Origin of the sequence: Pseudomonas sp. PS01299 (genome assembly GCF_029960145.1) — a bacterium.
Taxonomy (GTDB): domain Bacteria; phylum Pseudomonadota; class Gammaproteobacteria; order Pseudomonadales; family Pseudomonadaceae; genus Aquipseudomonas; species Aquipseudomonas putida_A.
In genome coordinates, this window is record NZ_JASCPO010000016.1 from 1 (window position 1) to 53,008 (window position 53,008).

Genomic DNA, 53,008 nt, shown 5'->3' on the forward strand with positions numbered 1-53,008 from the left:
GGGCTTGCTCGCGAACGCGGTGTGTCAGACACGGAGATGTCGACTGGTATACCGCATTCGCGAGCAAGCCCGCTCCCACAGGTTTTTGCGTTTTCCGTTATTTCAGGTCGAATCGATCCAGCTCCATCACCTTGGCCCACGCCGCCACGAAGTCTTTGACGAACTGTTCCTTCGCGTCAGAACTCGCATACACCTCGGCCAGCGCGCGCAGTATCGCGTTGGAACCAAACACCAGATCAACCCGCGTCGCCGTCCACTTCACGCTACCGGTCTTGCGGTCGCGTCCTTCGAACTCGTCCGCTGCCGCTGACGTCGGCTTCCACTCCACGCCCATGTCCAGCAGGTTGGTGAAGAAGTCGTTGCTCAGGGTTTCCGTGCGCGAGGTGAACACGCCATGCCGGCTTTGCCCGACGTTCGCCCCCAATACCCGCAGACCACCGACCAGTACGGTCATTTCCGGAGCGGAGAGGGTGAGCAGTTGCGCCTTGTCGATCAGCAGCGCTTCGGCCGACACGGTGTATTTGCCCTTGCTGTAGTTGCGGAAACCATCGGCAATCGGTTCGAGGAAACCAAACGACTCGACATCGGTTTGCTCCTGAGTCGCGTCGGTGCGTCCTGGATTGAACGGCACAGAGACCGAGTGCCCGGCGTTTTTCGCCGCTTGCTCGACCCCGGCGTTACCCGCCAGCACGATCAGATCCGCCAGCGAGACTTTCTTGCCGGATGATCCGGCGTTGAACTCGTTCTGAATGCCCTCAAGGGTCTTCAGCACCTTGTCCAGTTGCTCCGGCTGGTTGGCCTGCCAGAATTTCTGCGGGGCCAGACGCAGACGTCCGCCGTTGGCGCCCCCCCGTTTGTCCGAACCACGGAAGGTCGATGCCGCGGCCCAGGCGGTGGACACCAGTTGCGACACCGACAGGCCGGAAGCCAGCACTTTGCTTTTCAGCGCTGCCGCATCGTTGCTGTCGATCAGTGGGTGAGTGGCATCGGGAATCGGGTCCTGCCACAGCAGTTCTTCGTTCGGCAGTTCCGGGCCGAGGTAGCGCGACAGTGGGCCCATGTCGCGGTGGATCAGTTTGTACCAGGCGCGGGCGAAGGCGTCGGCCAATTGATCAGGATTGGCCAGGAAACGGCGGGCGATCGGCTCGTAGATCGGGTCGAAACGCAGCGCCAGGTCGGAGGTGAGCATGGTCGGCGAAAGCTTCTTGCTTGGATCGTGCGCGTGCGGAACGGTGCCAGCGCCGCCGCCGTTCTTCGGTTTCCACTGGTGCGCACCGGCCGGGCTTTTGAACAGTTCCCACTCGAAGCCGAACAGGTTTTCCAGGTAGTTGTTGCTCCACTGAGTCGGAGTGGTGGTCCAGGTGACTTCGAGGCCACTGGTGATGGTGTCGGCGCCTTTGCCGGTGCCGAATGCGTTGCGCCAGCCGAGGCCTTGTTCTTCCAGCCCGGCCGCTTCCGGCTCAGGCCCGACATTGTCGGCCGGGCCGGCGCCGTGGGTTTTGCCGAAGGCGTGACCGCCAGCGATCAGCGCCACGGTTTCCTCGTCGTTCATGGCCATGCGGCCGAAGGTTTCGCGGATATCGCGACCGGAGGCAACCGGGTCGGGATTGCCTTCAGGGCCTTCCGGATTGACGTAAATCAGGCCCATCTGCACCGCTGCGAGCGGATTTTCCAGATTACGTTCGCCCTGATCGGTGCGGCTTTGCTCTTTGCCGTGCAAGTCCGGTTCGGCCACCAGCGTACCGTCACCCGGTTCCTGCATGGCCGACTTGTCTTTGCCGTAGCGACTGTCGCCGCCGAGCCATTCGCGCTCCGAACCCCAATACACGTCTTCGTCCGGTTCCCACACATCGGGACGTCCACCGGAGAAGCCGAAGGTCTTAAAGCCCATGGATTCCAGTGCAACGTTGCCGGTGAGCACGATCAGGTCGGCCCAGGAAATATTGCGGCCGTATTTCTGTTTGATTGGCCACAGCAGGCGCCGCGCTTTGTCGAGGCTGACGTTGTCCGGCCAGCTGTTGAGCGGAGCGAAACGCTGTTGCCCGGAGCCGGCGCCACCGCGGCCATCGGCGGTGCGATAGGTGCCGGCGCTGTGCCAGGCCATGCGGATGAACAGCGGGCCGTAGTGGCCGAAGTCGGCTGGCCACCAGTCCTGGGAGTCGGTCATCAGCGCACGCAGGTCTTGTTTCAGGGCCTGGAAGTCCAGGCTCTGGAAGGCTTTGGCGTAGTCGAAGTCCTTGCCCAGCGGATCGGACTTGGGCGAGTGCTGGCTGAGGATCTTCAGGTTCAGTTGATTCGGCCACCAGTCACGGTTCGTCGTACCACCACCGGCGGCGTGGTTGAACGGGCATTTCGATTCGTTTGCCATGTTCGAGTCCTTATCAGGTCTTGTGCGGCCGGCTCATGCCGACTTCGGACTAGTAAGGCTAGACCCGACTTGGGCAGTCAGCTAATAGGCCGACTATTGGAGCGTGATAGGCGCAGTCTTTCGAGACCCTGGTAACGCGGGTCTATTCCATAGCTGGCTGATACTTTGCCGAAAACTGGTTTGATAACGCCGTTAATGATTTTAAATATTGAACTTTTTATTTCGAATTGGGCTAGCGGCCTGTCAGATATGACAGTAGCGCTCGAAGTAATGGCGCATTAGCTTTGTCAGCGGAAGCAACGGTCTCAAGATTTTTTGAGAGCCAATCATCACTATAAAACTATTTTGGAATGCATTCGGATGAACAAATCAATTAATACAAAAGAGCAACTTGATGCGTTGCTGCAGGAGATTGGTCGCGGCTCTAATGGTGAGTTCAGTGCATCTATTGGTGGAAGAAATTTCTTGTCGGCGACGAAGGAGAATGCGACTTTTTATATAGCAGCAAATGACTTCATGATTATTGGAGCTGATGACAACAATCGAGGGCATGTAGCTTTCTGCGTTCCAAAGAGCCTGGTTGGTGACGGACCTCATGAGGTGACGTGCTACACAGGTGACTTGAGTTGGACCGCGGCTGACAATGACAATTATCAACTTATTAAATCAGGACGGGCAAAACTGACGTTCTTGAAAAAGGAACATGCGCGAGTCGGCGTTACAGGAAAGATCTATTTTGATTTTCCTGATGGAGGGGAAATAGAGGGGGATTTTAATATCAAGCTTGTTTAGCAGACGTAAAGGGACGGATCCAGCCAATCCGTCCCTTCCCTGATTTCAACTCGATTGCACAGTCTCATCATCGGGCAACGCATCCAGCGGATCTTCCTGCCCCGGCAATTCAGTAATCACACTGAAATCCGTGACCTCGACCGCACCCAATCCATAACCCAGCAAATGAAACGAGAAAGCCTTGCGTTGCTGCGGGTTGTCGAAGCTGAAATCCATCTCCAGCGGCTGATCGGCTGTGGCGACCATCTCGGTCGGCAGGCCCAGTTGCACGTCCTGTTCGAACTCCTTGGCCTTGAGCTGAATGTACGCCGCCTGCTGCGGGTCCACCGAGCGCACGGTCAGGCGCACACGAGTGTGCGAGCCCTTGGGCATTTCCAGGTATTGCGCACCGATCAGGTTATCGGCCCAGTCATCCTTGATCTGCGCCTGTAGCGGGATGACGTTGTTGCTGCCGAACTGGTAACGCTGATTGAGCGGGGTGCGCAGCAGTGACAGGTCCAGCGCCATGGCCCGCGCGGCTATCTGTCGGGCCTGCTGGCTGCTTTCGGTACCCTTGAAGGTGGCGCGCTCGGCAATGAAACCGGCGCTTTCGTAGTAGCGACAACGGCGCGGCATGTCGCACTCGGAAAAGATTCCCTGGCCGTTGTGGTAGCGCAGTTTACCGTTGGTGTAGGACATGATTTCGCGTCCGCTGTCGTAATCGCGAAACAGCGAACGGCCGCTCAGCGCCGACGGCACCGGCAGATCGAAATAGTCGAGGATCGACGCACTCAGATCGACATGCCCATACACCCCGGCATTCAGTCGCGGCAGTTGCTCGTGTTCCGGCGCCAGCGTCAGGTTGAAGCCCCAGGACGACGCCAGACGCACGCCATCGATGCCGTGGGATTCGTCCGAAGTAATCACCACCAGCGTGTCCTTGAGCACGCCCTGGCGTTCGAGGCCGCTGAGGAACTGCTCCAGCGCATCGTCCAGATAACCGACGGCGGCCTGTTTCGGCGTCTCGTAGCGCGCCAGATAGTCTTCCGGTGCGGAGTAGGGCTGGTGGGTGCCGACAGTCAGCAGGGTGAGCATCCACGGTTGCTTCTGCTTCTTCAGTTGGCCGACGTAATCCAGCGCGCCTTCGAAGAACGCCTTGTCATCCTTGCCCCACGGAAACTCCAGATAATTGGCGTTAGTGAACCATTCCAGACCATGGGTCGCATCGAAACCGATGTGCGGCATGATCTTGTCTTTGGCCATGAAACGCAGACCGGCGCCTTGCAGGTAATGAGTGCTGAAGCCGTTCTGCCGCAGCTGCGCCGGCAGGCAGGCCTGATTGCGCTCCTGCTGGGTGAGCATTTCCACGCCTTTGGGCGTGCCGTTGTTGAGCTTGTCGTAATCGCCACAAAGCATGGCGTACAGGCCGCGAATGGTCTGGTGTGTATGCAGCACGTAATCCGGGGTGTTCATGCCGCGCTCGGCCCAGCGGCTGAGATGGGGCATCAGGTCTTCCTGATAATGACTGCCGATGGCCTCGCGATTGGCGCGGATGTACGCGCCGGGGATGCCTTCCAGGGCGATGATCAGCACATTGCGCGCCTGACCCGGTGCGGCCAGCAGCTTGTGGCCATTGAGATCCAGATCGGTCAACCCGGCCATCTGTGGCGCGGGCTCTTCGACGTCACCGTCCAGCCATTCCTCGGCCTGCAACTGCAGCTCGGCGACTTGCGAGGCGAGCAACTGATGCGGCAGGTTGTACAGGCGCCACGGATCTTCCTCGCTTGGCCACTGGTTTTGCACGCCCCAGTGCGCGGCGAACAGCAGCGCCGGTGCGGCCCACACGGCACGGGGCAGGGCAGCAGCGGGCTGCGCGCGATTGGCGAAACGCGTCAGCAACCAGAGCAGCAGCGCCAGCAACAGGGCCGCGCCCAGCGCCGGATGGGCAAAGCCGCCACCGGTGGAGTTCTCCACGAACTGCGGGTCAATCAGGTAATGCAGGTCGGATGGGGTCGGCAACCGGCCGACAGCGCTGACCAACTCCGCCGTCGCCACCGCCAGCAACCCCCAGAACAGCAGCAACGGCAACGCCAGCCACCACGCGCGGCGATGCAGCAACAGCACCAGCAAACTGCCACTCGCCAGGTCGGACAAATAGCCCAGCGACGACGACCAGCCCAACGCCGCGCGCAGGCACACCGGTACGATCAGCACCAGCAGAATCAGGGAAAACAGGCGGGCATGCGGCTGCCGCAACCAACGCAATAAAACGCTCACAAACAAAGACCTTCCAGCCATCAAACCGTCATAAAAGTGTGCGCGATGATACCAAGGGTGGGCTGTCTGATCGCCCTTTTAAACACGCGGCTGATCTGCTCTCGCAAGCGCGGTAAAGGGCCTGAAGCCATGACCGGCGTTCGTGTCAGCTCGATAGCGGCGAATGGGCGCGCTGCTATCGACGGCAGATTTATTGTTTCAGGCTGTTTAAGGAAGTCGCCCGCACTGTATGAAAGCCACACCACGACGGCAGCTGGAATCGAAGAAGTGCATGGCGATGCCGGCAGCTGACAACTCTGAGGCATCGCCCACCGTCAGCCAATTCGGCGATCAGTCCAAACCGTCGTCGAAGATGCTTTCAATCGGTAACTCGAACGCCCGGGCAATCTGAAACGCCAGTGGCAGGCTAGGGTCATAACGCTCGTTTTCGATGGCGTTGATCGTCTGGCGCGACACCTTGAGGCGTTCAGCCAGATCGACCTGCGACCAGTTGCGCTCGGCGCGGAGTGCCTTGAGGCGATTTTTCATTGGTAGCGACGTCGCGCGATTTGCAGGCCGAGAATCCACATGGCGCCCATCACAGGCCACACGCAAGTCCACGGTATGTGTGGGGCGCCGACGTTTTCCAGAAAACCGTAACTGAAGGTCAGCAGCGCTGAGGCGGCGAAGGCAAATCCCAGCGCTTCGAACTGTATACGCAGATGCATTTCGTCCATGCGCCGCATGTTGCGCACGATGCTCCAGCACATCAATCCTGCCGGGATAATCGGTGTCAGCGCGACGGCTGAACGCAGAATCATGTTGGCATCCGTCAGGTATTGCGTAGCGATCACTGAGGCCGTCAACACCAGCATATAGAGGATCAACGCCGCGCCCATTTCAAGGTAGTACCGGTTCATTCTTCAACTTCCTGTGTAAAAGACCCTTTACATACTTGCTAAAATTTTTCCTTATGTAAAGCAAGCTTTCCATAAACCTCGACCGGGTTGTTTCTGGACAGCCTGATGGCCACTCAGTAGCATTCGAGCCCAACGGATTTTCCCTTCGCACGTCGTCCGACGTGGAGTTCTCAAGGAATCGACATGCGCGACACCCCCAATGGCGAACAACGAACGGTCGTGACCTTAGTCAACGGCGAGATTCATCACGAAACCCAGATCAGTTTCAGCTCGGTGTCGGTCGTCAATGGAGAAGTGCGGGTGCATACCGCTGAAGGCAATCAGATAAATGTCCAGGTGCCGGGGGCGGACTTCTCATTGCGCTTTGATCTGGATGGAGTGCAGCAGATTCCAGTGGCGCAGCAGGCACCGGTTGAAACGGTGCCCGTCGACAACAACCTGAAGCTGTTCACCTGGAAAACCGTACTGATCACCCTTGGGCTGTGGACGGTGGTCAACCTGATCACTGGTTGGCTGGGATTCTTCGCGGCGGCCGGTTATCTCGGTTATCGCTGGAGTCAGGTGTTGAAGCGCAAGCAGCAGTTGGCGGCGGCGCCCGTGGAGAAAACTGCGGCGGCATCGCGCTCGGGGATGTCGAGAGAAAGCGTGCGCAATGCACTGGCCCGCAAGCGCGGCTGACATGCGCGATAAAAAAGGGGCGACCTGATCATCAATCAGGCCGCCCCTTTTTATTACCGCCAAGTCAGATCAATGCATCTTGCTGTGATCGTGGCCTTCCATGTGCGTCAGCGCACGCACTTCGGCTTTGACTTCGACGGTTTCTTTCTCGCCCTTGGCGTTTTCCACGGTCAGGGTCAGCGGTACGCTTTCGCCTTCCTTGAGCTGGCCGGTCAGGCCCATCAGCATCACGTGGTAGCCGTTCGGGTCGAAGGTGACGGCTTTGCCGGCTGGCAGGTCGACCGATTTGACCGGGCCCATGCTCATCACGTCGTTCTTCATCGACATTTCGTGGATCTGCACATCCTTGGCCACTGGCGAGGCCACGCTCAGCAGTTTGCTGTCGCTGTCAGCGGTGACGGTCATGAACGCGCCGCTGGCCGATTGGGTCGGCACGGTCGCACGCACCCAGGCATCATCGACCTTGGTCTGAGCCGAGGCTTGAAACGCCAGGCCCAGCAGGGACAGGGCGAAAACGGCGCGTTTGATGTTGTTCAAAACGGGGTGCATCAGCAGACCTCCATAACGGTGAGCAAATCTTCCGTGCACTCTTGTGCCGAAAGCGATACAGACAGACCCATGCGCAACTGGCCGCGCGAGTCGTAGACGTAACTGGTGGACGTGTGGGAGATGGTGTAGGTGTCGCCGGCCGGCACCTTCTCGAAGAACACGTCGAATTCCTTGGCGGTGGCCTGGGTTTCTTCCAGCGTGCCGTACAGTGCGACGAAGCTCGGGTCGAAGGCTTTGACGTAGGCGTCGAGGATCTGCGGCGTGTCGCGTTCCGGGTCGAGGGTGATGAAGATCACCTGCAGACGGTCGCCGTCCTTGCCCATCAGCTTCTTGATTTGCGCGGCGCGGGCGAGGGTGGTCGGGCACACCGCCGGGCATTGGGTGAAGCCGAAGAAGATCATCGGCATCATCCCGCGAAAGCTCGACAGCGTCATGGTTTCGCCGTCGGTGTTCTTCAGCTTGAAGGTGCGTCCGAGGATCTTGTCACTCAGGTCCTTGCCGTACTTGTACGACAGTTGGCCACGGGTGTCGCAGCCGGCGAGCAGGCCCAGGCCCAGCACGCCCATTCCCGCAAGCACCTTGCGGCGAGTCAACAAAGCCGTCATCTAATACCGCCTTTTGCAGCCCGTCAGTCGGCAGGACTGGCGGGGGGTTAACCGTAAAAGCGGCGCATGATACCAAACTGACGGCAGACGCCGGCCACGGATCGCCGCGCGGCGTCGGATCGGGCGACAAAAGGTGTAAGAAAAAGTGACGAGGGGCTACTGAACCCGGGCCTCATCGGCCTGCCAGCCGCCGCCCAGCGCGGTGTACAGGTTGACCTCGGCAACCAGCTGCGCAAGACGATCAGTGATCAGCCCCTGCTGTGAACTGAACAGCGAACGCTGTGCATCGAGAAACGTCAGGCTGCTGTCGACGCCATTCTGATAACGGTGTTGCGCCAGGTTGTAGTAGTCCTGAGTCGCCTGCACCAGATCGCGCTGTGCCTGTAATTGCTGCTGATAAGTGCTGCGCGCTGCCAGGCCGTCGGCAACTTCCTGAAACGCGGTTTGAATCGATTTCTCGTATTCGGCGACCGCGACGTCTTTCTGCAATTTCGAATAATCCAGACTCGCGCGCAGGCTGCCGGCGTTGAAAATCGGCAAGTTGATTTGCGGCTGGAACGTCCATGCCCCGGAGCCGGCGCTGAACAGGCCGGACAGATCGCGGCTGGAAGTGCCGGCGCTGGCGGTCAGGCTGACACTGGGGAAAAACGCCGCGCGCGCTGCACCGATGTTGGCGTTGGCCGCTTTCAGTTTGTACTCGGCCTGGAGAATGTCCGGGCGCCGTTGCAGCAGGTCCGACGGCAACCCGGCCGGCAGTTGCTGAACCAGATCGCTGGCCAGTGGTTGCGCCGGCAGTTGCTCGGGGACTGGCGCGCCAACCAGCAGTGTCAGGCTGTTGAGATCCTGCGCCACCTGGCGTTTGTATCGCGCCAGATTGGCTCGCGAACTGTCGACGCTGGTTTGCGCCTGCGCCTGTTCCAGCGCCGAAGACTTGCCGGCCTCACGGTTGCGCGTGGTCAGGCGCAGACTTTGCTGATCGGCGGCCAGGGTCTGGCGCGTCAGTTCGAGCAACTCCTGATCGGCGCGCCAGGTCAGGTAGGCATTGGCGACGTTGGCCACCAGACTCAGCTCGGCACTGCGCCGCGCCTGTTCGGTCGCCAGCCAGGTTTGCAGCGCCTGTTCGCTGAGGCTGCGCACCCGACCGAAAAAATCCAGTTCATAGGCACTGACGCCCAGATTCACCGCATAGGTCGAATTGATCATGGCTTTGCTGCGGGTCACGCTGGGCGGCATGCGCTGGCGCGACTCGCTGGCATTGGCCGATACCGCCGGCAGCAGATCGGCGCGCTGGATCCGATACTGCGCCTGGAACGCCTCGACGTTCAGCGCCGCGACCCGCAGGTCGCGATTGTTCACCAGCGCGCTTTCAATCAACTGTTGCAGCGCCGGGTCGTTGAACAGCGTGCGCCAGTCTTCAGTGCGCGCTGCGGCGGGTTTCGGTGCCGGGTAAACCGCGCCTTGCGGATACTGCGCCGCGCTCGGTGAGGCAGGGCGCTGGTACTCGGGAATCAACGAACAACCGGCCAGCAGGGCGGCGAGGGACAGCAGGGAAATGCGCAGCATCGAACGCTCTCATGCAGAAAAAACACGTGCCGGGCACTGCGTCCCCACACCATCATCAAACACCGTTGAACCACGGCCGCGCGGTTATGCCCCAGCCATCCAGCGCGCCAGACCGTGCCGTCCGCTGACCCCCAGTTTGGCGGTCGCCCGTTTGAGGTAGGTCTCGACCGAACTGCTCTTGACCCGCAGCTTCTCGGCCAGTTGCGGCACGGTACCGCCGGTCAGCAGACCCAGGCAGACTTCCTTTTCCCGCGCCGACAGCACGATGCCACCCAGCGCCAGGCGTTCGTCGAACACCTGCTGCAACGGCGCCTGCTCCAGATCGGCCAAGGGCAGGCGCGGTTGTTTGGCGACAATCTGCCGACTGAGCTGCGCGTGCCGTTCAATCAGCGGCAGCAGGGTGTCGGACAGGCTTTTCAGAAACGACAGTTCCGGCAGGGAAAACACCCGTTGCGTATGCGGTCGGTAGAACGAGATGACACAGCGGCGGTTAGAGGTGCGGGACACCAGATTGCACTGGTGCACGCTGTGCTGCGGATGTTGCGGCTGGAGCGACGCTTTGAGTTGAATCAGCAGGGAATCATTCATCTCGATCATCTTCTGCAACAACGGATGATCGTCCGGACTTTTCAACGGGTCCGATGGCGGGAAGGTCTGCGGCAGTCCGGCGCTGCCCAGCGCCTTGATCTCGACCACGCTGGCCTGACGTTCGTCCAGCGTCCACTCACTGAGATCGACGCGATTGACCGGCACCAGGGTGTCGACCAACTGGAACAGGTTGCTGGCGAAATGATCGTCGCCGGTGCTGGCAATCAGTTCCCCCAGTTGCCAGTAGAAATGCGGGTTTTCCATGTTGCGAATGCTGCCGGTCAGATTCATATCCTTGTCATCCCTGGTTCCGAGTCATCACCGAGTCGTCCGCTATTTATGCAAAAGCCGCCCACGCAATCGTCTCTCCTTGAAACTGATCTGGGGCGGGATTTAAGCCTATGGATTTGTCCTACGTCTGTAGGGGAAAACAGGGACACAAAGTGCCATCATTTCTGAAAGTTGGCGCCGGGCTTCTGACGCCGTTTGCTACAGGTGTTGCGCATCACGTGACTGTTTGGTCACGGCAAGACCTTGAAAACCGGGGCAGTGGCGTTTTTTTGAGGTCACAACGCAGGTCGATGGCAGCGCTGGTGTGTGGCATTTTTCCTACAGGATTTTCAGTGTTTCCTCTCCGAACTTTTAGTGGGTTCCCACCCAATCAGGGGTTACAAGCGCTGACAGGCCAGCCCCCGGGGCGGGGTTGTCCGGGTTTTACGTGTCATGTCGGCATCAGGGCCGATGCTTGAATAGGCGCAAAATCACATGAGAAGGATCTTATGCCGCCTATTTCTGCCCCTGCGGTGGCCACGCCGTCCGCATCGCTCCAGACGTATCCGCTGACCGCTGCGCAGCTGGATATCTGGCTGGATCAGCTGAGTCGCGGGGATTCGCCGCTGTACAACATCGGCGGCTACCTGGACCTCAGCGGGCCGCTGGATCCGGCGCGGATGCAGGCTGCGCTGGAAGCACTGGTAGCCCGGCATGACGCGCTGCGCACGATTCTACTGCCGGGCGCCGGCGCCGATGGCCTGCCTTTGCAGCAGTTCGCCCGGTCAGTAGCGGTGCCGATGCCGATCGACGATGTGTCGGCGCACAGCGACCCGGAATCGGCGGCGCGGGCATTGGTGCAGGCGCGAATCGATCAGCCCTTTGTACTGGACGGCGGCTGCCTGTTGCGTTTTCTGTTGATCCGTCTCGATGAGCAGCGACACTGGCTGTCCGTGCAGGCTCATCACTTGATCGTCGATGGCTGGGGCTTCGGCGAAATGTTCAAGTCGCTGGACGAGATCTACAACGCGCTGGCACACGGCCAACCGACACCGGTCGCGGCGCCGTCGTACATCGACTTCATCGAGGACAATGCGCGCTATCACGCGTCGCCGCGTTATGCGCAGGATCGCGCCTATTGGCTGGACAAGTACCGACAATTGCCCGAGCCGCTGTTGCTGCCACGGCATCAGCAGAGCCTGGCCGGTCAAACTGCGCAGACGCAGGTCTACGCGCAGCCTTTGCCGGCGCTGCTGCACGAGCGCATGCAGCAGGTGGCCCGAGCGTTCGGCGCGTCGGCGTTCCATGTGTTGCTGGCGGCGCTGCATGTCTACTTCAGCCGCACCGCACAACGTGACGAATGGGTGGTTGGATTGCCGATTCTCAACCGCTCCGGCGCGCGCTTCAAATCCACGCTTGGGCTGTTCGCCCAGGTCAGTGCGGTGCGTATGGGCTTCGGTCGCCACTGCACGTTCGCTGAACTGGTGAGTACGATCCGTGAGGAACTGCGCAAGGATTTCCGCCATCAGCGCTTCCCCGTGAGTGAGATGAACCGCGCCCTTGGCCTGCTGCGGGAGGAGCGCTCACAGCTGTTCGAGGTCACGGTGTCCTACGAGCAGGGCACTCATGATTATCGCTACGGCGAGGCGTCGGGACGGATTATCAAGGCCTCGAACGTCGAAGAGGCCACACCGCTGGCGGTGCACTTGCTGAGCAATCTGGCCAATGACGACGCGCGGCTGTACCTGATCTACAGCGAGGCGTATTTCAACGCCGATGAAGTCCAGGCACTGGCTGAACGCTGGCTGCTGATTCTGGAGCAGGGGCTGGAAGCGGTGAACCTGGCGGTGACGGATTTCGATCTGAGCACGCCGGAAGAAACCGCGCTGCTGCAACAGTGGAATGCCACGCGGGTGGACTACCCGGCCCCGACGACCATTCAGCAGCGTGTCGAAGCGCAGGCGACGCTACGGCCGCAGGCGCTGTCGGCGGTTGAGCAAGGGCAAGGCCTGACCTATGCCGAGCTCAATCAGCGCGCCAACGCGCTGGCTCATCATCTGCTCGATCTCGGGGTGCGCCCGGATGACCGGGTGGCGATCGTTGCCCGGCGCGGCCTCGACACACTGGTCGGGCTGTTGGCGATCCTCAAGGCTGGCGCCGCTTATGTGCCGCTGGATCCGACGCATCCAGCCGAGCGCCTGAGCTACCTGCTGGAGGACAGCGCGCCCATCGCGGTGCTGACCCAGCGCGCGCTACGCGGGCATTTGCCGGCGTTGTCGGTGCCGGTGATCGAACTGGATCAGCCGAGCTGGCCCGCCGAACATGTCGGCGCGCCGAAGGTGCCGGGGCTGACCCCGGCCAACCTCGCTTATGTGATTTACACCTCCGGCTCGACCGGCCTGCCCAAGGGGGTGATGGTCGAGCACCGCACCCTGTGCAATCTGGTCGATTGGCACGCTGATGTCTTCGACCTGCATGCCGGCAGCCATACCTCGAGCCTGGCCGGTTTCGGTTTCGATGCGATGGCCTGGGAAGTCTGGCCGGCGCTGTGCGTGGGCGCGACCCTGCACCTGGCGCCGGCCAGCGAGGGCAGCGAAGACATCGATGCGCTGCTCGATTGGTGGCGTGCGCAGCCGCTGGACGTGAGCTTCTTGCCGACGCCGATCGCCGAATACGCGTTCAGCCGCCAGCTCGATCACCCGACGTTGCGCACGCTGCTGATCGGTGGCGATCGCCTGCGTCAGTTCCCGCGTCAGCCATCGTTCGAAGTGATCAACAACTACGGCCCGACCGAAGCCACCGTGGTGGCGACCTCGGGACGTATCGACGCCGGGCAGGCGCTGCACATCGGCAAACCGGTGAGCAACGCCACGGTGTATCTGCTCGACGAGCAGCAGCAACCGGTGCCGCTGGGCGTGACGGGCGAGTTGTACGTCGGCGGGGCCGGGGTGGCGCGCGGTTACCTGAACCGCGCAGAGCTGAGCGCCGAACGCTTCCTGCGTGATCCGTTCAGTGCTGAACCGGGCGCGCGCCTGTACCGCACCGGCGACCTCGCGCGCTGGCGCGCCGACGGCAATCTCGAGTACCTGGGGCGCAACGATGATCAGGTGAAAATCCGTGGCATCCGGATCGAGCCGGGGGAGATCGAGAGCGCAATCGCCAGCCATTCGGCGGTGCGCGAAGCGGTGGTGCTGGTGCGCGACGGGCAATTGCTGGCGTGGTTCACCGAGCAGGCGCCGCTGGACATCAATGAGCTGCACGCGCAGCTGAAAACTCGCCTGAGCAGTGCCATGCTGCCGAGCGCCTATGTGCGTCTGTCGGCGCTGCCGCTGACCGCCAACGGCAAGGTCGATCGCAAGGCGCTGCCGGCGCCCGGGCCGGACGATCTGATCCGCCGCGAATACGAGGCGCCGCAGGGTGAGGTCGAAATCGCCCTGGCGCAGATCTGGGCCGAAGTCCTGCAAGTCGAGCGGGTCGGGCGTCACGATCACTTCTTCGAACTCGGCGGGCATTCGTTGCTGGCGGTGATTCTGATCGAGCGCATGCGTCAGCTCGATCTGAGCAGCGACGTGCGCGTGCTGTTCAGTCAGCCGACCCTGGCGGCGCTGGCGGCTTCGGTCGGCAGCGGTCGGGAGATCGAAGTGCCGGCCAACCGCATCGCCGCCGATTGCACCCATATCGCGCCAGAGATGCTGCCGCTGGTGCAACTGCAGCAGGCGGACATCGAACGGGTCGTCGCCACGGTGCCGGGCGGCGCGGCTAACGTGCAGGATATTTATCCGTTGGCACCGCTGCAGGAAGGCATTCTCTACCACCACATCACCGCTGAGCAGGGCGATCCGTACCTGCTGCAATCGCAACTGGCGTTCGACAGTCTTGAGCGCGTCGAGGCTTTCGCCGCAGCGTTGCGAGAAGTCATGGCGCGGCACGACATTCTGCGCACTTCGGTGCTCTGGGAAGGCCTGAGCACCCCGGTGCAGGTGGTGTGGCGCGAGGCGATTCTGCCGTTGCAGGAGGTCGAGCTGGACCCGGCCGACGGCCCGATCATCGACCAGTTGCACCAGCGCTTCAGTGCCCGGCGTTATCGCCTCGACGTTAGCCAGGCGCCGCTGATGCGCCTGGTGTATGCCCGTGATCCGGCGCTGGATCGGGTGGTGGGGATTCTGCTGTTCCATCACTTGGCGATGGATCACATCGCCCTCGAAGTGATGCGCAGCGAAATGCGGGCCAGTCTGTCGGGGCAGGTCGTGGCGCTGGCGCCGCCGGTGCCGTATCGCAATTACGTGGCGCAGACGCGGCTGGGCGTCAGCGAGCAGGAACACGAGGCGTTTTTCCGTGAGCAACTGGCGGACATCGACGAGCCGACCCTGCCATTCGGCCTGCAGGAAGTGCAGGGCGACGGACGCGGCATCGACGAAGCGCAGCAGGCGTTGCTGGCTGACGTCTATCAGCGTCTGCGCACCCAAGCACGACAGGCCGGGGTCAGCGTGGCGAGTCTGATTCATCTGGCCTGGGCGCGGGTGCTGGCAGCGACGTCGGGCCAACAGCGTGTGGTGTTCGGTACGGTGCTGATGGGGCGTATGCAAGGCGGCGAGGGCGCCGACCGGGCCTTGGGCGTGTTCATCAACAGCTTGCCGTTGCGCATCGATGTCGATGCCGGAGTGCTGGACGCGGTGCGCGCCACCCATGCGCGGCTGACCGCGCTGCTCGGGCATGAGCACGCTTCGCTGGCACTGGCCCAGCGCTGCAGCGGCGTCGCCTCGCCGTCACCGTTGTTCAGCGCTCTGCTCAATTATCGGCACAGTGACGAGTCCGAACTGCTGGAGCCGTCCAGCCAGGCCTGGCAAGGCATCGAAACCCTGGCCAACGAGGAGCGCACCAATTACCCGCTGACCATGAGCGTGGATGATTTTGGCAACGGCTTGCGCCTCACCGGCAGGGCCGTGGCGCAGATCGGCGCGCAGCGGATTTGCGGCTACATGCAAACCGCGTTGAGCGGCCTGGTACAGGCCTTGGAGCAGACTCCGCAACAACTGTTGAACCGCTTGCCGATCCTGCAAGCCGAGGAGTTGCAACGTTTGCTGATCACGTTCAACGCCACCGAGGTCGATTGTCCGCTGGACCAGCCACTGCACGCGTTGTTCGAAGCACAGGTGCGGCGTAAGCCGGACGCCATCGCGCTGCAATCCGCGCAGGGAACCCTGACTTACCTTGAGCTCAATCAGCGCGCCAATCGTCTGGCCCATCACCTGCGTGAACTCGGCGTGCAACCGGACTCGCGCGTAGCAATCTGCGTCGAGCGCGGACTGGATCTGATCGTTGGTTTGCTCGGCATCCTCAAGGCTGGCGGCGCCTATGTGCCGCTGGATCCGGACTATCCGCTGGAGCGCCTGAATTACATGTTGCAGAACAGCGCGCCGGTCGCACTGCTGGTGCATGGCGCCACGCGGCAATTGCTCGGCGAACCGAGTGTGCCGCTGATCAATCTGGATCACGGCAGTTGGGAGCTGCAGCCGTCAGGAAATCCGCAGGTGCCTGGCCTGAATGCTTCGAATCTCGCTTACATGATCTACACCTCGGGCTCCACCGGATTGCCCAAAGGCGTGATGATCGAGCATCGCAGCGCCTGCAACATGGTGCACTGGGGCTCGCAGCTCAGTCCGCCGACCGAACACGGTGCGCTGCTGCAAAAAGCGCCGTTCAGCTTCGACAGTTCGGTGTGGGAGATCTTCTGGCCGCTGTGTTCCGGGATGCGTCTGGTACTGGCGCGACCGGACGGCAACCGCGATTCGGCCTATGTGGTGCAGACCATTCGCGAGCATCAGGTCACCGTAGTCAAATTCGTTCCTGCGTTACTGCAGCAGTTCATTGAGCAGGACGGTGTCGAACAGTGCACCAGCCTGACCGATGTGCTCAACGGTGGTGGCGAACTCAGCGCAGCGCTGGCCCGCCAAGTGCGCGATCGCCTGCCGTGGGTGCGGTTGCACAACGTTTATGGCCCGACTGAAACCACGGTGGACAGCACAGGCTGGACGCTGGAACCGGACATGCCGGTGCCGGACAACGTGGTGCCAATCGGCACAGCACTGAGCAACACGCGGCTGTACGTGCTTGATCCGTACGGTCAACCAGTGCCACATGGCGTCAGCGGTGAGTTGCACATCGGCGGCGTCGGCGTGGCGCGTGGTTATCACGGTTTGCCGGAAATGCAGGCCGAGCGCTTCATCGACAGCCCGTTTGTGGCGGGTGATCGCCTGTACCGCACTGGCGATTTGGCGCGCTACAACAATCATGGGGAACTGGAATTCCTCGGCCGCAACGACTTCCAGATCAAGCTGCGGGGCTTGCGTCTGGAGCCGGGGGAAATCGAGGCACGGTTGATCGAACATCCGGCGATTCGCGAGGCGGTGGTGATGGTCCGCGATGAGCGTCTGGTGGCCTGGTACAGCTTGCGCGCCGGCATCGACGCGCCATCGTTGGAAACCTTGCGCGGCCAAGTGCTGGAGCGTTTGCCGGAGTACATGGTGCCCGGCGCGTTTGTGCGGCTCGACGCTTTGCCGCTGACACCAAACGACAAGATCGATCGCAAAGCCTTGCCGGAGCCGGGAGCCGACGCAGTCATCAATCGCCCATACGTGGCACCCGAGGGTGAAGTCGAAACCGCGCTGGCGCAGATCTGGAGCGAAGTGCTTGGCGTCGAACAGGTCGGTCGCCATGACAACTTCTTCGAACTCGGCGGGCATTCGTTGCTGGCGGTGAGTCTGGTGGCGCGCATGCGTCAGAGCGGTTTGCACACCGACGCCCGTGCGCTGTTCAGCCAGCCGACGCTGGCGGCACTGGCGCTCAGCACCACACCCGAGGCGCAGCAAGTGTTCATCCCGCAAACCACCATCCCGAGCCTCAATCGCAAACGCCGGCTCTAGCCCGGAATTGATTGTGTAAACCAAACCCTGTGGGGGATTGCGGCGGCCGAGCCGGCGGCTTGTCCCCGCTTCCCATGTCAGCCCCGCAAGCCCCGATGTTTTAGTTTTTCCAGGCTGCGCACAGCAGGCACGGACTCGCGGCTGCGCGCTCCTTTTTCTCGTATTTACAGCAGGTTATCCCATGCATTTCAGCGAACTGATGGCTGTTCTTTCCACCCATGCGATCCGCCTTCAACAGGAAGATGAAGACCTGGTCATTCTGGGCAGCGACGACGCGCTGGACGATGCGTTGTGGGACAGCCTCAGCGAACACAAGGCGCAGTTGCTGGAGCTGGTCGCGCAAAACGGTGGCGACTGGCTGAGCCCGGCGTTTCGCATCACCCCGGACATGCTGCCGCTGGTGACTCTGGATCAGCCGACCATCGATCGCCTGGTCGCCAAAGTACCCGGCGGCGCCGCCAACCTGCAGGACATTTACCCGCTGGCGCCGCTGCAGGAAGGCATGCTTTATCTGCACCTGTCGGCGCCCGCCGGTGACCCCTACGTGTCGCAAGCGCGATTCGCCTTCGACAGCCGCGAACGTCTGGAGGCTTTCGCCGAGGCGCTGCAATGGATGATCGAACGCCACGACATTCTGCGCACTTCGTTTGTCTGGGAGCGCCTGGATGAACCGCTGCAAGTGGTGCAGCGGCAGGCTCGTCTGCACTGCGAAGAAATCGCCCTCGACCCGGGCGCGGATGTCCTGACGCAACTGCTGGAGCGCCACGACCCACGGTTCTTCCGCCTCGACATCCGGCAGGCGCCGCTGCTGCGTCTGGTGTACGCCATGGATCCGGCCAACGGGCGCGTGGTCGCGCTGTTGCTGTTCCATCACCTGATCATGGACCACGTCGCCCTCGACGTGGTGCGCCGGGAAACCCGCGCGCATCTGCTGGGCCAGACCGCGCAGGTCGGGCCGCCGGTGCCATACCGCGATCACCTGGCCAAGGCCCGCCTGCGTCTGGACGAGCAGGTGCACGAAGCGTTTTTCCGCGAGATGCTCGCCGACATCGACGAGCCGACCTTGCCGTGTGGTCTGCAGGATGTGCAGGGCGATGGCCAAGGCATCGAAGAAGCCTTGCTGATGCTCGACACCGATTTCAGCCGGCAACTGCGCGGCCAGGCACGTCAGCTCGGTGTCAGTGTGGCGAGCCTGATGCACCTGGCGCTGGCGCGGGTGCTCGGCCAGTTGTCCGGGCGCACGGCTGTGGTGTTCGGCACTGTGCTGCTGGGGCGGATGGAGGCGGGCGAGGGCGGCGAACAGGCGCTGGGGATGTTCATCAACACATTGCCGCTGCGCGTGGATGTCGGGCAGGACGGCGTGCGTGCCGGGGTGCTGGCCACCCATCGACGCCTGACCGCGTTGCTCGGCCATGAACAGACTTCACTGGCCCTGGCCCAGCGTTGCAGCGCAGTGGCGGTGCCGACGCCGTTGTTCAGCGCGATCCTCAACTATCGCCACAGCAGCAGTGAAGAGATCGCCGAGGTCAGCGAACTGGCCCCCGGCGTGCAAGTGCTGGGCGCCCGCGAGCGCACCAACTACCCGCTGACGATCAACATCGACGACCTCGGCGAAGACTTGCGCATCACCGCGCTGGCGGATGCGGCGCTGGGTGCCGAACGCATCGCCGCTTACCTGCACACCGCGTTGCACAGCCTGCTGCAGGCCTTGCAATCGACCCCGGATGCACCGCTGCAACGCCTGAATACTCTGCCGGCGGCCGAGCGCGAATACCTGCTGCACGGGGTCAACTCGCCGTTGCCGCAGTTCCCGGAAACCCCTTTGATCCATCAGCAATTCGAAGCCCACGCGGCGGCACGCCCGGAGGCCGCAGCGCTGCTGTTCGAAGAGCAGACGCTGAGCTACGGCGAGCTCAACCGCCGCGCCAATCAGCTTGCGCATCACCTGCTGGCGCGGGGGATTCGTCCGGATCAGCGCGTGGCGATCTGCGTCGAGCGCGGCCCGCAGATGATCATCGGCCTGCTTGGTATCCTCAAGGCCGGCGCCGGTTACGTGCCGATCGACCCGGCCTATCCACTGGAGCGCATCGCCTACACCTTGCAGGACAGCGCCCCGGTGGCGGTGCTGACCCAGGCCGATACGCTGGATCGGGTTGGCGCGCTCAATGTGCCGATCATCGATCTGGACAGCCTGCAGTTGCAGGCTGAACTCAGCAGCAATCCGCAGATTCCCGAGCTGACCCCAAATCATCTCGCCTATGTGATCTACACCTCCGGTTCCACCGGGTTGCCCAAAGGCGTGATGGTCGAACACCGCAACGTGGTGCGACTGTTTTCGGCGACCCACGACTGGTTCAACTTCAACCCGCAAGACGTGTGGGCGCTGTTCCATTCCTTCGCCTTCGATTTCTCGGTGTGGGAAATCTGGGGCGCGCTGGCGTTCGGCGGACAATTGTTGCTGGTGCCGCAGGCTGTCAGCCGCTCGCCGGACGACTGCTACGCGCTGCTGTGCCGCACTGGCGTCACCGTGCTCAATCAGACCCCGAGCGCCTTCCGTCAACTGATCGCCGCGCAGGGCCGCAGCCCGTTGCAGCACTCGTTGCGCGAAGTGATCTTCGGCGGCGAAGCACTGGAACCGGGCCTGCTCAAACCGTGGTACGCGCGGGTCGGCAATGCCGGTACGCGGCTGGTGAACATGTACGGCATCACTGAAACCACGGTGCACGTGACCTATCGCCCACTGCAGGCAGCGGACGCGCTGCTGGTCGGGCGCAGCCCGATCGGTGTGGGCATTCCCGACCTGCAACTGTACGTGCTCGACGCGCAGCGCGAGCCGGTGCCGGCCGGCGTGATCGGCGAGTTGTACGTCGGTGGCGCCGGGGTTGCCCGGGGTTACCTCAATCGTGAAGCGCTGACTGCTGAACGCTTTATCGCCGACCCGTTCAGCGGCCGTGCCGAGGCGCGTCTGTACAAGACCGGTGACCTGGCGCGCTGGACCGCCGATGGCAGCCTCGAATACCTCGGTCGCAACGACGATCAAGTGAAGATCCGTGGTTTCCGCATCGAACTCGGTGAAATCGAAGCTCGCCTCGCCGCCTGCGACGGTGTGCGCGAAGCGCTGGTGATCGCCCGCGAAGACAGTCCCGGTGACAAGCGTCTTGTCGCCTACTGGCTGGCCGCCGCAGGCACTGAACCGAGCGCCGCGCAATTGCGCGACGAGTTGCTGCTGTCGCTCGCCGACTACATGGTGCCGAGCGCCTTTGTGCGCCTCGACGCCATACCGCTGACCACCAACGGCAAGCTTGATCGCAAAGCCTTGCCGCAACCGGACAGCGATGCGTTCGCCCGTCGCGGTTTCGAAGTCCCAGTGGGGGAAGTCGAAACCCTGATTGCCGGGATTTGGCAGAGCCTGCTCGGTGTCGAGCAGGTCGGGCGGCACGACAATTTCTTCGAACTCGGCGGCCATTCGCTGTTGGCGGTGAAACTGATCGAACGCATGCGCCAGCACGACTTGCAGTGCGACGTGCGCGTGCTGTTCGGCCAGCCGAGCGTTGCGGCGCTGGCGGCGACCTTGAGTCACAGTCACGCCCTACGGGTTCCAGAAAATCTGATTGCCGCCGATTGCACGCGGATCACCCCGGACATGCTGCCGCTGGCCACGCTGGATCAGGCCGCCATCGACCGCGTGGTCGCCAATGTGCCCGGCGGCGTCGGCAATGTGCAGGATATTTACGGCCTGGCGCCGTTGCAGGCGGGGATTCTCTACCACCATCTGGCGACCAGCGCCGGGGATCCGTACGTGCTGCAGGCGCAATTCGCCTTCGCCGGTCTGGCACAGATCAAGGCTTTCGTCCGTGCGTTGAATGCGGTGATCGAGCGCCACGACATTCTGCGCACCAGCGTGGTTTGGGAAGGGCTTGAGGAGCCAGTGCAAGTGGTCTGGCGCGAGGCGCCGCTGGCGCTGGAACGGGTCGATGCCGACCTGCTGGAGGGCGATGTGCTGGAGCAGATGCAGGCGCGGTTCGATCCACGGCACTACCGCCTCGACCTGCGCCGGGCGCCGCTGATGCGTCTGGCCTACACCGAAGACCGTGAACAACAGCGCTGGGTCGGCATCCTGTTGCTGCACCACATCGTGCTCGACCACACCGCACTGGAAGTGTTGCTGGCGGAAATGAACGACAGCCTGTACCCGAGCGGCGCCGATTTGCCGATGCCGGTGCAGTACCGCAACTACGTGGCGCAGGCGCAGCAACAGGCCAATGCCGAGGCGCATGAAGCGTTCTTCCGCGACATGCTCGGCGACATCGACGAGCCGACCGTGGCCTTCGGTGTGCAGGACGTACATGGCGACGGCAGCACCATTGTCGACAGCGAGCAGGCGCTGGATTCGAGCGTGGCCCAGCGCTTGCGCGAGCAGGCGCGCCGCCTCGGCATCAGCGCGGCCAGTCTGGTGCACCAGGCCTGGGGCCAGGTGCTGGCGCAGGTTTCGGGGCGCGAAGAGGTGGTGTTCGGCACCGTGCTGCTCGGGCGCATGCAGGGCGGCGAGGGCGCCGATCGCGCACTCGGCATGTTCATCAACACCTTGCCGTTGCGGGTCAGTGTTGGCGCTACCTCGGTAGAGCAAGGCGTGCGCGCTACTCATGAGCGTCTGGCGCAATTGCTGGCGCATGAGCAGGCCTCGCTGTCGCTGGCCCAGCGTTGCAGCGGTGTTGCCGCGTCGCTGCCGCTGTTCAGCAGCTTGCTCAACTATCGCCACAGCGCGGCGGAACCGACAGGCGTGGCCTGGGACGGGATCGAGATTCTCAGCTCGCGCGAGCGCAGCAACTATCCGCTGGTGGTCAGCGTCGACGACCTCGGCACCGGTTTCCGCCTGAGCGTGCAGGCGGTGCCGCAAGTGGATGGCGCGCGGGTCTGCGATTACCTGCAAACCGCGCTGCACAACTTGCTGACCGCTCTGGAGCACTCGCCAGCAACGTCGCTGCGGCAGATATCGGTGCTGTCGCCGAGCGAACGCCAGCGGGTCCTGGTCGGCTTTAACATCACCGGTCGCGACTACCCGCCGGCGCAAACCGTGCAGCGTTTGGTCGAGGCCCGGGCGGCCGCGCACCCCGAGGCATTGGCGGCGGTGCAAGGCGCGCAGCAGTTGAGCTATGGCGAACTCAATCAGCGGGCCAATCGCCTGGCACATCACCTGATTGGCCTTGGCGTGCAGCCCGATGACCGGGTCGCCCTATGTGCCCGGCGCAGCCCGGACATGCTGGTGGCGCTGCTGGCGATCCTCAAGGCCGGCGCCGGTTATGTGCCGGTCGATCCGGCGTATCCGGCGGAACGCATCGCCTACCTGTTGCAGGACTGCGCCCCGGTGGCGGTGGTGGCGCAGGCATCGACTCGCGATCTGCTCGGTGGCGTGCAGGTCATTGATCTGGACAACGACCTCTGGCAGCACCTGTCGGATGCCAATCCGCAGGTGCCGGCATTGACGCCGAAGCATCTGGCTTACGTGATCTACACCTCCGGCTCCACCGGCCAACCGAAAGGGGTGATGGTCGAGCATGCGACCCTGGAAAACCTTGTGCACTGGCACGCTGAAGCCTTTGATTTGCAGGCCGGCAGCCAGACCGCGAGTGTCGCCGGCTTCGGTTTCGATGCGATGGCCTGGGAAGTCTGGCCGGCACTGTGTGTCGGCGCGACCTTGCACCTGCCGCCGCCGTCGATCCGCAACGAGCACCTCGACGAGATGCTCGACTGGTGGTGCGCGCAGCCGTTGCAGGTCAGCTTCTTGCCGACGCCGGTGGCCGAATACGCGTTCAGCCGGCAATTGCAGCACCCGACCTTGCGCACGCTGCTGATCGGCGGCGACCGACTGCGTCAGTTCAGTCGCCAGCAAACCTTCGAAGTGATCAACAACTATGGCCCGACCGAAGCCACGGTGGTCGCCACCTCGGGGCCGGTCGAACTGGATCAGCCGCTGCATATCGGCCGGCCGATCGCCAACGTCAGAATCTATGTGCTGGACGCCGAGCAGCGTCCGGTGCCGGTGGGCGTGGCGGGCGAGTTGTATGTCGGCGGGGCAGGCGTGGCGCGCGGCTATTTGAATCGCCCCGAGCTGAGCGCTGCGCAGTTCCTTTTCGACCCATTCAGCGATGAGCCGCAGGCGCGCATGTACCGCACCGGCGATCAGGCGCGTTGGCTGGCCGACGGCAACATCGAGTACCTGGGGCGCAACGATGATCAGGTCAAACTGCGTGGCGTGCGTATCGAGCTCGGTGAAATCGAAGCCGCGCTCGGCAGTCACGTTGCACTGCAGGAAGCGGTGGTGCTGGTTCGCGATGGGCGGCTGATTGCGTGGTTCACCGAGCGCACGGCGGTCGATATTCAGCAGTTGCACACGCATTTACAGGCACGCTTGCCGGATGCGCTGCTGCCGGCGGCTTACGTGCGGCTGGACGCATTGCCGCTGACCGCCAACGGCAAGATCGACCGCAAGGCCTTGCCGGAACCGGAGCACGGCGCGTGGCTCAGCCGCGAATATGAAGCGCCACAAGGTGCCGTGGAAAACGCGCTGGCGCAGATCTGGATCGACGTGCTGAAAGTCGAGCGAGTCGGGCGTCACGATAACTTCTTCGAACTGGGCGGGCATTCGCTGTTGGCGGTGAGCCTGATCGAACGCATGCGCCAGATCGACCTCGCGGCTGACGTGCGCGTGCTGTTCAATCAGCCGACCCTGGCCGCATTGGCCGCCGCTGTGGGCAGCGGTCGCGAAATCGAGGTGCCGGCCAACCGCATTCCGCCGGGCTGCACCCGCATCACTCCGGACATGCTCAGCCTGACTGAACTCGATCAGGCCAGCATCGAGCGTATCGTCGCCACCGTGCCGGGCGGGGCCGCCAACGTGCAGGACATCTATCCGCTGGCACCGCTGCAGGAAGGCATTCTTTACCACCACTTGAGCGCCGAACAGGGCGATCCGTACCTGCTGCAATCGCGGCTGATCTTCGACAGCGTCGAGCGCTTGCGCACCTTCAGCCAAGCCTTGCAGCAGGTCATCGCGCGTCACGACATTCTGCGCACCAGCGTGGTCTGGGAAGGGCTGGCGAGTCCGCAGCAAGTGGTCTGGCGTCAGGCGCCGCTGGTGGTGCAAGCGGTGCCGCTGGATCCGGCGCAGGGCGACGTTCTCGAACAGTTGCACGCGCGGTTCGATGCCCGGCACAACCGCCTCGACCTGAGCCAGGCGCCGCTGATGCGCATCGTCTACGCCGAAGACCCGGCGCAGCAACGGGTGGTGGCGATCATCCTGTTCCAGCACTTGATTCTCGACCACACCGCCATGGAGGTGGTGGGCCAGGAAATGCGTGCTTTCATGTTCGATCAGGCCGACAGCCTCGGCACGCCGATGCCGTACCGCAACTACGTGGCGCAGGCGCGTCTGGGCGCCAGCGAGCAGGAGCACGAAGCGTTTTTCCGCGACATGCTCGGCGATATCGACGAACCGACCCTGCCGTTCGGCCTGCATGACGTGCAAGGCGATGGCGGCGACATCGAGGAGGCGCAGCAAGCCGTCGATGCCGGATTGACCCTGCGCCTGCGGGAGCAGGCGCGGCAGTTGGGTGTCAGCCCGGCGAGCCTGATGCACCTGGCCTGGGCGCAGGTGCTGGGCGTGCTTGCCAACCGCCGCGATGTGGTCTTCGGCACGGTGCTGTTGGGTCGTTTGCAGGGCGGTGAAGGCGCGGATCGCACCCTCGGCGTGTTCATCAACACCTTGCCGCTGCGGGTGGATGTCAGCGAAGGCGTGCGCGCTGCGGTCAAGACTACCCACGCACGGCTGACCGCGTTGCTGGCCCATGAACACGCGCCATTGGCGCTGGCCCAGCGTTGCAGCGCGGTGTCCGGGGCGCCCCTGTTCAGCGCCTTGCTCAACTACCGGCATACCGCTGCCGAAGCGCAGCCGCATGACGGTCAGGGCATCTGGGAAGGCGTGCAATTGCTTGGCGGCGAAGAACGCAGCAACTATCCGCTGACCCTCAGCGTCGACGATCTGGGCGAAGGTTTTTCCCTGTCCGTGCTGGCGTTGGCGCAGATCGGCGCGCAACGGATCTGCGGCTACATGCACACCGCGCTGGAGCATCTGGTGCACGCGCTGGAACAGGCGCCGCAACGTCCGCTCAACCGCTTGCCGATTCTTGCGGTCGAGGAATACGAGCGCTTGCTGGTCGGTTTCAACCCGACTGCGGCGGCGTATCCGCGCGGTGCAACGATTCAGACGCTGGTGCAAACGCAGGCCGAGCAGCAGCCGCAGGCATTGGCGGTGGTGCAGGGCACGCAGCAACTGACCTATGCGCAACTCAATCAGCAGGCCAATCGCCTGGCGCATCACTTGCTGGGCCTCGGCGTGCAACCGGACGACCGGATTGCCGTGTGCCTGCAACGCAGTCCGCAGATGCTGGTGGCGCTGCTGGCGATTCTCAAGGCCGGCGCCGGTTACGTGCCGGTCGATCCGGCGTACCCGGCCGAACGCATCGCGTATTTGTTGCAGGACAGCGATCCGGTGGCGGTGCTGGCGCAGGGATCGACCCGCGAGCTGCTGGGCCGGGTGCCGGTGATCGATCTGGACCACGTCCTCTGGCAACACCTGCCGCAGACCAATCCGCAACTGCCGACGTTGACCCCGGCGCATCTGGCCTACGTGATCTACACCTCGGGATCGACCGGCCAGCCGAAAGGCGTGATGGTCGAACACGCGACCCTGGAAAACCTTGTGCACTGGCACTGTGAGGCGTTCGACCTGCGCGCCGGCAGCCACACCGCCAGCGTCGCAGGTTGCGGTTTCGACGCGATGGCCTGGGAGGTCTGGCCGGCGCTGTGTGTCGGCGCGACCCTGCACCTGCCGCCGCCGTCGATCAGTAACGAACACCTCGATGAACTGCTCGACTGGTGGCGCGCGCAGCCGTTGCAAGTGAGCTTCCTGCCGACGCCGATTGCCGAATACGCCTTCAGTCGTGAGCTGGGTCACCCGACCTTGCGCACGCTGTTGATCGGTGGCGACAAGTTGCGCCAGTTCTCGCGTGAGCAGACGTTTGCCGTGATCAACAACTACGGCCCGACCGAAGCCACGGTGGTCGCGACCTCCGGCCCGGTCGCGGTCGGCGCGCTGCTGCACATCGGCCGGCCCATCAGCAACGCCCGGATCTACCTGCTCGATGAACAGCAGCGTCCGGTGCCGGTGGGGGTTGCCGGTGAACTGTACGTCGGTGGCGCGGGTGTCGCCCGTGGTTATTTGAACCGTCCCGAGCTGACCGCCGAACGCTTCCTCGACGACCCGTTCAGTGACGAACCGCAGGCGCGCATGTACCGCACCGGCGATCTCGCGCGCTGGCTGGCGGACGGCAATATCGAGTACCTGGGACGTAACGACGATCAGGTCAAACTGCGCGGCGTGCGGGTGGAACTGGGTGAAATCGAAGCCGCGCTGTCCAGCCATGCGGCGGTGCAGGACGCGGTGGTGCTGGTGCGCGAGGCGCGGTTGATCGCCTGGTTTACTGCTCGCACAACAGTCGATAACGAGGATCTTCGCGCGCATTTGCAAGCGCGTCTGCCACAGGCACTGGTGCCGGCAGCTTACGTGCGGCTTGAGGCGCTGCCACTGACCGCCAACGGTAAACTCGACCGCAAGGCCTTGCCCGAACCGGATCAGGACGCCTGGCTCAGCCGCGAATACGCAGCCCCGCAAGGGCCGGTGGAAACCGCGCTGGCGCAGGTCTGGGCCGAGGTGCTGCAGGTCGAACAGGTCGGACGGCACGACAACTTCTTTGAACTGGGCGGGCATTCGCTGCTGGCGGTGACCCTGATCGAGCGCATGCGTCAGCTCGGCCTGAGCACCGACGTGCGCGTGCTGTTCAGCCAGCCAACCCTCGCCGCGCTGGCGGCCGCCGTCGGCAGCGGTCGCGAAGTCGCGGTGCCGGTCAACCTGATTGTGCCCGGTTGCACGCGCATTACCCCGGAACTGCTACCGCTGGTGGAACTGGATCAGGCCAGCATCGAGCGCATCGTTGCAACGGTGCCGGGCGGTGCCGCCAACGTGCAGGACATCTATCCGCTGGCACCGTTGCAGGAAGGCATTCTTTACCACCACTTGAGCGCCGAACAGGGCGATCCATACCTGCTGCAATCGCGCCTGGCATTCGACAGCCTTGAACGCTTGCACGCCTTCGCCGCCGCGCTGCGCCAGGTCATGACACGTCACGACATTCTGCGCACCGGAGTGGTCTGGGAAGGGTTGGCGACGCCGGTGCAAGTGGTCTGGCGCGAAGCTCAACTGCCGCTGCAGGAAGTCGCACTCGACCCGGCCGCCGGTGACGTACTCGCGCAATTGTTTGAGCGTTTCGACGCGCGGCATTTCCGCATCGACCTCAGTCAGGCGCCGCTGATTCGCCTGGTGTATGCGCAGGATCCGGCCAACCACCGGGTGGTCGCCATGCTGCTGTTCCATCACATCGCCATGGATCACACGGCGCTGGAAGTGGTGCAGCAGGAACTGCAGGCGCTGCTCTTCGGTCACGGCGAAGCCCTGATACCCGCCGTGCCGTATCGCAATTACGTGGCGCAGACCCGGCTGGGCGTCAGCGAGCAGGAGCATGAAGCGTTCTTCCGCGCGATGCTCGGCGAGATCGACGAGCCAACGCTGCCGTTCGGTCTGCTGGACGTGCACGGTGACGGCCATGACATCGAAGAAGTCCGTCAGCGCGTGCCGGAAGTCTTGGCGCAGCGCTTGCGCAGCCAGGCGCGGCAGCTGGGCGTGAGCGTCGCGAGCCTGTTCCATCTGGCATTTGCCCAGGTATTGGCGGCGACCTCCGGGCATGACCGCGTGGTGTTCGGCACCGTGCTACTGGGGCGTATGCAGGGCGGTACCGGCGCTGATCGCGGTCTGGGAATGTTCATCAACACGCTGCCGCTGCGGGTGGATCTGGGCGATGTTTCGGTGCGTGCCGGGGTGCGCGCCACCCATGCGCAACTGACCGCATTGCTCGGCCATGAACATGCGTCACTGGCATTGGCCCAGCGTTGCAGCGGGGTGGCGGCGCCGTCGCCGCTGTTCAGCGCCATGCTCAACTACCGGCACAGCGTCAGCGCGGAACAGTTGCAAGCCAATCGCCTGGCCTGGCAAGGCATCGAAAATCTGTCCAGCGAGGAACGAACCAACTATCCGCTGAGCTTCAACGTCGATGACCTGGGCCAGGGCTTTGATCTCACGGCCATGACCCCTTCGCAGATTGGCGCGGCGCGGGTGTGTGGCTACATGCAGCAGGCGTTGGCGGGGCTGGTCGAAGCGCTGGAGCAGACACCGCAGCAGGCCCTGAATCGCCTGCCGGTGCTGGCGGATGCCGAGCGCCAGCAGTTGCTGTTCGGCCTGAATGCCACGGACGTCGATTACGACCTTGAGCAGACCATTCATGGCTTGTTCGAAGCGCAAGTGGCGCGCTCGCCGCAGGCGCCCGCCGTGGTCGCGGGTGAGCAGCAACTCAGCTACGCCGAACTCAACGCCCGAGCCAATCAACTGGCGCGGCATCTGCGTGAATTGGGCGTAGGCCCGGATGCGCGGGTGGCGTTCTGCGTCGAGCGCGGTCTGGACATGGTGGTCGGGCTGCTGGCGATCCTCAAGGCTGGCGGCGGTTATGTGCCGCTGGACCCGGCGTATCCGCTGGAGCGTCTGGCCTACATGCTGAAAGACAGCGCGCCGTTGGCGGTGCTGGTGCAGGGAACCACGCGTTCGTTACTCGGCGAAGTCTCAGTGCCGGTGGTCGATCTGGATCAGCCGCACTGGCAATCGCTGCCTGCCGACAACCTTTCAGTAGCCGAACTGACCCCGCAGCACACCGCTTACGTCATTTACACCTCCGGTTCCACTGGCCAACCGAAAGGCGTGATCAACGAACACAGCGGGGTGGTCAACCGATTGCTGTGGATGCAGGACGCCTATCAACTGACCTCCAGCGACACGGTATTGCAGAAAACCCCGTTCAGCTTCGACGTCTCGGTCTGGGAGTTCTTCTGGCCGCTGATGACCGGCGCACGTCTGGTCATGGCCCGGCCCGAGGGGCACAAGGATCCGCAGTACCTCAGCGAAATCATCGAACGCGAACAGATCACCACGCTGCACTTTGTTCCGTCGATGCTCGATGTGTTCCTCGCTCATGCTGACACCGCACGCTGCAGCAGCCTGCGGCAAGTCATGTGCAGCGGCGAAGCGTTGCCGGGCAGCGTGGTACGGCGCTTCAAGCAGCAACTGCCGGCCAGCCAATTGCACAACCTCTACGGCCCGACCGAGGCTGCGGTGGACGTGACCGCGTGGAACTGCGCCGGGCCGCTGGAACAAACGCCAGACAACACGCCGATCGGCAAACCGATCGCCAACACCCGCATGTACATCCTCGATGCCCAGCAACAACCGGTGCCGCACGGCGTGGTCGGCGAGCTGTATATCGGTGGCGTGCAGGTGGCGCGCGGTTATCTGAATCGCCCGGAGCTGAACGCCGAGCGCTTCCTCAACGATCCGTTCCAGGCCAATGGGCGGATGTACCGCACTGGCGACGTCGCCCGCTATCTGCCGGACGGCAATATCGAATACCTGGGCCGTAACGACGATCAGGTGAAGATCCGTGGCCTGCGCATCGAACTCGGTGAAATCCAGGCACGCCTGACCCAGATCGATGGCGTGCAGGAAGCCGCCGTACTGGCCCGCGAAGATGCATCCGGCGACAAGCGTCTGGTGGCGTACTACACCGGCGCACGCCTGGAAATCGACGTGCTGCGCAGCCATCTGCTGGAGCACCTGCCGGACTATATGGTGCCCGCGCTGTTCGTGCACCTCGATGCATTGCCGCTCAGCCCCAACGGCAAACTCGACCGCAAGGCACTGCCGGCCCCGGATCTGGCGGCGCTGACCGCCCGCGAATACGAAGCCCCGGTGGGCGAAGTGGAAATCACCCTCGCACGGCTCTGGGCAGAGTTGCTCAACGTCGAGCGGGTAGGGCGCCACGATCATTTCTTTGAACTGGGTGGTCACTCGCTGCTGGCGGTCAGTCTGATCGGCCGGCTGCGTCAGGAAGGCATGGAAGCCGATGTCAGGTCGCTGTTCGAACATCCGACCTTGGCAGGCTACGCCGCAATTACCGAACGAATGGAGATCGTCCTGTGAACGTGATCGAACTGTTGGCCACATTGAAGGCTAAAGATATCCAGCTGGCGGTCGCGGACGACCAATTGCGGGTCAATGGCAACAAGCAGGCGTTGAACGACCCGGCGTTGCTGGCGCTGTTGCGCGAGCACAAACCGGCGCTGATCGAACTGATCAAGGCCGGGCAGTACTCGGCCAGCAAGCACGGTCAGGTCGAAGTGCCAGCCAACGGCATCGTTGCGGGCACCACGCACATCACCCCGGCGATGCTGACGCTGGTCGAGCTCGACCAAACCACCATCGACCACCTCGTCGCACAAGTCCCCGGCGGCGCAGCCAATGTGCAGGACATCTACCCGCTGGCGCCGCTGCAGGAAGGCATCCTGTATCACCACGTCAGTGGCGGTGACGGCGATCCGTATGTCATGCAATCGCATTTCGCCTTTGCCAGCCGCGAGCGTTTTCAAGCGTTCGCTCATGCGCTGCAAGCGGTGATCGATCGCCATGACATTCTGCGCACCGCTGTGCATTGGGCAGGGCTGGATGCACCGGTGCAGGTGGTCTGGCGCCGCGCCGAACTGCCGGTGGAAGAGGTGACGTTGCCTGATGCAAATGGCGACGTGCTGGCGTATCTGCACGAGCGCTTCGACGCCCGGCATTTCCGCCTCGACGTTACCCAGGCGCCGCTGATGCGTCTGGCCCACGCCTGGGATGAGGCCGGGCAACGGGTGATCGCCACGCTGTTGTTCCATCACATGGCGCTCGACCACTCGGCCCTCGACGTGGTGCGCCACGAAATGCGCGCGTGCCTCACCGGGCAGCGTGAACGGCTCGGGCGCCCGGTGCCGTTTCGCAACTACGTGGCGCAGGCGCGTCTGGGCGTCAGCGAGGCCGAGCACGAGGCGTTTTTCCGCGAGATGCTCAGCGACATCGACGAACCGACGCTGCCTTACGGCCTGCAGGACGTGCAGGGTGACGGCAGCGAAATCGTCGAACTCAGCGTGCCGGTCGCGGCGCTATTGGGCCAGCGTCTGCGGGCGCAGGCGCGGTCGCTCGGCGTCAGTGTCGCGAGCCTGTTCCACCTCGGCTGGGCGCAGGTGCTGGCCGCGCTGACCGGCAAGCAGCAGGTGGTGTTCGGCACGGTGCTGATGGGCCGCATGCAAGGCGCTGAAGCGATTGATCGGGCGCTGGGGATTTTCATCAACACCTTGCCGTTGCGGGTGAACATCGACGGGCAGGACGTGCGCGCGGCGGTCAACGCCACCCACGCCCGGTTGACCACGCTGATGCGGCACGAACACGCACCGCTGGCCCTGGCTCAGCGCTGCAGCCACGTCGTGGCGCCGACCCCGCTGTTCAGCACACTGCTCAATTATCGTCACAGCCACAACGTGGCCACTGCCAGCGCCGAGACCCTCGCGGCGTGGCAGGGCATCACCACCCTGCACTCAGAAGAGCGCAGCAACTATCCGCTGACGATGAGTGTCGATGACCTCGGTGACGGTTTCAGCCTGACCCTGCTGGCCAGCACCCAGACCGATCCACAGCGCATCTGCGACTACCTGCACTGCGCGCTGGAAAACCTCGTGCTTGCGCTGGAGCAGGCGCCGCAGACACCGGTCAACCAACTGCCGATCCTGCCGGCGGCGGAGCTTGCGCAGGTACTGCTCGAGTTCAATGCCACTCAAGTGGATTTCCCGGCTGCACAGACCATCCAGCAACGTTTCGAGGCACAGGTGGCCGAACGGCCGGACGCGCTGGCGGCAGTGTTTGCCGACGCGCAACTGACCTACGCCGAACTCAATCAGCAAGCCAATGCCTTGGCGCAGCATCTGATCGGTTTGGGCGTGAAACCCGACGACCGTGTCGCCATCGTCGCCCGTCGCGGGCTGGACACCCTGGTCGGGCTGGTGGCGATCCTCAAGGCCGGCGCCGGTTACGTGCCGATTGACCCGGCGCACCCGGCGGAGCGATTGAACTACCTGCTCGACGACAGCGCGCCAGTCGCCGTACTGACCCAAAGTCATCTGCGCGAGCGACTGCCGGCGCTAAACGTGCCGGTGCTCGACCTCGATCACTGCAACTGGCCGCTGACGGTTACGCAAAACCCGCAGGTACCGGGCCTGAGCACCGCGAACCTGGCCTACGTGATCTACACCTCCGGCTCCACTGGTTTGCCCAAAGGCGTGATGGTCGAGCATCACACCTTGAGCAATCTGGTCGACTGGCACTGCACCGCGTTCGACCTGTGTGCCGGGCGTCACACCTCAAGCCTGGCCGGGTTCGGCTTCGATGCGATGGCTTGGGAAGTCTGGCCGGCGCTCTGCGCGGGCGCGACCCTGCATCTGGCGCCGACTCACGAGGGCGGCGAAGACATCGATGCCTTGCTCGCGTGGTGGTGCGCGCAGCCGCTGGACGTGAGCTTCCTGCCGACCCCGGTGGCCGAATACGCCTTCAGCCAGAACCTCGAACACCCGACCCTGCGCACGTTGTTGATCGGCGGCGACCGCTTGCGGCAGTTCAATCGCAATCAGCATTTCGACGTGATCAACAACTACGGCCCGACCGAGGCCACGGTGGTCGCGACCTCAGGTCTGGTGCAAAGCGGCGACGCGCTGCACATCGGCAAACCGCTGAGCAATGCCACGGTGTACCTGCTCGACGAACAACAGCGCCCGGTGCCGCTTGGCGTTGCCGGTGAGCTGTACGTCGGCGGTGCCGGGGTTGCCCGTGGCTACCTCAATCGCCCGGACATGACTGCCGAACGCTTTCTGCGTGACCCGTTCAGCCGCGCGCCGAACGCGCGGATGTACCGCACCGGCGACCTTGCACGCTGGCGTGAAGACGGCAACATCGAGTACCTGGGGCGCAACGACGATCAGGTGAAAATCCGTGGCGTGCGCATCGAATTGGGCGAGATCGAAACCTGCCTCAACCAGTTGCCGGGGATTCAGGAAGCGGTGCTGCTGGCCCGCGAAGATCAACCCGGCCAGCCGCGACTGGTGGCCTACTTCACCGAACAGCCGCAGGTCGAAGCGCTGCCGGTGGGCGAGTTGCGCGCGCAATTGCTCAGCCGGTTGCCGGAGTACATGGTGCCGACCGCGTTCGTCAAACTCGCCGCGCTGCCGCTGACCGCCAATGGCAAGGTCGACCGCAAGGCCTTGCCGGCGCCGGATCTGGCGGCGCTGTTCACCCGCGAGTACGCAGCGCCCGAAGGCGAGGTGGAAACCGCGCTGGCGCAGATCTGGGCCGACGTGCTGCAAGTCGAGCGGGTCGGGCGTCAGGATCACTTCTTCGAACTAGGCGGGCATTCGTTGCTGGCGATGCGCATGGTCTCGCAAGTGCGCCAGCGCCTGGGTGTCGAGCTGGCGCTGAGCGATCTGTTTGCCAACGCCGAACTGGCGGCGGTCGCGGCAGTGCTGAGCGAGGCCGGACGCTGTGCGCAACCGCAGATCGTGCCGGTCCCGCGTGACGGCGCGTTGCCGCTGTCGTTCGCCCAGCAACGCCTGTGGTTCCTCGCGCAAATGGAAGGCGCCAACACCGCCTACAACATTCCCGTGGCCCTGCGTCTGCGTGGCCGTCTCGACGACGCGGCGCTGCAACGCGCACTGGCACGGATCGTCGCCCGGCACGAAACCCTGCGCAGTCGCTTTGCGCAATTCAACGACGAAGCGCAAGTGCTGATTGCCCCGGTGGACACCGGTCTGCTGCTGCGTGTCGAGGACCTGCGCCAGCACCCGCAACCCGAGGAAACCTTGCAAGCGCTGATTCAGGGCGAAGCCTCCGGGCCGTTCGACTTGCAGGACGATCCGTTGATTCGCGGGCGACTGGTGCGGTTGGCGGATGATCACCATGTGCTGTTGCTGACCCTGCACCACATCATCTCTGACGGTTGGTCGATGGGCGTTTTGACCCGCGAACTGATGGCGCTGTATCAGGCGTTCAGTCACGGTCAGCCGGATCCATTGCCGCCGCTGGCGCTGCAATACACCGACTACGCGGTGTGGCAGCGGCGCTGGCTCAGCGGCGAGGTGCTGCAACGCCAGAGCGAATACTGGCAACAGAACCTGGCCGGCGCCCCGGCGCTGCTGATGCTGCCGACCGATCGGCTGCGCCCGGCGCAGCAGGACTATGCCGGCAGCAGCGTTGCCGTCGTGCTCGACGAGCGCCTTAGCGCCGGGCTCAAAGCCTTGGGCCAGCGCCACGGCGTGACCCTGTACATGACGCTGATGAGTGCCTGGGCGATGCTGCTCAGCCGCTTGTCCGGACAGGCGGAAGTGGTGATCGGTTCGCCAGTGGCCAACCGCACCCGCGCCGAGATCGAAGGCCTGATCGGCATGTTCGTCAACACCCTGGCGCTGCGCATCGACACCTCGGGCGAGCTGAGCGTCGAAGCGCTGCTGGCGCGGGTCAAGGCGCAAACCCTGCAAGCGCAGGCGCATCAGGATCTGCCGTTCGAGCAAGTGGTGGAAATCACCCGGCCCGTGCGCAGCCTGGCCCACAGCCCGTTGTTCCAGACCTTGCTCAGTTGGGATGGCCTCGAAAGCCCGGCGCTGGCCCTCGGCGAACTGACGCTGGAAGGCGTGGCCGAGCCGAGCCACTTCGCCAAGTTCGACCTGTCGCTGAGCCTCAATGAGTCCAACGGCAGCATTCGCGGATCGCTGGAATACGCCACGGCGTTGTTTGACCAGAGCACGGTCGAGCGCTTCACCGGTTACTTCCTGCGCCTGTTGCAGGCGATGGTCGCCAACGATCAGGCGCTGCTGGAACAGGCGACGCTGCTGGCGCCGGAAGAACAGCAGCGTTTGCTGGTCGAGTTCAATGCCACGGCGGTCGATTACAACCTTGATCAGACCATTCACGGCTTGTTCGAGGCGCAAGTGGCGCGCTCGCCGCTGGCACCAGCGGTGGTCGCGGGTGAGCAGCAACTGAGCTACACCGAACTCAACGCCCGAGCCAATCAACTGGCGCGGCACCTGCGTGATTTGGGCGTAGGGCCGGATGCGCGGGTGGCGATCTGCGTCGAACGCGGTCTGGACATGGTGGTCGGGCTGTTGGCGATCCTTAAGGCCGGCAGCGGTTATGTGCCGCTGGACCCGGCGTATCCGCTGGAACGACTGGCCTACATGCTCGAGGACAGCGCGCCGCTGGCGGTGCTGGTGCAGGGTTCGACGCGTTTGTTGCTCGGTGACGTTGGCGTGCCGGTGATCGATCTGGATCTGCCGCATTGGCAAGCGCTGGCGACGGAAAACCTTTCGCTCGCTGAATTGACCCCGCAGCACACCGCCTACGTGATCTACACCTCCGGCTCCACCGGCCAACCGAAAGGCGTGATCAACGAACACGGCGGGGTAGTCAACCGCCTGCTGTGGATGCAGGACGCCTATCAACTCACCGCCAGCGACACGGTGTTGCAGAAGACCCCGTTCAGCTTCGACGTCTCGGTATGGGAGTTCTTCTGGCCGTTGATGACTGGCGCCCGATTGGTCATGGCCCGACCTGAGGGGCACAAGGATCCGCAGTACCTCAGTGAAGTGATCGAGCGTGAAAACATCACCACGCTGCACTTTGTCCCATCGATGCTCGACGTTTTCCTCGCTCACGCCGACACCGCACGTTGCAGCAGTCTGCGGCAAGTCATGTGCAGCGGCGAAGCGTTGCCGGGCAGCGTGGTGCGGCGTTTCAAGCAGCAACTGCCGGCCAGCCAACTGCACAACCTCTACGGTCCGACCGAGGCCGCAGTGGACGTGACCGCGTGGAACTGCGCCGGGCCGCTGGAAAGCACCCCGGACAACACGCCGATCGGCAAACCGATCGCCAACACCCGCATGTACATCCTCGATGCCCAGCAACAACCGGTGCCGCACGGCGTGGTCGGTGAGCTGTACATCGGTGGCGTGCAGGTGGCGCGCGGTTATCTGAATCGCCCGGAACTGAACGCCGAACGCTTCCTCAATGATCCGTTCCAGAGTAATGGACGGATGTACCGCACCGGCGACGTCGCCCGCTATTTGCCGGACGGCAATATCGAATACCTGGGCCGCAACGACGATCAGGTGAAGATCCGTGGCCTGCGCATCGAACTCGGTGAAATCCAGGCACGCCTGACCCAGATCGATGGCGTGCAGGAAGCCGCCGTATTGGCCCGCGAAGACGTGCCGGGCGACAAGCGTCTGGTCGCGTACTACACCGGCGCACCGCTGGAAGTCGAAACACTGCGCAGCCATTTGCTTGAGCACCTGCCGGACTACATGGTGCCTGCAGTGTTCGTGCATCTCGATGCATTGCCGCTGAGCCCCAACGGCAAACTCGACCGCAAGGCACTGCCGGCCCCGGATCTGGCGACGCTGACCGCCCGTGAATACGAAGCCCCGGTCGGCGAAGTGGAAACCGCGCTCGCGCAGCTCTGGGCTGAATTGCTCAAGGTTGAGCGGGTAGGGCGCCACGACCATTTCTTCGAACTCGGTGGTCACTCGCTGCTGGCGGTGAATCTGGTGGCGCGGATGCGCCGTGCCGGCCTGAGCGCCGACATTCGCGTGCTGTTCAACCAGCCGACCGTCGCCGCGCTGGCCGCTGCCGTGGGCGGTGAACCGGAAGCCGAAGTCCCGGCCAACCTCATCCCGGCGGACTGCACGCGCATCACTCCCGAGTTGTTGCCACTGGTGGCGCTCGACCAGCCGAGCATCTACCGCATCGTCGCCAGCATCCCCGGCGGCGTGGCCAACGTGCAGGATATTTACCCGTTGGCGCCGTTGCAGACCGGCATCCTCTTTCATCACCTGTCCGCCGCCCAAGGCGATCCGTATGTGTTGCAGGCGCAGTTCGCGTTTGCCGATGAGCAACGCCTGAACAGCTTCACCCAAGCCTTGCAGAACGTAATCCAGCGCCACGACATCCTGCGCACTTCGCTGTTCTGGGACGGGCTGCAAGACCCGGTGCAAGTGGTCTGGCGTGAGGCGCCGCTGGCGTGCGAAGCGCTGGAGCTGAATGGCACGGACGGCGATGTACTCGAGCAATTGCGCCGGCGCTTCGACGCCGCGCAGTACCGCATGGCCGTCAATCAGGCGCCGCTGATGCGCGTGATGCACGCCTGGGATTCAGCCAATCAGCGGGTGGTGGCGTTGTTGCTGTTCCATCACCTGGTGATGGACCATGTGGCACTGGAGGTGCTGCAACACGAAATGCAGGCGTTCCTCAGCGGCCAGCCGCAACGTCTGGCCGAACCGGTGCCGTATCGCAATTACGTGGCGCACAGCCGTGGCGCAATCAGTGATCAGGCGCATGAAGCGTTCTTCCGCAAAATGCTCAGTGACATCAGCGAACCGAGCGCGCCGTACAGCCTGCACAGCATTGCCGAGGGCCACGCCGCAGAAGCACGACGGGTACTCGACCTCGATCTGAGTCAGCGCGTCAGGGCCAAGGCCCGACGGCTGGGGATCAGCGCCGCGAGCCTGATGCATCTGGCCTGGGCGCAGGTGTTGGGAAAACTCTCCGGGCGTGACGAAGTGGTGTTCGGCACTGTGTTGCTGGGGCGGTTGCAGGCGGGCGAGGGCGCCGAGCGCGCGCTCGGGGTGTTCATCAACACCTTGCCGCTGCGGGTCGATCTCGGGCAACGCTCGGCGCAGGAAGCCGCGCTCGCCACCCACCAACGGTTGAACGCGCTGCTGCAACATGAGCATGCGCAATTGGTGCTGGCCCAGCGTTGCAGTGGTATGCCCGCCGGCACGCCGTTATTCAGCACGCTGTTCAACTATCGCCACAGCGCAACTGCCGACACGCCTTCCCCGGAGGCGGCGAACGCGTGGCAAGGCATGCAGTTGCTCAATACCCAGGAGCACACCAACTATCAGTTGAGCGTGAGTGTCGATGACCTCGGCGAAGGTTTCGCCTTCACTGCACTGGCCGCTCCCGGCATTAATCCCGCACGCATCTGCGAGTACCTGCAACGGGCGGTGAGCAACCTGCTGCAGGCACTGGAACAGACACCACAATTGAGCGTTGATCAGGTGTCGATCCTGGCCCCAGACGAACGCCGGCAATTGCTGGTCGAGTTCAATGCCACCGAGCGGGAATACCCGCGTGCGCCGACCGTGCACGCATTATTCGAAAGGCAAGTGGCGGCCGATCCGCACGCCATCGCTGTGGTGCATAGCGGGCAAACGTCGAGTTATGGCGATTTGAATGATCGGGCCAACCGCTTGGCCCACTACCTGATCGCTCAAGGCGTACAGCCGGGCGCTCATGTGGCGATCCTGCTGCCGCGCTCGCGGGAGCTGTTGGTCGCGCAGCTGGCGATTGCCAAGTGCGCAGCGGCCTATGTGCCGCTGGACATCAACGCGCCGAGCGAGCGCCAGGCGTTCATGCTTGAGGACAGCCGCGCCGTGGCGTTGCTGACACTCAGCAGCGAAGAGATCGACTACGCTGCGCCGCGCATCGACCTCGACCGGCTCAAGCTCAGCGGTCAGTCGACGCACAATCCGAATCTGGCGCAAAGCTCGGACGCGCTGGCGTACATCATGTACACCTCCGGTTCCACCGGTACGCCGAAGGGTGTGATGGTGCCGCACCGTGGCATCGCTCGTCTGGTGCTGAACAACGGCTACGCCGATTTCAACCCGCAGGATCGCGTGGCGTTTGCGTCCAACCCGGCGTTCGACGCCAGCACCATGGACATCTGGGGGCCGCTGCTCAACGGCGGACGCGTGGTGGTGATCGATCACCAGACCCTGCTGGATCCGAACGCATTCGGTCGCGAATTGAGCGCCAGCGGCGCGACAATCCTGTTTGTCACCACCGCGCTGTTCAACCAGTACGTGCAACTGATTCCGCAGGCCCTGAAAGGCTTGCGCATGGTTCTGTGCGGCGGTGAACGCGGCGATCCGGCAAGCTTCCGCCGCTTGCGGGCCGAGGCGCCGCAGCTGCGCATCGTGCATTGCTACGGCCCGACCGAAACCACCACTTACGCCACCACGTTTGAAGTGCACGAAGTGGCGGAAAACGCCGAAAGCGTGCCGATTGGCGCGCCGATCTCCAACACGCAGGTGTACGTGCTCGACGCGCATCAGCAACCGGTGCCGATGGGCGTGACCGGCGAGTTGTACATCGGCGGGCAGGGCGTGGCCCTCGGTTACTTGAACCGTGCCGATCTGACGGCGGAAAAATTCCTGCCCGATCCGTTCAGCGACCGTCCGGGCGCGTTGCTCTACCGCACTGGCGACCTCGTGCGCTGGCTGGCGCCGGGGCAGCTCGATTGCATCGGGCGCAATGACGATCAGGTGAAAATCCGTGGTTTCCGCATCGAACTCGGTGAGATCGAAAATCGTTTGCTGAGCTATCCGGGGATCAACGAAGCGGTGGTGCTCGCCCGGCGCGATGGTCAGGAACCGCTGCGGCTGGTGGCCTACTACACCGCGCACGACGGCACGCTGGAACTGGCTGGCCTGCGTGAGCATTTGCAGACGCAATTGCCGGAATACATGGTGCCGAGTGCCTGGGTGCAGCTCGATGCCTTGCCGCTGAACAACAACGGCAAGGTTGATCGCAAAGCCTTGCCCGAACCGGATGCTGCGGCGTTGTTCACCCGTGAATACGTTGCGCCGCAAGGTGAACTGGAAACCGCGCTGGCGCAGATCTGGGCCGAGACCCTGCAAGTCGAACAGATCGGCCGCCATGACCACTTCTTCGAACTCGGCGGTCATTCGTTGCTGGCGATGCGCATGCTGTCGCAGGTGCGCCAGCGTCTGGGCGTCGAACTGCCCCTGAGCGAGTTGTTTGCCGATCCGCATCTCAGCGCGGTGGCCGAGGTGCTGACCCGCGCCGGGCGCAGCACGCTGCCAGAGATCGTCGCGGCCGCGCCGGATCAAGCGCTGCCGCTGTCCTTCGCCCAGCAGCGCCTGTGGTTCCTCGCGCAAATGGACGGTGGCAACTCGGCGTACAACATTCCGCTTGGCCTGCGCCTGCGCGGGCAACTCGACGGCGAAGCGCTGCAACGCGCACTGGCGCAGATCGTTGCGCGGCACGCAACCCTGCGCAGCCGTTTCGTCAGCATCGACGATCAGGCGCAGGTGCTGATTGCGCCGGTCGATAGCGGTCTGCTGTTGCCGATTGAAGACCTGCGCCAAGACCCGCAGGCCGAAGCCAGCGTGCAGGCGCTGCTCGCGCAGGAAGCCGCGACGGCCTTCGATCTGCAGCACGATCCACTGATTCGCGGACGTCTGGTACGTCTGGCCGACGAGCACCATGTGCTGTTGCTGACCGTGCATCACATCGTCGCCGACGGTTGGTCGATGGGTGTGCTGACCCGTGAGCTGATGGCGCTGTATCAGGCCTTCAGTCACGGTCAGCCGGATCCATTGCCGCCACTTGCGCTGCAATACGGCGACTACGCCGTGTGGCAGCGGCGCTGGCTCAGCGGTGAAGTGCTGCAGCGGCAGAGCGATTACTGGCAGCAGACCCTCGACGGCGCGCCGGCCTTGCTGACCCTGCCCACCGACCGTCCGCGTCCGCCACAACAGGACTTTGCCGGCAGCAGCGTCGAAGTACGCCTGGATGAGCAACTAAGTGCCGGGCTAAGAGCCTTGAGTCAGCGTCACGGCGTGACCCTGTTCATGACCCTGATGAGTGCCTGGTCGCTGTTGCTGAGTCGTCTGTCTGGGCAGTCCGACGTGGTGATCGGCTCGCCGGTGGCCAACCGCACCCGCGCTGAGATCGAAGGCCTGATCGGCATGTTCGTCAACACCCTGGCGCTGCGCATCGACACCTCGGGTGAACCGAGCGTTGCCACGCTGCTGGCGCGGGTCAAGGCGCGCACGCTGGAGGCGCAGGCGCATCAGGATCTGCCGTTCGAGCACGTGGTGGAAATCGCCCGGCCGGCGCGCAGTCTGGCGCACAGCCCGTTGTTCCAGAGCACGCTGAGCTGGGACAGCAGCGTCGGCCCGCACCTGGCGCTGGGCGATCTGCGCCTCGAAGGGGTGGCCGCGCCGGGCCGGGTGGCCAAGTTCGACCTGACTTTGACCCTGGGTGAGGTCAACGGGGTGATTCGCGGTTCGCTGGAATACGCCACGGCGTTGTTCGATCAAGCGACCGTCGAGCGTTATGTCGGCTACTTGCAGCGCCTGCTGGCGGCGATGGTCAGCGATGAGCTGACAGTCCTGGAGCGGGTGCAATTACTCGCCGAGTCTGAGCGTCAGCGCTTGCTGTACGACTTCAACGCCACGGCGCGCGAGTATCCGCAAACGCTGACCGTACACGGGATTTTCCAGCAACAGGCAGCGGCGCATCCCAAAGCGGTGGCGGCGGTGCATGGCGAGCATTCGCTGAGCTACTTTGAGCTGAACGCCCAGGCCAACCGTCTGGCGCATCACTTGATCAGCCACGGCGTGCAGCCCGGCGACCACGTGGCGATCCTGTTGCCGCGTTCGCTGGAATTGCTGGTGGCGCAACTGGCGATTGCCAAGTGCGCGGCGGCCTATGTGCCGCTGGACATCAACGCGCCAAGCGAGCGGCAGGCGTTCATGGTCGAGGACTGTCACGCGGCGGCGTTGCTGACCCTCAGCAGTGAAGTCATCGACTACGCTGCGCCACGCATCGACCTCGACCGCTTGACCCTCAGCGGCCAACCGACGCACAACCCGAATCTGGCGCAGTCCTCGGAGTCGCTGGCGTACATCATGTACACCTCCGGTTCCACTGGCACGCCGAAAGGCGTGATGGTCCCGCACCGCGCCATCGGCCGCCTGGTGCTGAACAACGGTTACGCCGATTTCAATGCGCAGGACCGCGTGGTGTTCGCCTCCAACCCGGCGTTCGACGCCAGCACCATGGACATCTGGGGACCGCTGCTCAACGGCGGGCGTGTGGTGGTGATCGATCACCAGACCTTGCTTGATCCGAACGCGTTCGGCCATGAATTGAGCGCCTCCGGGGCGACCGTGCTGTTCGTCACCACGGCGCTGTTCAACCAGTATGTGCAGCTGATTCCGCAGGCGCTGAAAGGCTTGCGCATTCTGTTGTGTGGTGGTGAGCGTGGCGATCCGGCGGCGTTCCGTCGACTGCTGGCCGAGGCGCCCGCGCTGCGCATCGTGCATTGCTACGGTCCGACCGAAACCACCACTTACGCCACGACATTTGAAGTGCGTGAAGTGGCGGAAAACGCCGAGAGCGTGCCGATTGGCGCGCCGATCTCCAACACTCAGGTGTATGTGCTCGACACGCATCAGCAACCGGTGCCGATGGGCGTGACCGGCGAGTTGTACATCGGCGGGCAGGGCGTGGCGCTGGGTTATCTGAATCGCGCCGATCTGACCGCCGAGAAGTTTCTGTGTGATCCGTTCAGCGAGCAGCCGGGTGCGTTGCTGTATCGCACCGGCGACCTCGCACGCTGGCTGGCCCCGGGGCAGCTCGATTGCATCGGGCGCAATGACGATCAGGTGAAGATTCGCGGTTTCCGTATCGAGTTGGGCGAAATCGAAAACCGCCTGCTCAACTGCCAGGGGATCAAGGAAGCCGTGGTACTGGCGCGCCGCGATGGTCAGGACATCACCCGTCTGGTGGCGTACTACACCGCGCACGCCGGCCGCCTGGACAGCGCCGATCTGCACGCGCAGTTGCTGGCACGACTGCCGGAATACATGGTGCCGACCGCGTGGGTGCAACTGGATGTGCTGCCGTTGAACAACAACGGCAAGGTCGACCGCAAGGCGCTGCCGGCACCGACGCAGGCAGCGCTGCTCAGCCGGGTGTATGTGGCGCCGATCTCGGCGCTGGAAGACCATTTGGCGCGGATCTGGGCTGGCTTGTTGCAGCTCGAACAGGTCGGTCGTCACGACAACTTCTTCGAACTGGGCGGGCACTCGTTGCTGGCGATGCGCATGCTGTCGCAGGTGCGCCAGCAGTTGGGCGTCGAGCTGACACTCGCCGAGCTGTTCGCCAACCCCGAGCTGGCCGCTGTCGCCGAGGTACTGAGCCGGGCGGGGCGCAGCACCTTGCCGGAGATTTTGCCGGCGCCGCGTGATCAGCTATTGCCGCTGTCCTTCGCCCAGCAACGTCTGTGGTTCCTGGCGCAGATGGATGGCGGCAACAGCGCCTACAACATCCCGGTCGGTCTGCGCCTGCGCGGTCGGCTGGATGAAGACGCGCTGCAACGGGCACTGGCACGCATCGTCGCCCGACACGAAACCTTGCGCAGCCGCTTCAGCCAGATCGACGATCAGCCGCAGGTGCGGATTCTGCCGGCCGACACCGGTCTGTTGCTGCCGGTAGAAGACCTGCGCCGGCACCCGCAGGCTGATAACGCCTTGCGCGGCCTGATCGAGGAGCAGGCCTGCGCCTCCTTCAATCTGCAGCATGATGCGCTGCTGCGCGGACGTCTGGTGCGTCTGGCTGATGATCATCATGTGCTGTTGCTGACGCTGCACCACATCATCGCCGATGGCTGGTCGATGGGCGTGCTGACCCGTGAGCTGGCCGCGTTGTATCAAGCGTTCAGCCGTGGCGAAGACGATCCGCTGCCGCCGCTGGCGCTGCAATACACCGACTACGCGGTGTGGCAACGGCGCTGGCTCAGTGGCGAGGTGCTGCAGCGTCAGAGCGATTACTGGCAGCGGACCCTGGCCGGCGCGCCAGCCCTGCTGACCCTGCCCACCGACCGTCCGCGTCCGCCACAGCAGGACTATTCCGGCAGCCGCGTCGACCTGCTGCTCGATCAACACTTGAGCGCCGGTTTGAAAGCCTTGTGTCAGCGTCGCGCGGTGACGCCGTACATGGTGATCATGAGCGCCTGGGCGATGTTGCTCAGTCGGTTGTCCGGGCAGAGCGACGTGGTGATCGGCTCGCCGGTGGCCAACCGCACCCGCGCCGAGATCGAAGGCCTGATCGGCATGTTCGTCAACACCCTGGCGCTGCGCATCGACACCTCGGGTGAGCCGAGCGGCGAGGCGCTGCTGGCGCGGGTCAAGGCGCAGACTCTGGACGCTCAGGCGCATCAGGATCTGCCGTTCGAGCAAGTGGTGGACATCAGCAAGCCTGTCCGCAGCCTGTCGCACAGCGCGTTGTTCCAGACCATGCTCAGTTGGGACAACAACGACGGTCCGAGCCTGACCCTCGGCGACCTGACCCTGGAAGGGGTGGCCGGCGACAGCCATTTTGTGAAGTTCGACCTGTCGCTGAGTCTTGGCGATTCCCACGACGGGATTCGCGGTTCGTTGCGCTATGCCACGGCGTTGTTCGATGAAGCGACGGTGCAGCGTTTTGTCGGCTACTTCCAGCGGCTGCTGGCGGCGCTGGTCAACGATGATCAGGCGGTGCTTGCGCGAGTGCCGTTGCTGGCACCGCAGGAGCAGCAGCGTTTGCTGGTCGATTTCAATGCCAGCGCCGTTGATTGTCCGCTGGAGCAGCCGTTGCATGGCTTGTTCGAAGCGCAGGTGCGGCGCAAACCGGACGCTGTCGCGCTGCAGTCCGCGCAAGGCAACCTGACCTACCGCGAGCTCAATCAGCGCGCCAACCGCTTGGCCCAGCACCTGCGCGAACTCGGTGTGCAGCCGGATGCGCGGGTGGCGATCTGCGTCGAGCGCGGGTTGGATCTGGTGGTCGGTCTGCTCGGCATCCTCAAGGCCGGTGGTGCCTATGTGCCGCTGGACCCGGGGTATCCGGTGGAGCGTCTGGCCTACATGCTCAAGGACAGCGCGCCGACTGCGGTGCTGGTGCAGACCGCTACTCGCGGGTTGTTCGATGACGCGGTCGCCACGGTGATCGACCTTGACCGCAGTACCTGGCAGCACCTGCCGGATCACGATTCGTCAGTGCCGGGCCTCAGCGCCTCGAACCTTGCGTACATGATCTACACCTCCGGTTCTACCGGGCTGCCGAAGGGCGTGATGATCGAACACCGCAGCGCCTGCAACATGGTGCATTGGGGTTCGCAGATTTCGCCGCCGACCGAACACGGTGCGTTGCTGCAAAAAGCACCGTTCAGCTTCGACAGTTCGGTGTGGGAGATCTTCTGGCCGCTGTGTTCCGGGATGCGTCTGGTGCTGGCGCGGCCGAACGGCAACCGCGATTCGGCCTATGTGGTGCAGACCATTCGTGAGCAGCAGGTCACCGTAGTCAAATTCGTTCCGGCGCTGTTGCAGCAGTTCATTGAGCAGGACGGTGTCGAGCAATGCACCAGCCTGACCGATGTGCTCAACGGTGGTGGTGAACTCAGTGCGGTACTGGCGCGACAGGTGCGTGATCGCCTGCCGTGGGTGCGTTTGCACAACGTTTATGGCCCGACTGAAACCACGGTGGACAGCACGGGCTGGACGCTGGAGCCGCATATGCCGGTGCCGGACAACGTGGTGCCGATCGGCACAGCCTTGAGCAACACTCGGCTGTACGTGCTCGATGCGTACGGTCAGCCGGTGCCGCAAGGCGTCAGTGGTGAGTTGCACATTGGCGGCGTCGGCGTGGCGCGTGGTTATCACGGACTGCCGGAGATGCAGGCCGAGCGCTTCATCGACAGCCCGTTTGTGGCGGGTGATCGCCTTTACCGTACGGGAGATCTGGCGCGCTACAACAATCACGGCGAGCTGGAATTCCTTGGTCGCAACGACTTCCAGATCAAGCTGCGGGGCTTGCGCTTGGAGCCGGGGGAAATCGAGGCGCGGCTGATCGAACATCCGGCGATTCGCGAGGCGGTGGTGATGGTGCGTGATGAGCGTCTGGTGGCCTGGTACACCATGCGTTCCGGCGTAGAAGCACCGAGTCTTGAGACGTTGCGCAGCCATGTGCTGGAGCGTCTGCCGGAGTACATGGTGCCGGGCGCGTTCGTGTTGCTCGACGCCTTGCCGCTGACACCAAACGACAAGATCGACCGCAAGGCCTTGCCGGAACCGGGTGCAGACGCGGTGATCAACCGCCCATACGTGGCGCCACAGGGTGAAGTCGAAACCGCACTGGCGCAGATCTGGAGCGAGGTGCTTGGCGTCGAACAGGTCGGGCGGCACGACAACTTCTTTGAACTGGGCGGGCATTCGTTGCTGGCGGTGAAGCTGGTCAATCTGATGCAACGGGCCGGGCTGCCACTGTCGCTGGCCGAACTGTTCCAGCATCCGAGCATCGAGTCTGCCGCCGCGCTGCTCAGTCAGGGCGAGGCGGTCAGTCAGCCTGACGGGCTGGTCGTGGTGCGTGCCGGGGCGCACGGTACGCCGCTGTTCCTGCTGCATGAATTCAGCGGCAGGGACGTGTACTTCCCGACGCTGGCCCAGCACATCGGTGGCGAGTTCCCGATTTACGGCCTGCCTGGCGTGACGCTCGGTCAGCCGCAATTGCGCACGCTTGAGTGCATGGCGCAGCGCATGGTCGGGATCATCCGCGCGGTACAGCCTCACGGGCCGTATCGGCTGGCGGGCTGGTCGTTCGGTGGAGTGCTGGCGCATGAAGTCGCGCAGCAATTGCTCGGCCTCGATGAGCCGGTGGATTTCATCGGCATGCTCGACAGCTATGCGCCAAACCCGCTCGCCCAGGACAAAACAATGTGGAGCGGCGAGGGCCTCGACAAGCGTCAGTTGCTCGGCCATTGCCGTGGGCGTTCGCTGATGCTTGGTGCTGGAAGCGAGACGGCGCTGGCGGCGGTGCAAGCGCTGGAAGCGCAAGTCGAACAACTGGATTTCCCCGAGCTGTTCAAGCGCTGTCAGGCGCAGCAGCTGACCGATCCAGAACTGGCCACGGTCAGTGCGGTGGAAGCCTGGCATTACTTTGATCGCGAAGCGGCGCATCGTCTGGCGCTGGCGCATTACCGGGTCAGCCCGGCGAGCCAGCCGATCCACCTGTTCCGTGCCCAGGAACTGATGGAAGGCCAGTCATTGCCGAGCCCGACGCGCGGCTGGGAAGAGCGCTTCGACATTGGCTTGCTGCGCTGCATCGACATCCCCGGCGACCACCGGACCATGATGAAGCACCCGCACATCCAAGCGCTCGGCCAGGCCATTACCCAGGCGCTGGAAACCCTGGTGACGCCGGAACCGGCGCTGTATCAACCGCTGCTGACGATTCAGACCGGGCAGCCGGGGCATGCGCCGATTTTCTGTGTGCCGGGGGCGGGTGACAGTGTCACCGGGTTCATTCACCTGACCGAGGCCATCGGCCCGGAATGGCCGATCATCGGCCTGCAACCGCGCGGGCTGGACGGCATCAGTGTGCCGCACAGCGCGGTCGAAGCCGCTGCCGCGTTCTACCTGCAAGCCATCGAGCAGATCCACCCGCAGGGGCCGCTGCACCTGATCGGCCATTCGTTCGGCGGCTGGGTCGCGCATGCCATGGCGGCGCAGTTGCAGGCGGCCGGGCGCGAGGTGGCTTCGCTGACCTTGATCGACAGCGAGGCACCGGGCGGTGACGGCACGGCGGGCAAGCCGCACACGGCCACTGCCGCGCTGCAACGGCTGATTGACACCCTGCAGTTGTCCTGTGGCAAATCGCTGGGCATCGATCCTGCGACCTTCGCCAACGCCGACGACACCACGCAACTGCGTCTGCTGCACGACGGCATGGTGCGCGCCGGGGTGTTGTCGGAGCGCGCGGCGCCGGACGCGATACACGGCCCGGTACGCACATTCGCCAGCGCCTTGCGCACGGTCTATCAACCGCGTCTGGCCTACACCGGGCCGGTGCGGCTGGTGCTGGTCGATGACCCGACGCTGGACGAGTGGGGCAATCAGCGCGAACAGGCGGCGATGCTCGAAGGCTGGCAGCGGCAGGTCAGCGATCTGGCGGTGTGGTACGGGCCGGGCAACCACTTCACGATTCTCAAGGCGCCCAACGTCTTCAGTTTCGCTGCGTGGTGGCATGACGGTCTGTCGCTGGCGGTCGGCGAAGTGCTGTCCTGAGTGTTGTTTTTCTATCAAGACCCGGCCACTGGCCGGGTTCATCCCTGAACGGACTTGTGGTTATTTATGGAAAAGTCGAAGTTGCGCAAAGTCGGTATGGGGTTGGCGTTGGCGGCGGTGGCCGGGTTGGTGCTGTACACGGTGCAGGCACCGGCCGAAGCGCCGAAATACCAGACCGCCCCGGTCGAACGCTCGGATATCGAAAACACTGTGCTCGCCACCGGTTTGCTGGAGGGCGTCAAGCAGGTGGACGTCGGTGCCCAGGTGTCGGGGCAGTTGAAGTCGCTCAAGGTCAAGGTGGGCGACAAGGTGAAGAAGGGCCAGTGGCTGGCCGAGATCGATCCGTTGGTGCTGCAGAACACCCTGCGGCAGGCGCAGGTCGATGAGGAAAACCTGCAGGCGCAAAAGCGCGCCACGCAAGCCCAGCTCAAGCAGACCAAAGCGATTTACCAGCGCTATCAGAACCTGCAGGAAGATGCGTCGATCTCGCGTCAGGACTTCGAAACCGCGCAATCGGACTACGAGGTGCAGCAGGCCAATCTGCTGTCGCTGGATGCGCAGATCAAGAGCGCGCACATCCAGATCGACACCGCCAAGGTCAACCTCGCGTATACGCGGATCGTCGCGCCGATCGACGGCGACGTGGTCGGCATCGTCACCCAGGAAGGCCAGACCGTGATTGCTAACCAGTTGGCGCCGATCCTGCTGAAACTGGCGGATCTGGACACCATGACCATCAAGGCCCAAGTGTCGGAAGCCGACGTGATTCATATCGCGCCGGGGCAGCAGGTGTATTTCACCATTCTCGGCGAAGACAAACGCTATTACGGCAAGCTGCGCGGCACTGAGCCGGCGCCGCAGAACTTCCTCGAAACGCCGCCGGCCGGCACCCCAAAACAAAACACCGCAGTGTTCTATAACGCGCTGTTCGAGGTGCCCAATCCCGACCATCGCTTGCGCATCTCGATGACCGCGCAAGTGCGCATCGTCCTCGATACCGCGCAATCGGTGCTGACCGTGCCGGTGGCCGCGCTTGGGCCACGCAACGCCGATGGCAGCTTTCCGGTGCGGGTGCTCGATGCCAAGGGCCAGGCGCAGTCGCGCAACGTGCAGACCGGGATCAACAACAACGTCAAAGTGCAGATCAATCAGGGCCTCAGCGAAGGCGAGCGGGTGGTGATCGGTGATCCGTTGCCCGCCGTGGCGGGGGCTTGAGCATGACGCAAGCGTTGCTGCAACTGACTGGCATCACCCGCAGTTTCACTGCCGGCGACCGCGAATTTCTCGCGCTGAAGGACATCAACCTGACGATCAATGCCGGAGAAATGGTGGCGATCATCGGCGCCTCCGGTTCCGGCAAGTCAACCCTGATGAACATCCTCGGCTGCCTCGATTACGCCACCGCTGGCAGCTACAAGATCAATGGCCAGGAAACCCGCGACCTCGATGATCAGGCGCTGGCCGAGCTGCGCCGCGATTACTTCGGTTTCATCTTCCAGCGCTATCACTTGCTGCCGCACCTGAGCGCGATGCACAACGTCGAGATGCCGGCGATCTACGCCGGCATCCCCGCGCCGCAACGCCACGCCCGCGCCCGCGAGCTGCTGGCGCGTCTGGGTCTCGACGGGCACCTGACGCACCGTCCGAGTCAGCTCTCCGGCGGTCAGCAGCAGCGGGTGAGTATCGCCCGGGCCTTGATGAATGGCGGTGAAGTGATTCTCGCCGACGAACCCACCGGCGCCCTCGACACCGCCAGCGGCAAGGAAGTGATGCGCATCCTGCTGGAGCTGCACGCGGCCGGGCACACGGTGATTCTGGTGACCCACGACCCGAAAGTCGCGGCCAACGCCGAACGCATCATCGAAGTCAGCGACGGTGAAATCCTCAGCGACCGGCGCAACCAGCGCGACACCGGGCAACTGTCGGACGAAGAGGAGGTGCCGCCCAAACCACCGGCGACACGCCGTTTGGTCGCCAGCCTCGGGCTGTTCAAGGAAGCGTTCAACATGGCCTGGGTGGCGCTGATTTCGCACCGCATGCGCACCTTGTTGACCATGCTCGGGATCGTCATCGGCATCACCTCGGTGGTGTCGATTTCGGCGATCGGCGAGGGCGCGAAAAACTACGTGCTCAAGGACATTTCGGCGATCGGCAGCAACACCATCGATATCTATTCCGGCAGCAGTTTCGGCGACAAACGCGCCGCGTCGATCGAGACACTGGTGCCGGCCGACGTCACCGCGCTGAATCAACTGTATTACGTCGACAGCGCCACCCCGGTGGTCGGTCGCAGCATGCTTCTGCGTTATCGCAACATCGACCTCGATGCGCAGATCAACGGTGTCAGTGATCAGTATTTCCAGGTTCGCGGAATCAAACTGGAGGCGGGCATCACCTTCAGCGAAACCGACGCCCGGCGTCAGGCGCAGGTGGTGGTGATCGACTACAACACCCGGCATCGGCTGTTCGCCGAGGGCGTCGATCCGCTGGGCCAGGTGATCCTGATCGGCAACCTGCCGTGCACGGTGATCGGCGTGGCGGCCGAGAACAAAAACCTGTTTGCCTCCGGCAAGACTCTCAACGTCTGGGTGCCCTACGAAACCGCCGCCGGCCGTATCCTGGGCCAACGTTTTCTCGACAGCATCAGCGTACGGATCAAGGACGGCCAGTCGAGCAAAGTGGTGGAAAATCACGTCACCCAATTGATGCTGCAACGCCACGGCATCAAGGACTTCTACACCAACAACCTCGACAGCGTGATGCAGACCGTGCAGAAAACCAGCCGCTCGCTGGCCTTGCTGCTGTCGCTGATCGCGGTGATTTCGCTGGTGGTCGGCGGCATCGGCGTGATGAACATCATGCTGGTGTCGGTCACCGAGCGTACCCGCGAGATCGGCATTCGCATGGCGGTCGGCGCACGGCAGTCGGACATCCGTCAGCAGTTTCTGGTGGAGGCGGTGATGGTCTGCTTGCTCGGCGGGGCCATCGGCATTTCCCTGTCGTATGCCATCGGCCATCTGTTTTCGCTGTTCATCAAGGAATGGGAGATGGTGTTCTCCATGGCCTCGGTGCTGACGGCGGTGATCTGCTCGACGCTGATCGGCATCGTCTTCGGCTTCGTCCCCGCGCGCAATGCATCGCGCCTCGATCCGATCGAGGCGCTGGCGCGGGACTGATTGCCGAAGCTGATTGGCCGGGCTCGTGCCTGAAGTGCAAAAATCGAAAGGGACGGGTCATGAACCCGTCCCTGTTTTTCGCTTTCCAACTGTGGGAGCTGGCTTGCCAGCGATGACGGCCTACCCGCCGACCAACCTCCCAACTGAATGCACTCATTCCAACTGTGGGAGCTGGCTTGCCAGCGATGGCGGCCTACCCGCCGACCAACTCCCACCTGAATGCACTCATTCCAACTGTGGGAGCGGGCTTGCTCGCGAAAGCGGCCTCACAGTCGACCAATCCCCAACTGAATACACTCGGTCAAATTGTGGGAGCTGGCTTGCCAGCGATGGCGGCCTACAAGACGATCACCCTCCCACTGAATGCACTCATTCCAACTGTGGGAGCGAGCTTGCTCGCGAAAGCGGCTTGCCAGACAACATCAAAACAACAGAGCAAACCCCGCACATAAACATAACCCCGCAACCACGTTTAAAGTACACGAACCGTTACGCCATAGCGGCTACAACGCCTTGCGCCGTTACCTACGCGTACGCCAGAATCCGCCGGCTTACACGGCTATGGGCCGGGCTATATCGTTTCCCTGTCACTGCAAAACAGTGATCGGGTTTGGTAGCCCGTTTCTAAGTGTGATGGCGACACCATATGCAGTCCCTTTTCAGGGGGACTCGATTTTTTATGGTGGCCATGCGTGGGGCTCCTTCGGGAGCGCCGGGTTTTCCTGCTTAGACCGGTCTACCAACCCGCGTATGGCCGCCACCCTCGTTTGGTAGCGAGAGTGATGGCTCCTTACTTTTGCTAAGCAGGAGCTTCATCCATGTTCAAAGCCACACCCAACCCCCCGGACACCTCGATCCCGTACGACCCGGCCCTCGACCCGCAGAAGATAAAAGCGGCAACCGATCGCGCCATCAATTTCTACCTCCACCCCGGCGCACTGAAGATCTCGGTCCCTTCAACCTCGTCATGCAAGGCGAACAGAATCTTCCTCATCGACCCCACCGTGGACGAAGAAACGTTGCTCGTCGAAGCCTGCGAATCATTAGCCGCCGCCAGCGACATGGCCCGTGATATCGGCGACACCGTCGATAACCCACAGCGCCGGGCCATGCTGATGCTGCATCAGGTGATCATGCTCAGTGAACTGATGGTCAACCGGGTACTGGACGGCCGCCGCATCCCGAACTAATCACGCGGCCCCTGTAGGAGCTGCCGCAGGCTGCGATCTTTTGATCTTGTTTTTAAAAAGCAACATCAAAAGATCGCAGCCTGCGGCAGCTCCTACAGGTCGTCATCCATTCAAAG

17 protein-coding genes are annotated in these 53,008 nt (G+C 63.4%); 9 read left to right on the forward strand and 8 right to left on the reverse strand.

Going from position 1 to position 53,008, the window contains the following annotated elements; genetic code table 11:
* Positions 1-97: 97 nt before the first annotated feature.
* Positions 98-2,368, reverse strand: coding sequence for a catalase/peroxidase HPI (katG, locus tag QMX91_RS05680; RefSeq protein ID WP_282412385.1), 2,271 nt, complete (start codon positions 2,366-2,368; stop codon positions 98-100).
* A 360-nt stretch (positions 2,369-2,728) separates the two neighbouring features.
* On the opposite strand from katG, the gene QMX91_RS05685 reads away from it, so the two are divergent.
* Positions 2,729-3,160 carry a hypothetical protein gene (locus QMX91_RS05685; protein WP_098968292.1) on the forward strand — a complete coding sequence of 144 codons (432 nt, stop codon included), beginning with the start codon at positions 2,729-2,731 and terminating at the stop codon, positions 3,158-3,160.
* Between the two features lie 45 nt (positions 3,161-3,205).
* On the opposite strand, the gene QMX91_RS05690 is transcribed toward QMX91_RS05685, so the two are convergent.
* The gene (locus tag QMX91_RS05690) at positions 3,206-5,437 is read right to left on the reverse strand and encodes an LTA synthase family protein (RefSeq protein WP_210559035.1); all 2,232 of its coding nucleotides are present in this window, start codon (positions 5,435-5,437) and stop codon (positions 3,206-3,208) included.
* 108 nt (positions 5,438-5,545) lie between these two features.
* Between QMX91_RS05690 and QMX91_RS05695 the strand changes: the two genes are divergently transcribed.
* On the forward strand, positions 5,546-5,707 hold the full coding sequence (locus tag QMX91_RS05695; protein ID WP_171061923.1) for a hypothetical protein: 162 nt from the start codon (positions 5,546-5,548) through the stop codon (positions 5,705-5,707).
* 39 nt (positions 5,708-5,746) lie between these two features.
* On the opposite strand, the gene QMX91_RS05700 is transcribed toward QMX91_RS05695, so the two are convergent.
* Together QMX91_RS05700 and QMX91_RS05705 are read right to left on the reverse strand one after the other, a co-directional pair.
* Positions 5,747-5,944: a helix-turn-helix transcriptional regulator gene (locus QMX91_RS05700; protein ID WP_098968294.1), complete on the reverse strand. Its 198-nt coding sequence runs from the start codon at positions 5,942-5,944 to the stop codon at positions 5,747-5,749.
* Positions 5,941-6,315, reverse strand: coding sequence for a hypothetical protein (locus tag QMX91_RS05705; RefSeq protein ID WP_003224193.1), 375 nt, complete (start codon positions 6,313-6,315; stop codon positions 5,941-5,943). Before QMX91_RS05705 ends, QMX91_RS05700 begins: the two co-directional genes overlap by 4 nt.
* Before the next feature lie 183 nt (positions 6,316-6,498).
* Between QMX91_RS05705 and QMX91_RS05710 the strand changes: the two genes are divergently transcribed.
* Positions 6,499-6,993: a hypothetical protein gene (locus tag QMX91_RS05710; RefSeq protein WP_098968295.1), complete on the forward strand. Its 495-nt coding sequence runs from the start codon at positions 6,499-6,501 to the stop codon at positions 6,991-6,993.
* A 69-nt stretch (positions 6,994-7,062) separates the two neighbouring features.
* Here QMX91_RS05710 and QMX91_RS05715 read toward each other — a convergent pair whose 3' ends face one another.
* From QMX91_RS05715 to QMX91_RS05730, 4 genes are all read right to left on the reverse strand, one after another.
* A complete protein-coding gene (locus tag QMX91_RS05715) occupies positions 7,063-7,542 on the reverse strand; it encodes a copper chaperone PCu(A)C (protein WP_027613130.1) in 480 nt (159 codons plus the stop codon).
* Positions 7,542-8,147: an SCO family protein gene (locus QMX91_RS05720; RefSeq protein WP_047599796.1), complete on the reverse strand. Its 606-nt coding sequence runs from the start codon at positions 8,145-8,147 to the stop codon at positions 7,542-7,544. The genes QMX91_RS05715 and QMX91_RS05720 overlap by 1 nt, the downstream gene beginning before the upstream one ends.
* A 156-nt stretch (positions 8,148-8,303) precedes the next feature.
* The gene (gene adeC / locus QMX91_RS05725; protein WP_282412386.1) at positions 8,304-9,710 is read right to left on the reverse strand and encodes an AdeC/AdeK/OprM family multidrug efflux complex outer membrane factor; all 1,407 of its coding nucleotides are present in this window, start codon (positions 9,708-9,710) and stop codon (positions 8,304-8,306) included.
* Between the two features lie 84 nt (positions 9,711-9,794).
* Complete coding sequence (locus QMX91_RS05730) at positions 9,795-10,589, reverse strand: helix-turn-helix transcriptional regulator (RefSeq protein WP_282412387.1); 795 nt, start codon at positions 10,587-10,589, stop codon at positions 9,795-9,797.
* 488 nt (positions 10,590-11,077) lie between these two features.
* On the opposite strand from QMX91_RS05730, the gene QMX91_RS05735 reads away from it, so the two are divergent.
* From QMX91_RS05735 to QMX91_RS05760, 6 genes are all read left to right on the forward strand, one after another.
* On the forward strand, positions 11,078-17,491 hold the full coding sequence (locus QMX91_RS05735) for a non-ribosomal peptide synthetase (protein WP_282412388.1): 6,414 nt from the start codon (positions 11,078-11,080) through the stop codon (positions 17,489-17,491).
* Positions 17,492-17,672: 181 nt separating this feature from the next.
* Positions 17,673-30,686: a non-ribosomal peptide synthetase gene (locus QMX91_RS05740; RefSeq protein WP_282412389.1), complete on the forward strand. Its 13,014-nt coding sequence runs from the start codon at positions 17,673-17,675 to the stop codon at positions 30,684-30,686.
* Positions 30,683-48,526, forward strand: coding sequence for a non-ribosomal peptide synthase/polyketide synthase (locus QMX91_RS05745; RefSeq protein ID WP_282412390.1), 17,844 nt, complete (start codon positions 30,683-30,685; stop codon positions 48,524-48,526). The genes QMX91_RS05740 and QMX91_RS05745 overlap by 4 nt, the downstream gene beginning before the upstream one ends.
* A gap of 66 nt (positions 48,527-48,592) precedes the next feature.
* Positions 48,593-49,741, forward strand: a complete 1,149-nt coding sequence (gene macA, locus QMX91_RS05750; protein WP_096797354.1) for a macrolide transporter subunit MacA — start codon at positions 48,593-48,595, stop codon at positions 49,739-49,741.
* Between the two features lie 2 nt (positions 49,742-49,743).
* Positions 49,744-51,702, forward strand: a complete 1,959-nt coding sequence (locus tag QMX91_RS05755) for a MacB family efflux pump subunit (RefSeq protein WP_135295543.1) — start codon at positions 49,744-49,746, stop codon at positions 51,700-51,702.
* An 818-nt stretch (positions 51,703-52,520) separates the two neighbouring features.
* Complete coding sequence (locus QMX91_RS05760) at positions 52,521-52,892, forward strand: hypothetical protein (protein WP_282412391.1); 372 nt, start codon at positions 52,521-52,523, stop codon at positions 52,890-52,892.
* Positions 52,893-53,008: the final 116 nt, after the last annotated feature.

Excerpts from the sequence above, each read along its gene's own strand:
- QMX91_RS05760 (WP_282412391.1), top strand. The coding sequence starts at position 52,521 with ATGTTCAAAGCCACACCCAACCCCCCGGACACCTCGATCCCGTACGAC.
- QMX91_RS05735 (WP_282412388.1), top strand. The coding sequence starts at position 11,078 with ATGCCGCCTATTTCTGCCCCTGCGGTGGCCACGCCGTCCGCATCGCTC.
- QMX91_RS05730 (WP_282412387.1), bottom strand. The coding sequence starts at position 10,589 with ATGAATCTGACCGGCAGCATTCGCAACATGGAAAACCCGCATTTCTAC.
- QMX91_RS05705 (WP_003224193.1), bottom strand. The coding sequence starts at position 6,315 with ATGAACCGGTACTACCTTGAAATGGGCGCGGCGTTGATCCTCTATATG.
- QMX91_RS05710 (WP_098968295.1), top strand. The coding sequence starts at position 6,499 with ATGCGCGACACCCCCAATGGCGAACAACGAACGGTCGTGACCTTAGTC.
- macA (WP_096797354.1), top strand. The coding sequence starts at position 48,593 with ATGGAAAAGTCGAAGTTGCGCAAAGTCGGTATGGGGTTGGCGTTGGCG.
- QMX91_RS05690 (WP_210559035.1), bottom strand. The coding sequence starts at position 5,437 with ATGGCTGGAAGGTCTTTGTTTGTGAGCGTTTTATTGCGTTGGTTGCGG.
- QMX91_RS05715 (WP_027613130.1), bottom strand. The coding sequence starts at position 7,542 with ATGCACCCCGTTTTGAACAACATCAAACGCGCCGTTTTCGCCCTGTCC.
- QMX91_RS05685 (WP_098968292.1), top strand. The coding sequence starts at position 2,729 with ATGAACAAATCAATTAATACAAAAGAGCAACTTGATGCGTTGCTGCAG.
- QMX91_RS05720 (WP_047599796.1), bottom strand. The coding sequence starts at position 8,147 with ATGACGGCTTTGTTGACTCGCCGCAAGGTGCTTGCGGGAATGGGCGTG.
- QMX91_RS05700 (WP_098968294.1), bottom strand. The coding sequence starts at position 5,944 with ATGAAAAATCGCCTCAAGGCACTCCGCGCCGAGCGCAACTGGTCGCAG.
- adeC (WP_282412386.1), bottom strand. The coding sequence starts at position 9,710 with ATGCTGCGCATTTCCCTGCTGTCCCTCGCCGCCCTGCTGGCCGGTTGT.
- katG (WP_282412385.1), bottom strand. The coding sequence starts at position 2,368 with ATGGCAAACGAATCGAAATGCCCGTTCAACCACGCCGCCGGTGGTGGT.
- QMX91_RS05695 (WP_171061923.1), top strand. The coding sequence starts at position 5,546 with ATGACCGGCGTTCGTGTCAGCTCGATAGCGGCGAATGGGCGCGCTGCT.
- QMX91_RS05740 (WP_282412389.1), top strand. The coding sequence starts at position 17,673 with ATGCATTTCAGCGAACTGATGGCTGTTCTTTCCACCCATGCGATCCGC.
- QMX91_RS05755 (WP_135295543.1), top strand. The coding sequence starts at position 49,744 with ATGACGCAAGCGTTGCTGCAACTGACTGGCATCACCCGCAGTTTCACT.